Source organism: Rosistilla oblonga (assembly GCF_007751715.1).
Taxonomy (GTDB): domain Bacteria; phylum Planctomycetota; class Planctomycetia; order Pirellulales; family Pirellulaceae; genus Rosistilla; species Rosistilla oblonga.
The window spans coordinates 2,191,514-2,249,184 of record NZ_CP036292.1; the positions used below are offsets into that span (position 1 = coordinate 2,191,514).

Genomic DNA, 57,671 nt, shown 5'->3' on the forward strand with positions numbered 1-57,671 from the left:
AATGCAAAGCGAACTGGGCAGGAAAGCCCAAACAGCAAATCAAATATTTCCAGCCTCAGCGGTTGTCGGTTTCAAACGCTGGCAACTTCGGCGACGTGGCTGGTCAATGTGATTTCGTTTCCCTCGGGATTAAACGCAACCTCATCCATAAACGATTGAATCAACAACAGTCCGCGACCGGTTTGATCGTCCAGATGTTTTTGTTCTGGAGGCTCGACGGCAGCACAGTCAAACCCCGCTCCGTCATCGCGAACCGTAAACTGCAGCTGATCGTGTCCCAGTTTGGCGCGAAAGTGGATCTTGCGATCGGCATACGGCGGTTCGTGGCGGCGGCGATCGACGATCGACGGTTCGCCGACGACCCTCAATTCCTCATCCTTGCGTAATGCGTCGCGGCTGAGTTCCAAGTTGCCGTGATACAAGGCGTTCCGCAACGCTTGTTCCAACGCCATCCCAATTCGCGCTCGCGTGACGTCGTCGCAGTACTGGATTCCCGCCGCCATCTGTTGAATCAAATTGACAAGCGGTGCGATCAGCTTGGGATCGTTCTCCAACGTGAACTGGAACTCATAGTAGTCCAGGCAGTCGATCAGATTTTTGTAGCTCACCTCGGTGTCGAGCAAGCTCAAAACATGGGTCACCGAATCCAACAACTCTTCGTCGAGCCGCGATTTGGGCAGATAAGCGGCAGCGCCTTCCTTGAGCGCTTGGACCGCCAGTTCCTCACTGTCCTGAGCCGTGATCAAAATCACCGGGACCTGCGGATAGATCTGCCGCAAACTTTTCACCAACTCCAAACCGTTCATGTTCGGCATCTGCATGTCGGTGACCACAACATCGGGCACCTGATGAGCGACCATTTCCAGAGCGACCTGCCCATCCGCTGCAACGCGGACCTGGTGCGAATCCTCTTCCAACAAAGATCTCAGCAGAACAACTTGAGTGGAACTGTCTTCTGCCAGCAATACATTTGCCATGATCATTCTTCCTGTGTTGGTCGGAACGATAAAAGCTCGCGAACACCCACCGACAGCGGCGACGCGTCTCTTGGGAATCGCCTTCCACTATAACGCCATTCCAACGACCACACTCGCCGGGACTAACCCTGTTCGTTCAAAAACTTTTCGGTCTCCCGCAGCGTTTTCGCCATCGCTTGCTCCCATAACGCAAGCTGATCTGCAACATCGCCCACGGTGCCGGATCGTCCCTTCAGTTCTAAAACTTCCAACAATTCAGACAACTGCGTCGCACAGATCGCCATTGCTGCACCCTTCAGCGTATGTGCCGAAGCCTTCAGAAGGCTCGCATCCTGGTCGGCAACCGCCGCCCGGATCGATTTCCCTAACGAGCCACTTTCCAGCGAAAAAGCCATAAATAGGTCGGAGATCAGCTCGCGATTCTCTCCCAAAGTCGAATGCAAACGATCCCAATCGATCGGCGACGCGGAGGACGGTTCGGTGGCGGTTTCAAATCGAGTGGATTCGAGCTGGATGTCTGGGACCGACGACGTCACCGGTTCGCTTTCCTGCTCCACAGCAACGTCATCTACCGTCGCTTGTTCGGGCTCTGTAGCGTCGAAGTCGCTCGGCGGGGAATCGCTACCGCGCGACATCACCTTGATTAGTTTCTCAAACAGCGTCGCAGTCCGAATCGGTTTGGGGACGTATTCGTCCATCCCCGCCGCCAGACATTCCTCGCGATCCCCTTTCATCGCATGCGCGGTCATCGCGATGATCGGGATGTGACCACCGGTTTCTTGTTCCTGTTCGCGGATCATCCGCGCCGCGGTCATCCCATCCATCACCGGCATCTGGATATCCATCAGCACCAGATCGAAAGTCTGTTCCTGCAAGATGTCGATCGCCTCTTGTCCGTTGCCGACCGCGATCACCTCGTGCCCATGTTTGCTGAGCACGCCGATGGCGAGGGTTTGATTGACAAGATTGTCTTCGGTCAGCAGGATTTTCAGCTTTCGCAAATCGTAGAGCGGTTTGGATTGTTCGTCGCGAGCATCCTCCGACGCCGAAACGCCCAGCGCGCTGACAATCGCATCGAACAGCTCCGATTGCTTGACAGGTTTCATCAACCGTTCGGCGATCTTCAATTTTTCGCGTCGATCTTTATCGCCCACGCGACCGCCGGAGGTGAGCATGATGATCGGGATCTCCCCTGCTGCGGGTAGACTTCGGACGCGCGTGGCGAATTCAAAACCGTCGAGTCCCGGCATGTTGACGTCGCTGACGATCAGCCCAAACGGACTCCCCTCCTCATCCGCCAGCTTCAGCAATTCGAGCGCTTCGTCGCCGCCATCGGCCAATTCGGGATACATCCCCCAGTTCGAGAGCATTTCATCGAGGATCAGGCGATTTGTTTCGTTATCGTCGACAACGAGAACGCGGGTGCCACCCACGACAACCACGCCCCGTTTCTTCTTTTGCTGAATATCGTCCGGGGCGATTCCACAGCGGATCGTGAAATAGAACTGGCTGCCGACGCCAACTTTACTTTCAACCCAGATCTTCCCTTCCATCATTTCCACCAACCGCGACGAGATTGCTAGTCCCAACCCGGTCCCGCCATAGCGACGGGTTGTCGATGCGTCGGCCTGCTCAAACTCGTTGAAGACCGACTTGCATTTCTCGGCGGGAATGCCAATTCCTGTATCTCGCACACAGACGCGGATTTCGGTCGCTTGATCGTCGGCTTCGTGTAGTTCGACGTCGACGACCACCTCTCCCTGTTCGGTAAACTTGATCGCGTTGCCGACTAGATTGACCACGATTTGCCGCAGTCGTCCGGCATCGCCAACGACGTATTGAGGCAGCCCGGGAGCGACTCGGAACGCGAGTTCCAGCCGTTTGATGTGGGCTCGAACTGCAAGCGTCTTCATCGTGTCGCCCAACAGTTCGCGAAGGTCGAACGGAGTGGAGTCGATATCCAACATGCCGGCTTCGATCTTCGAAAAATCCAACACGTCGTTGATGATCGAAAGCAGCGCGTCGCCCGATTCCTGAACCATTTTCAGGTAGCCGCGTTGGCTGGAATCGAGCCGCGTGTCCAACAGCAATTCGGTCATCCCGATGATCGCATTCATCGGCGTGCGGATCTCGTGACTCATGTTCGCCAGGAAGTCGCTCTTGGCCCGGTTCGCCGCATCGGCAGCTTCTTTCGCTGCCAACAACTCCTCGGCAGCCAGCTTGCGAGCGGTGATATCGCGTCCGATACCAACGATCCCGATGATTTCGCCATCCTCGCCATGCAGTGGAACCTTGGTCGTCAGCAACCAAAAACGCTCGGCATCGCTATGCTGCGACGTCTCCTCTTGATCGATCAACGGCTCCCCGGTCCGCATCACAATCTGGTCGTCGGTGACGTAGTTGCACGCCAGTTCGGGCGGGACAAAATCGTAATCGGTTTTGCCGACCAGATCCTTGCTCGATTCGACGCCAAACAGTTTTAAGACCGCGGTGTTTCCAGTAACAAACCTGCCGTGCCGATCTTTGACGTAGATCAGGTCGGGGATGTTGTTGGTGATCGTTCGCAGTAGATCGCGTTCGCGCGACAGTTCGATCTCGGCTTGCTTTTGCGTCGAGACATCGCGGGAGATCCCAAACGTTCCGATGATCTCTCCCGTTGCTTTCCGCAGCGGCACCTTCGTCGTCGAGCACCAGGTGTCTTCGCGATCGGGCCAGTTTTCACGTTCGACCTTGGCGATGATCGATTCGCCGGTTTCGATGATCCGGCGTTCGTCGGCCAATGCGGCTTCGGCGTGTTCTTCGCCAAAGAAGTCGGCGTCCGATTTGCCGACCGCATCTTGGGGATCGTCCAGTTGGAATAGCCGCGCGTGACTGCGACTGATCCGGATGAAACGACTCTTGCGATCCTTGAAATAGACAGCGTCGGGAACGTTATCCAACAACGTGTCCATCAGAAACTGCGACTGTTCCAGCTCGCTTTCATTTTGTTTCTGATAGCTGACGTCCCAGAAGATCACCTGCACGCCGACCACGTTCCCTTTGGGGCTGAAAGCGGGCAGTTTTAAAACCTCGACAAAACTCTGGGTCCCGTCAGCGGTCTGATGTTCTTCGACTACATGTTCGGGCTGCCCACTGTCCATCACCGCGCGATCGTTTTCGAAATACGACCGAGCGAGTTCGGCGGGGAACAGATCGAAATCGGTTTTGCCGATCAGGTCCTGCGATTGCATTCCCATCGATTCGCAGAACGTTTCGTTGGCGTATTGGAAGCGTCCCTTTTTATCCTTGCGAAGAACGCACAACGAGACGTGTTCGCGGAGCTTTTGATGGGTGCTGACCGATTCCAATTCGTTTTGATTCGCGATCTCGCGGAGCGTGATTATTTGCGCGACCGCTTCGATTCCGATCGGTTCGCCCGCATCGTCGAGGACCAGCGAAGCGCGTTGATCGATCCAAGTCGTTTTGCCCTCGCTGTCGCAGATCCGAAACTTGTGCGTGACCGATCCGTCTTCGCGAACGTGATGTAAGTCGCGTCGCACGTTGCCGCGGTCGGACGAATGGACTTTCAACAACAAATCATCGAGCGTCGCGTCGGCATTGGCGTCAAATCCGAACAACCGCTTGGCCGCGGGATTGCAGTAGACCAAGCCACGGTCTTGCAAACTGGCGACCCACACGACGTCGGAGATTTGGTCCAACAGCGTTGAAGCGAGAGAGTACCGGATTGCAAGGGACGATGGCTCAGGATGCGCTGTCACAGGATTGACTCAGATGAGATCTCAAAGAAAAGTCTTGATGGCCATGATACCTCGACATCGTGGGGATCGCACGAAAATTCCCTCTCGAGTTGCAGGCGGCAAGGGGCGAGAAAGCCACCGCCCGTGTCGGTTGCAGCGAGCTTGTGCTGCTTGCCCACGACCTGCCCCAAGAGGTTGCCAGTAGCAGAAAATACTGGGATTGCCGCGGATTTTTGACTTCCGGGCGAAGAGGGTTTTATCAGCGTCATTAGACGCCCGGGAAGATCGCATCGTTGGCGACCGCGGTATCGTCCGGGGTGCCGATCCAGCTGTCGATTCCCAGTCGCGTGAGCGAGGTTTCCGCTGTCAGCTGAGTTTCCAGCGGTTGTTCGATCTTCAGCAGCGGGCGGATGTCGAAGTCCAAACTGGGGCCGACGCAGACGCGGACCATCTCTCCGAGCCGACGAAAGCCATCGCCGAGATGGTTTTCCGAAGGGGGAAGGAAGCGTTGGAAGTCGCGTGCCGACAACGGACCGACTTCGATTTGAACCTTCTGCTGTCGCGACCAGATCCGTTCGCCTAACATCGTGTCGTAGCCGAGCTTGCATTTTTCAACGCCGAGCCGCGATTGCGATTCGGTTTCCAAGTTCAACCAACAACTATCGAACTGTTTCACACGCACCGGCACGCCCAACGCCTGCTTCAATGCCGACTGCAGATTGGCGACGTTCATCGGTCGCTGCGACAACAGGCCGGCCAATCCCAACAGTTCGTCGCGATCGATCGTCCCCTCGCCGCGAGGGTTTTCGTTTTGATCCGCCTTGGCTTCGTCGGATGGCTGCGGTTGCGAGGACGCTGCGGCCGCGTGAGCATTGCGCTCCGCCTGATGTGGTTTCGTTTCGGGTTCGGGAGGCGACAGGCCCGCGATTGCGGAGAGGGCGACGCGAACGATCGTCGGCGACGGCTTTCGCTTCGCCGGTTCAAACTGTTGGCGGCGGATCGCGACGGGGAACCGGTACTTGGCCCACGCGTCGAAGAACAACGAAACCATGCGGTGGTTGAAGTTGTCCAACCAATCGCGGAGCGCGTGGCGGTCGGTATGGCGGCTGGTCGCTTCGATCTGTTGCAAACGCTGGGTGTACGATCGGGGCAGCGTTCCGCTGGGCCCCGTCAGTCCCATGAAGTTGATGCAAACTTGCGGCCGCTGTTGCTGCGCGTCCCAGCGGATCGATTCGATCGACGCGGTCGGAAAGGCTTGCGAATGCGGAACGGTGAATCGCAGCGATTCCTGCGACGGTTGAGCGAATTTTCCGATCGGCGCCGCCGGTTGATCGACTTCGCTGGCAGCCAGTTGTTGCAGCAACAAAACGGCTTCGAAGAAGTCGAACTTCGAGGGTTTACGGAACAGTTCGTGGCCGACCGAACCGACGGGCAAGCGTTCCAGCGGATGAGGCGCTTCGGCGGCGATGCCGGTCGTAAACGAGGCGTCGCCGGCGATCGAGGTGCTATGGGAAACGGAGTCGATCACAGCCGCGGCTCCTCGCCATCGTGCGGCGGAAAGTGGGCCAGCAGTCCGTCGCGTTGACGCGTCTCGACGACCGTCTCTACAAACGAATTGATCCCGCTAGCCAAGCCCAGGAAGCGTTGCAGTACCGATGCAAACAAATAGGCACCGGTGACTTCAAAGTTGTCTTCGTTCAATATGAATGTCAATTGCGATCCCCGAGCGAAACAGCCCTCTTCGGGCGGTCCAACTTGCCGGGTCACGGTCCGGTGCTGCAGATCGATCACGCCGTCGATCATCTGCCGCGCCGCGGCGCCACGGGTGTCGTAGGAGTCGGGATCGGAGAAGTCGTACAGACGCAGGATCTCGCGGAGTGATTGCAATCCGTCGGGCCCTTCCAGGAAGCGATGCCCTAACGAAAGGTGGCTGATCAGGTTCCAATGAGCATGGCGTCGCACCGGAGGACGCAGCGTTGCCGTCGGGTGTTTCAGGCACCGAACCGAACTGATCGGGATCGCCGCGTCGACGTGCCACTTCACCGTGTCGCCTTGCTGCCGCAGCAGCGTCGGCACGTCGCGGTCGGTGCACATCGCCCGCACGGTGACCACTTCGGCTGCCGGTGCGTGCGGATCAAAATGTTCGTCGACAAGTTGCAGATAGACTTCCGATCCGTGATCGCCGGCGGCTTGGCTGTCGCGACGCGCCGCGTGCCAATAACCCGATGCGGCGGGTTGACCATCGCGTCGGCCGAGATCAAAAAATGGACGCCAATGCCGGTCGCCATCGATCCGCGAACTGATCACTTGATCGACGCTGTAGACCTCGCATCCCATCCGCTTCGACGCATCGGGAACGATGCGGTATTCGTGCTGTTGCCGCGAGAACTGGATCGGTTCGCAGATCTTTGGATAGAGGTTGACGACCGGCGTGCAGCCCAATTGGATATGGTCGGTGCGAACCGATCCGCAGATCGTATCGTGCGGTGCGCTCAGGAAAATCCAAACGTCCGCTTCGGGAGAGTGCAGTTGCTCGCTAGCGGTTTGCCAACCGGAGAGGTCGATAAACGAGAACTTCTCGGGAAACGAAAAGAGTTCGGTCAGCAAGCGATATCCGTCGAACGATTGCGCTGGATAGGGGAGCATCGCTTGGTCGCGATCGAAACCGGTCGGCGTGAGAGCGTCGGCGGCGGGGACGCGAATCGCTTCGCCGCCGGGAGCGACAAAGGCGACTTCGATCGCGTCGCGGACGAGGCCTTCGTAGAGGCCGGCGACGACGGGATCGGGCCCGGTCAGATGCAATCGCAGCGATTCCAACGGAAGCGTGTTGATCGGTTTGTTGTGCAGGTTGCGAACGCGAATTCGAATCGCCGAAGCGGTCCCTTGCGGCGCCGCGGGGCCTTCACCCAACGGAGGCTGCAACATTTCGACGCTGCGAATTTCCAGCGGCCACAATTGGGTCGCTTGTGTGGTTGTGTAGCGACACGCTTGGCCGCCGACGGGCGACGTCCGCAGCGGCAGGCCGCGCGGGACGGAGATTCCTTGCGGTGGCAGATTCGCGGGCTCTGCGGCCAGCGAGACGATGGCCATCGAAGGGATCGGCCGCAGGTAGTGCGGGTACAAGATCGACAGCAACGCGTCGGTGACTTCGGGCAGATCGTCGTCCAAGCGTTTGTGGATCCGCGCTCCCAGCAAGGAGACCGATTGGATCAAGCGTTCGACGTGTGGATCGGCGGTTCCAGAGGCGTCCATCCGCAACCGGCCGGCGGCGGCTGGATAACGGACCGCGAACTCGCGCGATTGTTCGGTCTGATAGTTCAGTTCGCGTTCGTAATACTGGAACAGGGTCTGTGTCATTCTGAGTCCTGACCGATGCTGAACTGGCCGCTGGGAACGTGTAGCTTCGATTCGAAAACGATTTGTGGTGAAGTTTCAATCGCCAAACGAGCGACGACGCGAAACTTTAGCTCGCGAAACTTCTCTCCGTTGGCATTTCCTAATTCGATTCGCACATCCGACAACCGCGGCTCGAAGGTATTGATCACGTTCAACAGCGCGGCGGCCAGACAGCGGCGGCCACTGGGCGTGTCCAAAGCGAATGTCGATGGATCGGGGACGCCAAATCCGACGACCGATTCGGCCAGCAGAGGAAAATCGCGGCCGAGTTCGGGCAGCGATTGCTGGGTGTTCAAGAGATCTTCCAAGTCGCGGCGAACCGCGTTGCTGAGCGTGGCGACGTCGTACCACGGTTGGCTGTCGAAGCCGTCGTTGCTCAGATCGGCCAAGCGATCGAAGACCGATGGCAACAGCGAAAGCTTGTTCGTTGGCAGAGTAGAACGCATGGTGGGAAAGCTTGCTGTGAAACGGTTGGGATGGGAAGTTCACCGCAACCCGGCGTGCCTGCGACCGGTGGTCTGCCGGTCGCGGCGAGATCTTGCCGTTGGAAGCGAGAGGTGTGGGCGAGTCGATTCGCAAACGAGCCGACTCACCGCTACCTCCACGCATCACGCGTTGATGCTAGACGCGTTTGTTCTTCTTCAGGTCGTAGCCGCCGGTCTTCGCCGAATTCAGCGAACCGTCAGCTTTTTGTGGGTGGTATTCCCACTTGATCTTGGCGAAGTTCAAAGTGACTTCTTCGACAGGATGTCCTTCGACCCAAGCCCCTTCTTCGATCTCGCCGCTGCCACCGCTGATGTGGCACGAGGAAACGATGATGTCTTCCATCGTGACCTTGTAATATTCCTTCTGGCCGCCACCCGCCTTGCGGCATGTGAACGTAGCGTCCTTGATGTGAGCGCCTTCGGCACACGATTGCATCAACGCAGGCGAAGCGGAGTTCAGGTAGGTGCGGAACTTGAAGTTTTCCATCTTCACCTTGCCAGCACCGCCACCGCCACCTTGGCCGAAGCTGCCGCTTTGTTGTTCAGCCCATTCGAAGTCGATCAGTTCGATTTCGTCTTTGTGCTTATCGTCTTCGGATTCGCCCTTGATGCCATCGATCTTCAAGAAATAGTCAACTGCCATGATTCAGATCCTTAAATGTCGGGATGTTTTTATTTGAATTTGTTTTTGAGCAATCAACGTCGCAGCGCGTGACTGCGACGTGTCATGTCGACCCGATCGGAATCGGGCCGCGCGACCGATCAACGTCTTAGCCTTGCTTAGGAACTTCGGCGACCAAACGCATCGAAGCACCCAGAGTTTCCATTTGGAAGTGCGGACGCAGGTAAGCGATCGCTTCGTACCAACCTGGACGGCCAGGGATCTCAGCGACTTCGACGCGAGCTTCGCTCAACGGACGCTCTGCCTTGGTCTCTTCGCCGGCGGTGCTTGGATCGCAGACGTAGTTGCTGATCCAATCGTTCAACCACTCTTGGCATTCGGCGCGTTCCATCGACGAACCGATCTTGTCGCGAGCCATGACCTTCAAGTAGTGAGCGAATCGGCTGACGCACATCAGGTAGTTGATCTTCGACGACAGTTCAGCGTTGGCGTTGGCGTCTTCTTCGAAGTAGGTCTTTGGCTTTTGGCAGCTTTGAGCTCCCAAGAAGGCTGCGAAGTCGGTGTTCTTGGCGTGCAACAGTGGCAGGAAGCCAAGGTTCGACAGTTCGAATTCGCGACGATCGGTGATCGCGATTTCGGTTGGGCACTTCATCGCCACGTCGCCGTCGTCGGTTGGGAAGGTGTGGACGGGCAGGTTCTCGACCTTGCCACCACCTTCGACACCGCGGGTTTGAGCGAACCAGCCGTGCTTGGCAAACGCATCGGTGACGCGAGTTGCGTAAGCCCATGCGGAGCTCATCCACAGGTATTGGCTGTGATCGGTGCCATCGACGTGTTCGTTGAAGTCGAACGATTCGACCTTCTTGAAGTCGCCACCGTAAGGCAGACGGCCCAGAACGTTTGGCATCGTCAACGCGACGTAGCGGCTGTCTTCGCTGTCGCGGAAGCTTCGCCATGCAGCGTAGTCGGCACCTTGGAAGATCTTCGCCAGATCGCGAGGTCCGCTGAGGTCGGTGAAGCTGTCCATGTTGAACATGTTTGGATCGGCAGCGGCGACAAACGGCGCGTGTCCGGCAGCGGCAACGTTGCTGATCAAACGCAGCAGGTTGATGTCGTCGGCGGTGCGGCCGAAGTGGTAATCGCCGACCAGCATGCCGTAAGGCTCGCCGCCCAGTTGACCGTATTCTTCTTCGTAGCACTTGCGGAACATCGTGCTTTGGTCGAATTCAACCGCCTTCTCGAGATCCTTTTGCAATTCCGCCTTCTTGACGTTCATGACGCGGATCTTCAGGCTGGTGCCGGTTTCCGAGTTTTGTGTCAGGTAATGCAGTCCGCGCCAGGTGCCTTCCAATTGTTGGAATTCGTCGCAGTGCATGACTTCGGCCAATTGGACCGACAGCTTGTGATCGATCTCGGCGATCCAGCTGGTGATGTTGGTGACGACGTCTTTGTCGACGGTCGCGTTGCCATCGACAACTTTGGCAACAAATTGTTCGATGTAGGTTTGGTTGCGCGAACGTTCGCTGTCGTCCAAGGCGCGTGTTTGGTCCAAGATTTGGTCCATCAGCGACAGTTCCGCTACGGCTGCGCCGCCTTCGGATTCAGTTTGCAGGCTGCTCATAGGAATGCTCCGATAACGTGTTGGTTGTGTATTTTTTGAGTGAATAACGGATCAATGCGGGACTACTCAGCAGGCGTGTCGCTGTTGAGTTCACTTTGCAAGCACTTGGCGGCTTCGCTGTTTTCCAGCACTTCGCTCAGCAGTTCTTCCAGCTTGTCGTTTCCTTCGAGCTTGCCCAGCAAGTTCGAAAGTTGAGTTCGCATGTCGAGCAATTCACGCAGAACAGGAACTTGGCGAGCGACCTGTTCGGGTTCGAAGTCTTCCAGCGAACGGAAGTTCAATGCAACCGACAGTTGCGAGTTGTCATCGGTCAATTTGTTGTCGACGCGAGCTGCGACGCGAGCGTTGCTCTTGGCCAAGACGTCGTCGAAGTTGTCGCGGTCGATCGGAACAAACTTGCGTTCCTTCAAGGGAGCATTGGCGACTTCGGGCTGGCCCGAGAGATCGGCCATCACGCCGACGACCAATGGCAGTTCCTTGGTTTCCAGCGCGCCGCCGGTGTCCACGTCGTAGGTCACTTGGACACGTGGTCGTCGGACTCGGTCCAGTGTGTGTTGTCGACTATCGCTCATCGAATGCCCCCAATTGAGAAAGCTAGGTTAAATGAATGTCCCCACAAACCTCGTCGTGGCGAACATGGATCGGTACGCTAATCGTCAGTCCCTGACGCCTGATCACCGCTGGCGGACAAGCCTAATTCACGGTGAAACATCTCCAGTGTCGATTCTTCGTTGACCAATTGAGCCATCAATTCAGGGAACGGCAGCTGGCCCAAGCGGGCGGCGCGTTGCACCATAAAAGGAATTGGGCTGTGCGGTTCGATCTGTCGCAGAACGTTGGCCGCTTCGGTCAGCTGTTTGTAGGTTTGGGCACGCAGTTGTTGCGTGGTTGCGACGATTGCCGTCGAATCGCTCGTGTCGGTTGTCGCGGGTGTTTGGGCTTGCGGCATGACTGCCTCCTCGGCATCGACGATGTCGCGCGATTCAAATTGTGGTTTCAAGACGCTGTCGAGCCACTGGCGAATGACGTGGAGCGATTCCTCCAGATGGACAAACGATGGAGCGTATTCATCCATCCGATCGACAAGCACCTGATGGAATGATTCCAGTTCGGCGATCGCGCCATCGACCTCTTCCGACAAGAGGCAGGCGTCTTGGACGGTCACCTGGCGGATCGCAGTGGCGATCTCCGCACTCGTTAGATCTTCGCTCTGCCGCGTCGCAGTCATCAGACTGAACTTATGAACGCCCGCGTTTAGAATAGGCAGAGCTCGCAGGACGCTTGGCATCCGCGGCCCACGATTTGGGTCGTCCAACAGATTTTCTAGAGGTGAACAGCGAGCGTCGGGATCGTCTGGGTCCAGTTCCGGTGCCAGCGTGTCCCAAAATTGTTCGACCATTCGTCGCATTAGGATCAGACCGTCGCGAAGTCCGGCGATCCCCCAATGTTGCATCGCGGCCTCGGTCAGATGGCACGCGATGCGTAGGTCTTTGGTTTTCTCGCACAACGCCTCCGTCGCGACCATCGTGATCGCCATCCAATCGACGCAGTCGGGACCACCGTCGGTGTCTTGATCGTCGGGGTTTGCCGAACGAGGTGGGTTTCGCAGTTCGGCCAGTTCGGCTCGCAAGCCGCGAGCATAAGCGCGTCCATCTCCGCTAGGTCGTTCGCTATCGATCGCTTGCAACAGCGCGTCGATGTCGAAGGTTGCGGGGGAGGTAACGTGCATCGCGTCTTCACTTGGAAAGTGTGTTTTGTGTCGGCGTCGCAGCAGTTGGCCGCGATGTCCGGAGAAAGCTAGACCACAAAAGTTGGCGACGCAAAAAGAAAGATTTGCATTTCCCAAATCGTTCGGATTTCCGCATGCCTAGCAAATCGTGAGCACTGGCTCGCTTTGATTAATGCTGTGCTTTTGCCGCAAATTCCTTGTCACTTCACACCTTTCACCGCGGTCGTGACCTAGCTTTCGAAGCACGGAACCCGCTTCTGAAACCGTTGACAAAAATCTAAAAACCATGCGTCCTGAAACCGCCCAACTTGTCGATCCGGTTCTCTCTTTAACATGGCAGCTGCGCGATGCGTTGGCCGCCGGACAGACCGAACGCTTCGCCAGCGGCCGCAGCGAACTTAAAGAGTTGCTGTCGCGGATTCACAACGCGGAACTCGCCGCCGGACACAGTACCAGCAGCGACTACCTGGGCCTCGGTTATCCGTTGGCCTGTTGGATCGATGAGATGATGACCGACGATGCCACCGCCGGTCGGATCTGGAACGAAAACAAGATCGAAGGCGAACTGTTCGGCAGCAACGATCGAGCTTGGATGTTCTGGCGGCAAGCTCAGCTGGCCGAGACGCTCGGCCGCAGCGAAGACCTGGCTGTCTTTTATCTCTGTGTCAGCCTCGGTTTCACCGGCCAACACCGCAACAATCCCGAACAACTGGCCGCCTGGATGCATCAAACCCGACTCGGGTTGGGAATCGTTCCCGAACTGAAGCTTCCCTTCGCGAATGATCTCGCTCCCGCCACCGACGCACCGCCGTTGACCGGCGCCGCGGCATTGCAACGGGCCAGTTATGTCGGCTGGACCGCCGCCGTCGTCCTATTGCCTCTGATGTCCTACCTGGCCGTCACGGCTTGGAACCGGTAATCGCACTGTCCCGCTCCATTCCTACGCCAACCCAGCTCTACATATAATGATCGCACTTCTCAAAAACTTGCTCAGCCAGATCGCGCGGATCGCGGTGTGTGCGTTTGCACCGATCGTTGCCCTTCGCCATGCCAACGACCGCTGGCAGCGCTGGGGTGTGATCGCGATTCACGTGGTCGCCGCCCTCGTGGGCATCGCCGCGCTGGGATACGTTCAATACGCGTTGCAGTTGGACACGCTGGTCCGATCGTCGCTGCCGATGGTTCGCCTGACCTGGCTGCCGTTGGTCGCATGTTTGTTGTACGCGATCGCTTGGTCCGCTTGGTTTGTCGCCCACACGCTGCGGATGCCGGCCGAAAAGCCATTGGGGGGCGGAATCCATTCCGCCTGGCAAGACAGTTTGCATCGCTTCACCGCCGCTGGAATCGATGTCTCCCGCACGCCGCTGTATCTGGTTCTCGGCAGTCCCGCCGGTGGCGTCCGCGACTTTTTCTCCGCCAGTCACACCGATCTCGTCGTCCTGCCGAGTGCGGAAGAATCCGATCAACCGATCCAAGTTTGTGGCAATCGCGACGCGATCTACGTCTGCTGTCGTGAAGCCTCGTTGACCGGAAACTTCACCCGCCGCGCCGCCGCATCGCGTCAAAAGTTACTGGAGACGATGGGCAGCGACGGCGCACCAAGCATCCCTCGCGAACCTGCTCACGTTTGGCAATCCAGCGAAGCAGCCACCGCCACCTCGCAATCGCCCACTTTCGCCGCCAGCGCATACGGCGCGGCGGAACCGTCGTTTGGTGCAGCTTCCGAAACCGGAACCCAAGCCGCCACAGCGACCCTTTCGAGACCCGCTTCTGCCGACGGCATGCCGGTCGATCGGATGAACGAAGCCTTCGACCACATCGAAACGTTGACAGCCGATGACACCGATCGGTCCGCCAAACCAGTGACGATCCTACAACCGCGGACCGCCAAGTTGCCGATGATGCGATTGGAGCAATCCGAGGCGTTGGAATTGCTGGAACGACTGGATGGATTGTGCCGCGAGATCGCTGAAGTTCGCCAACCGTTCTGCCCGATCAATGGCGTCGTTCTGATGCTGCCGCTGGACGCTGCCGACTGCATCGAAACCGCTGACCACGTTGGGATGCGGATCGAACGCGACTTGAACACGATCGCTGCGGCCACGCAGTCGTCGGTCTCGGCCCAGGTGATCTTCTGCGATCTGGAACTCTGCGACGGAGGCCAGGCGTTGTTGGATCGGTTCCCCGAAACGCAGCGTCATCGTCGCCTTGGCGCGATCCTACCCGCTCCGCCCGCCAGCGAACCCGATGCCGGGCCAGCGAGCGTCGATCGAGCGGTCCGTTGGATCTGCGACGAACTGTTCCCACCGTTGGCCTACCGGTTGATGGCTCGCAATCTGCAAGACGCCGCCCAGGATCGGATCTTGCGTCAGGGAAACCACGCCATCCATCGTGTTGTCGACACGATGCGTCAGCGCCGCGATGGCATGTCGCGTCTGCTGCGTCGATCGATCGCAGCAACCGCCGGCAACGTCCGACTTCGCGGTTGTTTTGTCGCCGCCACGGGAGCCGCCGGAGCGACCAAACACGCTTTTGCCGAAGGCGTGATGCCGCAGATCCTGGACATTCAAAACGAAGTTCAATGGTTGCCACAGCGTCGCCAACGCGACCGTTGGCAACGCCGAGCCGCGGCGGCGATCTACGCCAGTGTCGCGATCACCACATGTGCGGTGCTGACCTATCTGTTGGGCTGGCACGCGGCAAACTAATCGCTTGTCGCCGAGCGAATTCCCCTATTAATTCACATCCACTCACGTCACTCTTCCTTCTACGAGACGGTATCCACTATGGCATCGCTGCAACTCAAATCGCTAGTCAACAAACTGAACGATCCCACTCGCCGTTGCCTCGAATCCGCTGCCGGGTTGTGTTTGTCGCGGACCCATTTCCACGTCGAGATCGAACACTGGTTGCTGAAACTGTTGGACGAAGCCGATGGCGACCTGCCGCTGCTGCTGCGTCACTTCGACATCGATATCGCTCGCTTTCAATCGGTCGCCGAAGGGGTGCTCGACAAGATGCGGACCGGCAACGGCCGCGCCCCGGCACTCAGCAACACCACGGTCGAATTGATCAAAGCGGCTTGGATGTTGGCGTCGGTTCAATACGCCGCCCCACAAGTTCGATCGGGGCATCTGTTGGCGGCGATCGTTCGCGACCCGCTGCACTTCGAAATCGGGGCTCCTCTGGTCCGGTTGCTCGACGGAATTTCAGCCGATGCGATCACCGACGCGTTGCCCGTGGTGACCACCGGAAGCGTTGAAGCTCGGGCGTCGCTGCCAACATCGTTTATGCAGTCCGGAAACGATTCGGCCCCCGCAAACGCCGACGGTGCTCCCAGCAAAACGCCAAGCCTGGATCGCTACACCGCCGACGTCACGCAGCAAGCCCGCGATGGCAAGATCGACCCGGTGCTGGGACGCGATGCCGAGATCCGCCAATTGATGGACATCCTGCTGCGTCGCCGGCAGAACAACCCGATCCTGACGGGAGAACCAGGCGTCGGCAAAACCGCCGTCGTCGAAGGCTTTGCATTAAAAGTTGTCACCGGCGACGTTCCCGAAGCGTTGCAGAACATCACGATTCGCTCGTTGGATCTGGGACAGTTGGAAGCGGGGGCGGGAGTCAAAGGGGAATTCGAGAATCGATTGAAATCGATCCTCAACGAAATCCAAGCCAGCCCGACGCCGATCATCTTGATGATCGACGAAGCCCACACGCTGATCGGTGCTGGGGCTCAAGCGGGCGGCGGCGACGCTGCGAACCTGCTGAAACCAGCCCTCGCCCGTGGTGAATTGCGAACGATTGCGGCGACAACTTGGTCGGAGTACAAAAAGTATTTTGAGCAAGACGCGGCGCTGACGCGGCGTTTCCAAGTCGTCAAGGTCGAAGAGCCTTCGTTGGAAGTGGCCAAGGCGATGTTGCGTGGCGTGGCGAACAAGTTGGAACAGCATCACGGCGTGCGAATCCTGGACGATGCGATCGATTCGGCGGTCACGCTCAGCAGTCGATACATCACCGGTCGCCAGTTGCCCGACAAAGCGGTCAGCGTTCTGGACACCGCATGTGCGCGGATCGCGATCAGCCAAAACAGTACACCCGGCGCGATCGAAGACGCCCGTGCTCAATGCGAACGGATCCGTCGACGCAGCGACCGGTTGCGAGACGAACAAAGTTGGGGTGCCGACCACGGTGATCAACTGTCCGAGATGAACAGTCGACTGGAACAGAGCGAAGCCGAACTGGCGGAGCTCGAAGCCCGCTGGCATCAAGAGAAGTTTGCGGTCAAAGAGATCTTGCAGATCAAAGACCAGATCCATCGCAAAAACGTCGAGACAACCGACACGTTGGCTAAGCCGGACGATCGCGTTGCCAAAAACGAATCGGACGATGCATCGTCGCCGCTGGCTGCGATGTCGTTGACCGAATTGCAAGCGGAACTGACGCGATTGGAAGCCGACCTCGACGACACCCAAGGAGAGGAACCGCTGATGTACGTCGACGTCGATTCGCAATCGGTCGCCAGCACGATCTCCGCTTGGACCGGCATTCCACTGGGACGGATGAGCACCGATCAAACCACGGCGGTACTGAATCTGAAGCAGCGGCTGGAAGAATCGGTCGTCGGCCAATCGCACGCACTGGACGAGATCGCTCGTCACATCCGCACCTCGCGAGCCGGATTGGGCGACCCGAACAAACCGATCGGCGTCTTCATGCTGGCTGGAACCTCGGGCGTCGGAAAAACCGAAACCGCTTTGGCGTTGGCCGACACGCTGTACGGCGGCACGCAACAACTGACCACGATCAACATGTCGGAGTTCAAGGAAGAGCATAAGGTTTCGCTGCTGATGGGTTCGCCTCCCGGATACGTCGGCTACGGCGAAGGGGGCGTGCTGACCGAAGCGGTCCGCCGCAAACCCTACTCGGTGATCCTGTTGGACGAACTGGAGAAGGCGCACCCCGGCGTGCAAGATGTCTTCTACCAGGTCTTCGACAAGGGACAGATGAAAGATGGCCAAGGCCGCGACATCGATTTCAAGAACAGCGTTGTGATCATGACGACCAATGCCGGCACCGATTTGATCGCTCAGATGTGCAGCGACGGGCACCAACCGAGCCTGGCGGAATTGAAAGATGCGTTGCACGAAGAGCTGTTGAAAACGTTTAAGCCAGCCTTCTTGGGCCGGATCACCGTGCTCCCCTATTTCCCGTTGGAAACAGACGTTTTGCAGCGGATCGCCACGCTGAAGCTGAACAAAGTCGTTCAGCGGACGCTCGAACACCACAAGGCGGAACTTGTCTTCACCGACGGCTTGATCCTGCAGTTGGCCAAGCAATGCGTTTCGGTCGACACCGGGGCGCGGAAGGTCGACCAGGTGATCGAGCAGAACATTTTGCCGGAGCTATCGGCCGAACTGCTGTCTCGCAATGTCGAAGGCCAACCGGTCGCCCGAGTCGTCGTCGACTGGAACGATCGCGAAGGATTCGTCTACGAATTTGAAGTCGATCAGGAAGAGGTCGCCGCCGCAGAAGTCGAATCCGCGTCGCCAGCCCTGCCGATCGAATCGAATGATTCCGCCGCCTGGATGCCAGCAACCAACGAAGTTTGAGTACCCGAAAACCGATTAACACAACCATTCACCTCCACCAAAGGTTTTGATTATGAATAAGATCATGGGCATCGGGCTGCTTGCGATCATCGTCTATTACGGTTACAGCCACTACTCCAGCGATGGATTGGCGGGAATCACCGGCGGCTATTCCGATGCAGCTTTTGAAAAACAGATCGAAGGCCCGGGCTTGGTCCTGGTGAAGTTTGGAGCTCCGTGGTGTGGTCCCTGCCGGATGATCGATGAGGAACTGGAGCATGTCACCGGGAACGTCGACGTGGTCAAGATCAACATCGACCGCAACCGCGCACTGGCTAGCAAATTCAAGGTCTCCGGGATTCCGCACACCGTGATCTTCCGCGACGGCAAACCGCTGGGGCAGTTCACCGGCTACCGCGACGCCAAAGCGATCTCGTCTTGGGCGCGGCAGTTCGGTTCGGAAGTCGCCCCGGTGCAAAACGCATCGACCGGCGGATCGGCACTGCAACCCAACGGCATCAAAACCAATCCCTACGCGACCTAGACTTTCGACCAGCTGAGCCGGCTGCGTTTTTGCGAGTCGCGTTGACACGGAGGGGGATAATTTTCTAGTGTCGCCGCAGTTTTCCTGCGGAAGGATCAAAGGCCCACGGATGCGGCGAGAAGTCAGGGTAGTTTCGACCGATTTGAATCGCAAGCTTGCGATCGGGCTGGTCGCTGCGCTCTGCTTACTGTGGCTGCCCGGTTGTGCCACGACTAGCTATATCCAAAAACGGAACACGCGCGAGAATCCGCTGACCGCTTCGCTGGCGCTCGTCTCCAATCGCGGGCCCCACGAATCGCAGCGAACCAGCCAATTGCTGGAACGCTACGATCTGACCGACGAATACAAAAAAAATCCCAACGCGGCGTTGCTGTCGCTGTGCACCCAAGACGAACAATCGCAAGAGAGCGAGCGTTTGTATGCGGTTGCCGAATTGGCGTATATCCAAGGGCAGCAGGCCCAGCACGACGGGCAAGCTGTCGAGGCGTTGCACTACTTCCAGCGAGCGCTTGCTAGCAGTTATGCCTATCTGTTTTCACCGACGGTCGCCGACAATCGCAATCCCTACGATCCCCAGTTCCGCGGCGCCTGCGATCTCTACAACCAAGCTCTCGAAGATACGCTGCGGTTGTTGCATGCCGATGGCCAATTGCAGCCGGGGAAGACGTATCAGTTGAGTTCGGGTGACAAGCATTTCACGATCAAGACGCGGCTGGACGACCATTGGGACAAGCAGGACTTTGCCGAGTTCGATCACTTTGAATTCGCTAGCGATTACGAGATCAAAACGCTCAACAACCGCCACACCACGTACGGTTTGGGCGTCCCACTGATCGCGATTCGGAAGCAGGCGAACAACGCCGCACCGATGGAAAAGTATTATCCCGACATGCTCAGCTTTGCCTGCACGGCGCTGCTGCAGTGCAGTTGGAACGGAGAACTGGGGCCCGATGGCAAGCCGGCACCGCAGTGCGAACTGGTTTTCTACAACCCGATGCGGCGGTCTCGCACCGAGTTTGCCGGCCGAACGATTCCGCTGGAAACCGACATCACGACGCCGTTGGCCTACTTCCTGGACAACAAACAGTTCCACGATAAAGACATCGCCACCCTGGGACTGCTGAAACCGACCAAGGTCCAGAACAAACAGGGGCTGTTCATGCTGGAAGCCTACGATCCCAAGCGGATTCCGGTGACGATGGTGCATGGACTGTGGTCGAGCCCGATGACGTGGATGGACATGTTCAACGATTTGCGCAGCTTTCCCGAGGTCCGAGAACGCTACCAATTCTGGTTTTATCTGTATCCGACAGGGCAGCCGTTTTGGATCAGCGCCGTGCAGATGCGGAAGGACATGAAGGATCTGCAGGAGACGATCGACCAGCATTATCACGGCCACGATGCCAATACGATGGAGCAAATGGTGCTGGTCGGGCACAGCATGGGCGGGCTGGTCAGCCGGCTGCAGACGCTCGATAGCGGCAACGATTTCTGGAAGATCGTCAGCGAGAAATCGATCGACGAATTAAATGCCAGCGACGAGGATCAGGCTCGCTTGGCGAGCACGCTCTTCTTCCGTCCCAACCCGTCGGTCAGCCGCGTGATCACGATCGGAACGCCGCACCATGGGAGCGATTATTCCAACAGTACAACACAGTGGCTGGGGCGGCGGTTCATCAAACTGCCCGCCTTCTTGACCAACATCAGCACGCGATTGATCCGCGACAATCCCGATTACTTCCGCGACACCCAATTGCTGACGACCAACACCTCGATCGATTCATTGGCTCCCGATTCGCCGATCTTCCCGGTGATGATGCGAGCCCAGAAGAAGTCGCCGGTGAAGTATCACAACGTTGTCGGATTGGTCTCCAGCAAAAGCCTGATCGGCCGAATCAAGACGGACAGCGATGGCGTCGTGGAGCGCGAGAGCGCCGAACTGCCCGATGCCGTTTCGCAGATCTTTGTCGAAGCCCAGCACACCGAGATTCACACCAAACCGGCGGCGATTTTGGAAGTCCGCCGGATCTTGATGGAACACGCCAAAGAGATCGATTCGCGGGACCGCGTCGCCAGCGTCCCCTATCCAAGAAGCGCTGTCGAACCGGTCAGCGTGACCTTGTCCGATTCGATCGGCCCCGAAGATGCACCACTTGAGATAGCGATACCGCTGGTTCCCGATGGCCAAGAAGAACCGGCGATGATGCGTTAAGTCGCCGCTTCGTGCTCCGAAGCTTCCTCGGCGGGAGTCATCCGATTGCGAAGCTCTTTGCACGCTTCGCTCGGGTTTTGGCACAACGCACAACTCTTCTCGCCCGATTCGTTGGTGACGTTCCCCAGCCCGCCACAACTGCCGCTGATCGGTCGCCGGCCAAACATCACGCCGACCGCCATCCCCAGGCAGACCAACAGAAAGGCAGCCAAAGTGATGCCGACGATCACGGCGACGTGCGAGCCCGATCCCGCTTCGCTAGCGACTTCTGCGGATTGTGCGACGATGCCGATCGAGTTTGCGAGAATATCCATGCCGATCATTATAAAGTGAGCGTAGCTGGGTTGGGAGAAGTTGGATTTGACAGTAGCCAACGGTGGGACCGCTTTCATTCTACCGGCCGGACCTCTTTTTGTCGTGGCGTCCGTATACAGACCGCAGCGGATCGAGGGGCGAGGGTTTCAAATCGGCAGCTCCCTTTGTGGCACTCGCGGGGGCGGATTGCTCGCTTTTGCTGCCGTCTCGGCTTGTCGAAACGGGGCTAGATGTGCGACATTAGCAGCTTTCCCAGCGTGGTTTCTCTTGTGATTGGCAGAAAATAATCGATGAGTTTTCCTGAACACCTGCAGCATCTGATTTGCAACGACGAACCGTTGGCCCCCTACACCTGGCTGCGGATCGGTGGACCAGCCCGCTATTTCGCGGAGCCGACATCGCGCGAGGAACTGATCGATTTGGTTCAGGCGGCGCACGCGGCGGAAATCCCTATCCGAGTGCTCGGCGGCGGATCGAATCTCTTGGTTCGCGAATCGGGGTTCTCGGGGCTCGTGTTGTCCCTCTCGGCAGCTTCGCTGGGAGAGATCCGCGTCGAGGAGACTCAATTGACAGCCGGCGGCGGAGCGCGGTTGTCGCACGTGGTCACGATGGCCGTCGGTAAAGGCCTTGCCGGAATGGGGCACTTGATCGGCATTCCCGGAACCGTGGGTGGAGCTTTGCAGGGGAACGCCAGCGCCGGTGGCAGCGATATCGGGCAGTGCACCGAATCGGTCGAATTGCTATCGCTGGCCGGCGAGATCAGCACTCGCAATCGCGACGAATTGCAGTTTTCGTATCGCCACAGCGATCTGGGCGATTCGATCGTGTTGTCGGCTAGCTTTCAATTGGAAGCGGGCGACCCCATCGAACTTACAAAGCGCATGCAGAAGCTGTGGATCGTGCGACGCAGCGAACGGCCGCGCGACGAGCCGCGAGTGATCACGCCCTTCATCGATCCCGACGGCGCTACGGCTTCGGATTTGATCGAACAGGCCGGGTTGAAGGGAATCCGCCAAGGCGCGGTCAGCTTGGATCCGCTGCGACCCAAATACCTTGTTGCTAGCGACGGTGCTAGCAGCGACGACGTGCTAGCGTTGATCGATATTGTTCGCGACAAGGTTTCTTTGCAGACCGGGATCGACTTGCAAATGAATCTGAAAATCTGGTAGCGTTGGCGATCATCGATCTCAGTGCGCACGGAAATGGCGGATGGGCGGAAAGAAGCATAAACAAGTGAAGTCGACCGCTTCGGATTCTGGCCGTTCGTCCCTCGGTGGCGCCATCGGTGGAATGATCAAGGCACCCGCTGCGCTTGCGTTTCTGTGGCCGGTGCTGTTGGTAACCGGCGGCTACTTGGCGTGGCATCGCTGGGGTGCCGACCAGATCAACCGCAACTACAACTCGTTGCAAATCGAAAAGGTGCAGATCTCTCCGCTGCCTTCGTATATTCGATCCAACGTGATCGAATCGGTTTTTCGAGCTACCGATTTGACGAAGATATCGCTGCTGGATCCGCAAGCGACGGCGCAGATCGCCAACGCGTTTGCCACAAGTCCCTGGATCGACAGCGTGCGTCGTGTCCAGAAGACATCCACCGGCAACGTCGACGTGCACGTCGCCTACCGCCGCCCGGTCGCGATGGTCAAAGTCGTCAGCCGGCATCCGGAGGTCGATGGGATGTCGTTTTTTCCTGTCGACGGTCACAGCGTGCTGCTGCCGACCGATGATTTTTCCCGCGCCGACACGCTCAATTACATCCACATCATCGTGCAGCGCGACACCTATCCGATCAGCGGTGTCGGATCGAAATTTGGTGACACCAAGGTAGCCGATGCGGCGTTGTTGGCGTTGCTGTTGTGCCCGCACCGCGAAACGCTTGGGATCGAAGCGATCACGATCACACAGCGTCCGCCGCACGACGAGAGACCGCAGTTGTTGAACCTGGTTCTGAAGAGCGGAAAACAAATCGTCTGGGGGAGTGCTCCTGGAAAAGAACTCAACAACGAACCCCACGCTTCGGTTAAACTGCAAGCCTTGTTAAACGATTCCAATCGAAGCTTGCACGATCTGCACGTGGCTCAACCGCTGGCAGCCGACCCCGCTCGACGCTAGGCTTGTGCAGCGCGAACGAATCGCTTGTTCGATTGCGCTGAAACATTACTGCGGGAGAAGGTAAAGATGCTTGTACCGGTTCGTATCGCGATCATGTTTGGGGTGGCACTGACGGCGACTTGGGCAGTCGCTCAGGAGACCGACGCTTCCAAAACTTATACCGCCCGCGATTCGTTGAGCGCGTTGGACGATCCCAGCCTCGATGCCGCGGATTGTCTGAAGGGATTCGCCTGGCAGCCGTCCAGCTTCGAGGTCACTGTCGAAACGAGCGACGACGATGCCACGCCGCGGACTGTCCGATTTGCGTCGCCTTTGGATACCGGAAATCCGATCAACGATGTGGTGACGATGAAATGGTATGTTGCCAAGGATCCCGACGGAGCCACGCTGCATCGTCCTGCGGTTTTGGTGGCGCACGAATCGGGATCGGGAATGACGGTCGGCCGCTTGGTTGCCAAGACGCTTTCGCTGTATGGCGTGCACGCTTTTTTGATCCACTTGCCCCACTATGGCGATCGCCGCGATCGATCGATCCGTCCCGAGAATCAAGAGATCGTCAAGGTGATGCGGCAGGCGGTCGTCGATGTCCGCCGCGGCCGCGACGCGATCGCTGTCCTGCCCGATGTCGACGCCGATCATATCGGCCTGCAAGGGACAAGTCTGGGCGGTTTTGTTGCGGCGCTGGCCGGCAGTCTCGATAGCGGTTTCGATAAGGTCTATATCACCTTGGCCGGAGGCGATTTCCACGGCCTGTTGATCAACGGCGAAAAAGATGCGGCCAAGATGCGTCAGCGGTTAGCCGACGCGGGCTACACCGGCGAGAAACTGCGCGAGTTGGTCCAGCAAGTCGAACCGCTGCGAATCGCTCATCGATTGGTTCCCGATCGGACTTGGATGTTCACCGGATCGGAGGACCGCGTGGTACCGTTCGCCAATGCCCAGGCGCTGGCCAAAGCGGCGAAACTGTCCGACGAACATCACGTGATCGTTCCGGCGAATCATTATACCGCGATCCTTTATTTCCCCACGATCATCGATGTGATCGTTCGTCAAAGCTTGCCCGCCGACGCGATTCCGGCGGCGTTAAAATCGGATTCGTAGGCGTCGTACAGCTCTCGCTGCGATCCGCCGCGGCTGTCGAAACACTCGATTGCCAGTTGTCCCCGTCTCCCAATCACAACCCCCAAGTGCTATCCTTACGCTCATGAAACTCGCAAAATTCAAGCAACCCAACGGGCTCGTCGCGGCAGGCATTGTCGAGGGCGATTCGATTCAAGCACTCGATCTTTCGGCTGGCAAATTCGAAGCGTTGTCGGATCTGTTGGACGCCAAAGACATTCCCGCGGCTGTCGATTATCTGCCCAAACGCGACCCGCATGCGTTGGACAGCGTGCAATTGCTGCCACCGATCGACCGTCAGGAAGTTTGGGCGGCGGGCGTTACTTACAAGCGTAGCCAAACGGCGCGGATGGAAGAATCCGAAGCCGCTGCGTCGTGTTATGACCGCGTCTATGTCGCCGATCGTCCCGAGTTGTTCCTCAAAGCGACGCCGCACCGCGTGCGTGGCGACGGCCAGGAATTGCGGATCCGCACCGACGCGACTTGGAACGTTCCGGAGCCCGAGGTGACGCTGGTGCTGAACAGTCGGATGCAGATCGTCGGTTATACGATCGGCAACGACATGAGCTCTCGCGATATCGAAGGCGAAAATCCGCTGTACCTTCCACAAGCCAAAGTCTATGACCAATGTGCCGGTCTAGGGCCGTGGATCACGTTGAGCAGCGACATGCCGCCACGCGAACAGATGACGATCGATCTGAAGATTGAACGCGGCGGCGACGTCGTGTTTGAACAATCGACCGATGCCGCCCAGATGGCACGCGGTTTCGAAGATCTGGCCGGTTGGTTGGGCCGCGACAACAGCTTCCCCAATGGGGCGTTTCTAATGACCGGTACCGGGATCGTTCCCGGCAGCGACTTTACGTTGGCTGCTGGCGATGTGGTCCGAATCTCGATCGCTGGTATCGGCACACTGACCAATTCTATCGTTCAGGGCTAATTCCCGAACGTACGCTTTCCTCTCTCCATCCCCCGCTGCCCGCTCATGCTTTCCAATATTCGAATCTGCGACCTGCAAACCAACATCACTAAACATCCCTATCGCACGCCGATGAAGTTCGGCGGCCGCGTGGTGTCGGGGGTCGATGTGTTAGAGGTTCGCTGCACCGTGGAAACCAAAAGCGGCCGCCGCGCCGAGGGCCTCGGTTCGATGACGATGGGAAATGCTTGGTCCTGGCCAAGCCAAGTCGTTTCGTCCGATCAAACGTTGGCCGCTATCGAAACGCTCGCCCAACGCCACGCCGCCGCAGCGATGGAAGCCAAGGTCGAAGGGCATCCGTTGGAGATCTGTCACACGCTGGCGAAACTGTTGCGGCCGATCGCCGCTGAGGTGACGCAAGAGGCAGGTTTGGAAGAAGCGATGCCGCAGTTGGCGTGCCTGTTGGCCGCCAGCCCGTTGGAAGCTGCGTTGTTCGACGCTCAAGGCAAGGCGTTGGGAACCAGCAGCTATCGGTTGCTTGGGAAAGATTACGTCGGTTCGGATCTGCAGCCTTATCTAGGGAATGACTTCGCCGGGCACTACCTGGATGAATTTGTCAGCCCGCAGCCGCAATCGAGCATGCCGATCTACCATCTGGTCGGGGCCTTGGATCCGTTGACCGACGCCGACGTCGACCAACCGGTCGGCGATGGGCATCCCGAAACCCTTGCCGCTTGGATCGAAGCCGATGGATTGACTCATCTGAAAATCAAGCTGGCTGGCGACGATTTGGACTGGGATATCGACCGCGTCGCTCGCGTCAGTCGCGTCGCCAGCGAGAGTTCCCGCGGGGCGACGACCGATTGGCGGTTCTCGCTCGATTTCAACGAACGCTGTGCAAACCAGCAGTATGTGATCGACATGCTGCAAGGCGTTGCCAAGGTCAGCGACGATGCCAACGGACGGATTCAATACGTCGAACAACCGACGCATCGCGATCTGGCACGCTTCCCCGAAAACACGATGCACGAGGTGACGAAGATGTTGCCCGTCGTGATCGATGAATCGTTGGTCGATCTGGAAAGTCTGCACCTGTCGCGCGAGTTGGGCTACAGCGGTATCGCGCTGAAAGCCTGCAAGGGGCACGCCGAAGCGTTGCTGATGGGAGCCGCGGCGCAGCACTACAAGCTGTTCCTGTGTGTCCAGGATCTCACCTGCATCGGTGCCAACTTCTTGCATTCCGCATCGCTTGCCGCTCACATCCCAACCGTGGCTGCGATCGAAGGAAACGGACGCCAGTACTGCCCTGCTGGAAACGAAGGCTGGGAAAAGAAGTTCCCTGGAATGTTCGAGATCACCGACGGCACCGTCGAAACCGGGCTGCTCAACGGCCCGGGCCTCGGCTACTGATCTTTCAGCCGCAGGGAAAGCAATCGCCGCAAAAAAACAGCCGCTGTATTAGCGGCTGAGGCGGCGTGATGTCGCCGATGCGAGATAGGTCATCGGGCGATTGGGCGGCTGCCAACGCAACCGCCCGGCTTCGAAGACCTGCTGGCGTTATCAGGCTATTCTTTTTTCGCTTTGTCGCCGAAGATCGCTTGGAACTTCTTCACCTTCGGGGCGACGACAAACTGGCAATAGCCTTGGCCAGGATTCTTGTTGAAGTAGTTTTGGTGATAGTCTTCAGCGGGATAAAAGATCTCCGCTTCGCTGATCTCGGTGACCGCCGGTCCGCCGGGGAAGGCGTTCGCTTTGTTCAGTTTGTGCTTGTAGTTTGTGGCAAGCTCTTTCTGTTCGTCGTTGTGATAGAAGATCACGCTGCGATATTGCGTGCCGACATCGTTGCCTTGACGGTTGCGAGTCGTCGGGTCGTGCGTTTTCCAAAAGACTTCTAACAAGGTGTCGAAGCTGACCTTGGCTGGGTCGTAGGTGATCTGGCAGACCTCGGCGTGGCCGGTGCGGCCGGTGCAGATCATCTTATAGGTCGGGTTGGGAACCTTGCCGCCCATGTAGCCCGAGACGATCTTCTCGACTCCTTCGAGTCGTTGGAAGACCGCTTCGACGCACCAGAAGCATCCGGCGCCAAAGGTCGCGATCTTCATCTCGCCAGCCGCGGGCTGCCCCGCAGATTCGCTGCTGCTTTGAGGTTCATCGGCTCGAGCGGCAACCGCCGTCGTCGCGACCAAAACCGCCATCATGATTAAACTACGCATCGTGGGATTGTCTCCATTTAAGTGGTCTTCGAGGCCGACGATCTCACCCCGACTGAACCCTGTATACAGGATGAAGCAGCGTTTCAATTTGAGGTATCAGCCGGCATGCGCTGGTGCCCGGTTGGCCGAGGGAACCGGACGTCAGCGCGTGCCGGCTAATTCGCCTAAGCACAAACAATTAATTGCCCTGACCCTGGATATTATAGCCTTGCGTAAGGCGGAGGCGAAAGATTAGTTGTCCGACAGCGTCTGCAACGCGCGGGTCGCGGTCGGATTATTGGGCTCAATCCCCAGCACAGCCCGGTACCACATCGCAGCAATTTGCGGTTTTTCTGACTCGAACGTCAATTCAGCCAACTCGATTCGAACCTGGACATCTTGTGGATTTTCAAGTGCTTGCAGGTGCAGATCCGCGATTTTGAGAAAGCGTTCTTTGATCTGCGTCGAACGCTCGATCAGCGTTTTCCCCTCTTCGCCGCGTTTGCCCATGATCATCGCCCGCCCCAACAAGAACATCGCTTCGTGATCGGAAGGCTCTTGTGCGAGGGCGCGTTCCAAATGCTGGATCGCAGTTTCGGGCTCGCGCTGCGCCGCCAGCACCCGTCCATATACAAGGTTAGCGATTCGGTTGTCCGGATCGACCTGTAGGGCTCGCTTGCAGGCATCGACCGCGCTATCGGAATCTCCCGCGGTTTCCCAGCACTGGGCGCGGCAGGCCCAAACCTCCGCCGATTCAGGACAGTCGGCGATCGCTTCGATCGCTTCGTCACACTTCCTCAGTTGCCGCAGGGAATCGGCGAGCCGCAGCCGCAATTCGGTCTCGATCGGTGGCGGTGGATTGCGTTGCAAAGCCATCCTCGCATCGACGATCGCCTCGGGATAGTTCTGGTACTCGCCATGGATCCGCGCCGACAGTCGCAGCACACCGAAGTCGGTAAGGTCGGCGTCGGCGGCGATTCGTAGATGTTGGGTCGCCTGACGCATCGCTCCCAGATCATAGTGCAGGATGCCCAACCAGCGATGGGCGCGAGCGAGTCCTGGATTGATGGTGATCGCTTGTTGCAGGCAACCGATCGCATCGCCCCATCGTCCCTGCCCGCGAAACACATCGGCGGCGATCATATAGGATTCGCTCTGCATGATCGGGACTCTAGAGATCTGTTCTGCGATCTGCATCGCCGCATCGTAGTCGCCTCGGTTGGCCAGTATCGCAGCTTCGATCGCATCGCTCAGCACGGCGTAAGTGGGATGGTCCTTCAGTTGCCGTTGCTGGGACTTGGCGAAGTCGAGATTGCCGCTGTCGATCGCGTTCAGTGCGGCTCGATACTGTTTTCCTTCCCGCATCGAATCGATCGGCGATTGACTCTCGATACGCGTCCGCTGCGACACTTCCACCGTCTCTTTGGACAAATCGTCATCCGTTTGCTGCGTCTGCGAAACCGATGGTTGCGAAGAACCGGAACTCGATTCAGGCCGCTGCGGATTCGTTGCCGCAGTGGGATCTGGGCTGCAGCCCGTCAAGACCGCCGAAGCGATGGCGACCAACACCAACACAAGACTCAGGCTTGAGAATCGTGGGGCGGTTAGGGGCGTTGGGCAAGCGGGTTGCCGGTTCCTTCGATCCATGTCACGTGTCTCGAGTCTTGCGGAAAAGGAAAGGTTTCGGTGTGCCCCGAAGACCATCTGACACTGACGTCGATATCGACAGCATCGGGAGGGACTGTCATCAGGATCCGTGGATCGCTTTGCGAAAGGTAGCTGCCGCCGCCGGAACGCGACAGCGCGCCACGCTTGCCGCCGCCGTTCCACTGGATCGTCGCACCGATGGCGTCGCGGTTTGATTGGGTTCCGATCAGTCGAATCACTGCAAAGTTGTCTGCTTCGGGACGATCTGCTTTCAGGATTGCGATCGGTTCGTCCGCGTTGCAGAAGATCAGCTCCATCGCTCCATCGTTGTCCAAATCGCCATACGCCAAACCTCGGCCCACATGCGACTCTTCAAAATAGCCTCCCGCTGCGACCCGTTGATACGTCCCGTCGCCGCGGTTCTCCAGCAGCAAAGCTTCCTGCGGAAAGCTGGAGTGCTGTGAACGGTAGGAGACGTGGCCATTGGCGACGACCAGATCTTGGTCGGAATCGAAATCGAAGTCGATCGCGACGGTGCCGAACCCAACATACAGTCCACCCAACACGGCAAGCCCCGCGGGACGGCTGACATGCGTAAATGCTGCGGAGCCATCGTTGCGATAGAGCGCGAAGAGTTCGCGCTCAAAGTTGGTGACCCACAAATCCAATCGACCATCGTTATCGCTGTCGACAGTGGTGATCCCCATGCTGCCCGTGTTGACTCCTACGTCGTCGCCCGAGACGCCGGCGATGATCGCGGATTCGGACAAAACGCCTTGCCCATCGTTCATGTACAAAAAGTTATCCGTCGTGTCGTTGGCGACGTAGATATCGGTATCGCCATCAAAATCGAGATCGGCCGCCACCGCGCCGAGCCCCTTGCCGCCGGGGATCAAACCCGATGTTTTTGTTGCGTCGCGAAACCGCCCGGTCCCATCGCCTAGCCACAACATGTCGTCGAGCCCACGAAAGTCCTTTGGTGCGCAGACCTCACGGTCGCCCTGGGAGTTCGCAAAGCATTGGGGATGTTCGTCCCAAGACCAGGAAACGTACTGCGGGATATAGAGGTCGAGGATTCCATCGCCGTTGAAGTCGCCGCAGGCGATGCTGGTCGCCCAGGTGACGTCTGGCAGATCGCCAACATCCCGTTGTTCCTGCAGCGTGCCATCTCCCTGGTTTCGGTAGAACTGCAGCCCGCCATATCCGCTGACCACGAGATCGGAGAAACCATCGTTGTCGAAATCAGCGGGAAACAGACCGTGGTTGTAGAAGCGATCAGCCGGTGCGCCGGCTTGGGACGTGATGTCGACGAATCGCAAATCGCCGGTGTTGCGGTAGAGTCGGCAGGCCGCTGCGGTGACCGTTTGGTTTTGCAAACCGCCTCCCCCGGCAAACATTAAATCCATGTTGCCGTCGAGTTCTAAATCGAAGACCGCCACGCCACCGCCAAGCGATTCGAGGATTGCAAACTCCCCAGCATCACGCCCGCTGTGAAACTGAAAATCGATCCCCGTTTGCTCGGTGACGTTCTGAAACGGTAGATCGTCAGTTGTGGGCGAGGCGTTTTCAGCGGAGGTTGGTAACGCGACCGGCGGCGTGGTGGTTGGAGCGGTGAACGTCTCGCCGCGGTTACATCCGCTGCAGCACGCCGCCAGCGCCAAGCCTAAGAACAGCCACAGTCGTTTCGCGTCGAAGTGGATCTGTTGCACTAGACTTCGCCGGCAGGCTGGGAGGTCGATTCGGCGGCGGTAGCGAGACTAACGTCTTTCGCCTTGGCACCAATCGCGTTGGGAAGCAGGCTGGCTAGGCAACCGATCAAGCCAAACCAGATTCCCGACAGTCCAAGGCCTTCGGGAGGGAAGTGGTGCGTGAGCATGTTGGGGAATGGTGCTGCCGCGATCGGCACGATTGCTCCCGCCAGCCCACAGGCCAAAAGGACAGCGATCGCTCCTTGTCCCGCCCGCTTTCCCGAAGCGAGGTAATACGCGATCGCCAGCGGACAACCGAGCGTCAGGCTGACGACAAAATAGAGTAACGTTTCACGCACGATCGGATCGCTGCTGAGCGTCGAAAGAGATCCGGTCGCCAAAGCGGCTCGAAGTGTCCAGCCGATCTGGCCAGCTAAGAACCCAAACGCGAGGCCTGTGAAGATTCCGACGGCGACAAATCGCAGGCGGCTTCGCGTGCCGGCCCCGGCGATCAATAGTGTTGAAACCCCGCCAAGGCTCAACCCGGCAAAGGTCAGTTCGGCGATGCAGGTTCGCCAGAGAGTGATCGGTACCAGCTCTTTCTGTCGTGCTTGCAGCTCGGGGGGGCTGTACATGTCGACCGATCGCAGTTCCGGGGGCAAACGAAATTGAATCGGAGTGAAGTTGACCAGCGTCCAGGCGACTGCGGCGGACAGGAGGGCGGCGATCGACCACCGTGCCACGGCGGAACTGCCCCGAGTGGCCGAACTTTGTTCACAGCTTGCGTTCATGTTGCGGGGGTCCTTTGAAATCGAATTGAGATCTTTCGCGTCCCGCTCAGCCGATGGCCCCGGTTTCCCACAAAATAGTTGAATGGGCAAACCGGAATCGGTAGCTTAGGGTGGTCGGGACGCCGCACCATATGGTGTAGTGTAGCAATTCTGTTCTTTGGTTTCAGGTCGCAGGAGTCTTTTCATGTTTTCTAAGAAACGCGTCGGTTTCACGTTAGTGGAACTACTGGTGGTGATCGCGATCATCGGCATTTTGGTGGGGCTGCTTTTGCCGGCGGTCCAGGCGGCTCGGGAAGCTGCCCGCAGAATGCAATGTGGCAACAACTTGAAGCAGTTGGGATTGGCGGTCCACAACTATGCTGATTCGAATCGGGAGCAGTTCCCGATCGGGACACGGCATGAAGATCCTGCCAACACGCCGGTCGCGGCAGCTTGGTCCGGTGGAGCGCACCGCAAGGGATCGGTCCTCGTCAAGATCCTCCCCTTCGTGGAGCAGGCACCGCTCTACGATCAACTGGACTTTGTCGGCGACATCCACGCTCAGTTGGATGCCTTGGGATACAACGGCACTAGCGGCACAAGGATGGGCGTCTACACCTGCCCTTCCGACGGCACCACAGGCAACACACTCTCTGGAGCCCATCAGTTTTATAACTACGGGAAGAACATGGGCAACCAAGTTATGCCCGGTCAGTTCGGTTGCAACATCTATCCCGATGCTGGCGGGAACCCAGCTGTGTTGGGAGGCAACATGTACGGCAGTGGGACGACAGGGCATGGATCGACAAATACCCAGGCCAACATCTCGGGAGTCTTTTCGCGGTTCAGTTGGGCGGCGAGGTTTGCTGACATAACCGACGGTACTGCTAACACCATTTTGTTTGGTGAGATCATTCCTAGTTGTGGCGACCATCACCGCAGTGGATGGTACAGCACCAATTCGTTGTGGACCGCGACGACTGGACCGATCAACTTCAACACCTGTGGTTGGCAACAGGTTCCCAACAACGCATCGAACTGCAACGACTACCGCGTCTGGCAGACATCGCAAGCGTTTAAGTCGCAGCATCCCGGTGGTGCCCAGTTCGCATTATGCGATGGATCGGTTCGCTTTCTGCCCGAAACGATCGACTACGCAACCTATCAACAGCTAGGTTCGCGAAACGATGGCCAATCGGTGCGGGTTCCTTAAGCTTGCCGCTACCGTTGCGATCACACCGTGGCCCTTCCAAGCCGCGTGTTTGGAAGGGCCAGCGGGCGGTCGCAGATATTCAAACTCTTCGCCTTTTCGTTCTCTAGGTATTTTCAGATCATGACTAATTCGAATGTATTTGCATTCATTGCAATGGGTGTCATTACGCTGGCAGGTTGTAGCCGCGGGAACGGTTTTCCGCCCCCCGTGCCTGTTTCGGGAAGTGTTTCTTATCAGGGGAAGCCAGTCGATGGAGCCTCGATAACCTTTCTGGCCGGCGACGGGGGAGGACGGTCGGCTAGCGGAACTACCGATTCGCAAGGTGCGTTCCAGCTGACGACATTCTCGACGAGCGATGGAGCCTTGCCGGGAGACTACACGGTGACGATCGCCAAGATGGAATCGAAAATCGGTGGCGATATGGATGCCAGCAATCCGGGCGCCGACTACAACCAGATGATGGCTGCTGCGGGATCCAACAATTTGGCGAAGCTTCAGAAAGCAATCTTGCCCGAGAAATACGCCGACGCGACGAAGTCGGGCTTGAAGCGGAGCGTCGTCGATGGGCAAGCCAATGAGTTTGCCTTTGAATTGGGCGATTGATTGCCGCGTCAAAGCGACGTTAATCCGCGGGTTGGCGGCGGAGCGTCGCCACGGGGTGGTGTGGTTTTGCCGCTTAATCGGCAAAACCTTGTTCTTGCGTATCGGTTTCACGCCGTGAACCGAGATTCGGCGGCGGGTGGGGATTACCATAGATGAGGCTTTCTGCTTCGTAATCCCACCCCCGCTGTTGCTCTCTGCTGATGATCTCTCCACTTGCCATCCACCTCGGCTGTCGATCGTTTCGAATTCTCGCCTGCTTGTTCTTCGGCATCGTCGTGGCCGCCCAGTCGACTGTGGCGCGCGAAATTGTGCTGCCCGAGGTGCCAGCGAATTGGCAGACGCTTGCGCAGTCCGATCCCGCGGCGCTGCAGAATCAATTGACCTCGGTCTTAGAGGCGCAGTGGGATGCAGTGGAGATCGACGCCGACGACGATGCGGCGTCGCTACTAGCCAAAGCGGATCAGATCTTTGCACTCAACGCGGCGACGCGGCAACGCATCGATGCGCTCTGGACGTTGAGTGGCCAGATCGGCGCTGCGGCTGATTCGCCCGAGGCTCGTCCGGCGGCTGCGGCTTTCTTAAAGACGATCTCCGCCTGGGTCGATTTCTCTGGACGCCTGCGTTACGCGACGCGCGAACAGACTCGTCAGACGGTGCGGCGTTTGTCGCGTCCCGATGTCGGGCGACTGATCTCTTTGGCGGAGCGTCATCGAGTTGGCATCGTCGCTCCGGCGATTGCATTTGTGTTGGTTCAACCGCCGCCGGGCAGCAGGGCTCGGCCGTTTGATGATGCTACGCGGCGTCAGCTGCTTCGATTGATCCAATCGACTCACGAGATCGATGCCACCGCGTCGCTGTACCAATTTTTGCGTTGGCCCCACACGCCCGATTGGCTGCAACTGCATCTATTGAACACGCTGCGATCGATCGGGATTTCTCAAGCCTCTTTGACCGACAGCGATCGGTTGTCTCCGGCGGAGTTGTTGGACGCGGTCCAGCAGATGCCAACTGAAACGCTTTCGGTCGACGATCGCCAACTGCGGATCGACCTGCTGGCGTGGCTCGCCCGCCTGGCCGACAAGGGAGTCAGTGGCCCGACGTTCCGTTGGGGGCCTGTGGAAATTCAAGCCGGCGATTGGGTCTTGCAACGCAATCCATCGCCCTACAATCGCTTCACCGATCTTTCCCCGGGCTTGTTCACTCACGTTGGGATCGCGGCGGAAGTGACCGACGACGCGGGAGTCCGCCGGATCGTGATCGTCGATCTTCCCGAAACCGGCACCAAAATCGAAGCCGATACCGCCGACGAATTTGTCTCGACCAGTCTGCACTGGATCGTGTTGCGTCATCGCGATCCCAAGTCGGCGGCGGCGATGGGACGCGTGGCGGCGAAACTGGCCGGTCGAACGTCCGAGTTTGATCTGACCTTTAATACCGCGTTGGTTCACGAGCAACGCGGGATCGTCGATCGCCCCGACGAAGCCGTGCGAACCTATTGCGCTGGATTCTTGGCGTTGTGCGCTCAAGAGGCGGGTGTGTCGTGGGAGCAATTATTTCCGCTGGTCGAACGACCGATCAACGACCGCTGCGGCGAGAACTTGAAATCGCTGGGGCTGACGATGACTGAATTCCTCTCTCCCAGCGGCCCGCTGTTTTCGCCCGATATGCAAATCGTCGGCGCCCGGCCACCGATGTACGCTCCCGACAATCAGATCCGCGAAGCTGTCTACGATCAATTCGCCCGCAGGATTTCCGAACGGAAGTTCCAAATGCACGAGACATCGGCGCAGCGGTTGCGGCAACAATTGGCCGAACTGAGCAGCGATTACAGCTGGGTTCGGGCGGCGCTCGCCCAAGTCAACGACGTCAGCCCCGCGATGGATCTGGTCGTTGCCGGACGCGTGGCGACGATCGTCGAGAATTTGGATGCGATCGCCGACAAGCAGTCGGAAGCTTTCAGCGATGCGATGACTTTGGTTAGCGGGCAACGCGTGCCAGCTAAAGCTGCGCCCGAAGAGGCTGCTCGGTTGACGGAGGTCCTGGCGCAACTGAGATCGGATCATCCGCAGTGGTTCGCCGACGCGGCCGCTGGAAAGTTATCCAACCGCCAGCTGCAGCAGCTTTTGACGCGGTTTTATGCCGAACAGGGGCAGGCCTCGGTCGACGCGATGTTTTTTCCGGAATCGCCCGCGCCGCAATAGACGGCGACAACGGCTCGCTTGCCCTGGGATTTCTCAGCTTGGATTGGCGGCGACGCAGCCGCGACGGCGATCCGAATGCCTCAATAACTTTTCAGTGCCACAATGCAGACCCGACGGTTGTCGTCGATTAGAATATTTCCTGTCGATCGATCGCGTATCGATGGCACACCCTTCCCCGCCTCGCTTCCTCAGCACACTCAAACGCTATGAACAGACGCTTTGCTCGTGCAATCTGCACGTTGGTTTTGACCTATCCATGCATTTCGGGGCTCACCGCGTTGGGACAGCTGCCCGTTGCTGATCTGCCCGAGGACCGCGAGGTCAAATACAGCACCGACATCTATCCGGTCTTAAAAAAGAACTGCGTCGCCTGCCATAACGCCAGTCGCGACGAGAGCGGTGTGAATCTGGAATCGGTCGAGAAGATGTTGGCCAGCGACAGCGACGAGCTGTTGGTCGCGGGGAAGTCGGACACCAGTCGATTGTTTGTCCTAGCTGCTCACATCGATGAACCGATCATGCCGCCGGAAGACAACGAAGTCGGCGCGGCGCCGCTGAGTCCGATGGAGTTGGCGTTGCTGAAGCGTTGGATCGATCAAGGTGCCAAGGTCGACGTCGCCAATCCGGGGATGGTGAAATACGAATGGCAGGCGTTGCCCGCCCATCTGCGTACCGTCTACGCATCGACGATGTCGGGCGACGGGCGTCTGGCCGCAGCCAGCTTTGGAAATCAAATCCGCGTGTTTGGAAAAAGCTCGTCGGCGCCGATCGCTGAATTGTCGAGCGTCGACGAAGCGGGCAAGCCGACGCCGCCGCACCTCGATTTCGTTCAAGATCTCGCCTTTTCGCCAGTCGACAATCGGTTGGTCTCGGCCGGTTTCCGAAACGTTAAAACCTGGACCCTCAACCCTCCGCAATCGATCGAGTTGCCAAGCATCGATCCGGCAACAAGCATGTCGCTGGCGATCGATCGCACTGGAAATCACGTTGCCAACTTTACCAAGCAGGGGGACGTGCAAGTCGCTGCGATTGGAGCCGATGGGTGGCAGTGGACTCAAAAGATCGCATTGCCCGAGGCGTTTGCTGGCGATGCGGCTCCCGCGGTTGTCACAGCGGTCTCCGCCGACGGTAAGACCGCTGCGATCGCTTGGCAGCAAGAACTGCGAATCGTGAAGTCCGACGCGGCGGAAGCTGTCGCGTTGACCTCCGAAAAACCGATCGCTTCGATCGTCTGGGATCGCAACGGCCGTCTGGTCACCGGCGACGAGAGTGGTGGCGTGACGTTCTGGGTTGCCGAGGGAGAATCGTTCAAGCCGGTCAACGAATCGATGGGAGACAAGCCGGTATTGCATCTTGTTGTGCCGGGCGAAGGAGCGGCAGTTCTGATGGCGGTCGACGCGGCGGGAAAGATCGCCGCGTGGCATGCTGCGGAGACAAAGATCAAAGAGACGAAACAATTGCCGGCGGCGGCGAAGTTTCTTTCGCCAACGCGCGACGGCGCGGGGCTGTGGACGACGCTCGATTCGGGAGTCTTTGGTCTGTTTGACATCGCGTCGGGCAAGCTGGCGGAATCGCCGAAGTTCGATCCGGTCCAGGCTGAAGCGTATGCTCAAGCCAATTGGGATGTCTTGGTTGGCGAGCGATTGGTCGCCGCGACGGAAGCGGAATTGAAGACCGCGCAGACCAACGAGACAGCGGAAAAAACAAACCTCACGAATTCCGAAGCCGATGTGGCGGCCAAGGCGAAGGCTCGCGATGAAGCCAAGAAGCCGGCTGAGGATACGAAAAAAGCGGCCGACGCGGCGAAGGCAGCTCTGGCAGCCGAGCAGGCCAAACAGAAAGCGATGATGGAGAAGCGTGTCGCTTTGGCGGCGAAGATCAAGCAGTTGGATGACGCAGCGCCGGCGATGGTTAAAGAAAAAGAGACGGTCGCAGCGGCTGCAGCCGAGGTCGCGACGAAGATGACCGCGATGCAAGCGGAGATCGCGGCGGTCGAGGCTGAGATGAAAAAGAAGCTCGACGAAATGAAGGCTGCTGCGGCGGCGATTGCAAAGCAGAAAGCGGATCAAGAAGCCAAAGTCGCTGCGATCGCGGCCAAGATCGCCGCCGAAGCGGCTGCCAAAACCGCAGCGGCTGCGGAATTGAAGGCGATCCCCGACGATGCCGCTCTGGCTGCTGCGGTCAAGAAAGCTGCAGATGCCGCGGACAAAGCTCAGAAGGATGCTGCGGCGAAAGCCGAGGCTTTGAAGAAGGCCGAGACAGCGGTCTCGCTGTCCGAAGAGTCCAAATCGCGAGCGGCCAAGCGTGCCGCGGAGTCGACTGAAGAAGTCGCTTCGCAAACCAAACTGGTTGCGGAGGCGAAGGCCGAGCAGGAAGAACGCAAGAAACAGTCCGAGGCGGCGAAGGGAGCTCAGGATCAATCGCTGGCCGCCGACAAGGCACTCGCCGTTTTGAATGACGGCAAGTTCCTGGTGACTCAGTCGAGTGCGTCGGGACAGTGGAATCTATGGACCGCAGCGGGAGATTGGATCGCAGCGTTGGACAAGGGGGGCGAGATGGTCGCCGCCGGATCGCAGAGCGTCTTGATTCGCGGCGACAACGGAAAAGTCAAAGCCTATCGATTGCCGGCGAACCTGTGGGGCCAAGAGCGGATGATCGGTTCGCCGACCGGCGAGAGTCCGTTTTCGGACCGCGTGTTGACCGTCGACATCGATCCGACCGGCAAGTGGTTGGTGACTGGCGGCGGCGAACCATCGCGAAGCGGCGAGGTGCAGATCTGGAATCTCGCCGACGGATCGCTGGTTCGCACGTTTGAGAATCCGCATACCGACACCGTGCTGTGCGCCCGCTTCTCTCCCGATGGCAAGACCTTGGCGACCAGCAGTTCGGATCGAATGATCAAACTGTGGGATATCGAGACAGGCAAGTTACTGAAGACGCTCGAAGGTCACACCCATCACGTCAACTCGATCGCTTGGAACGTCAACAACCGACAACTCTCCAGCGCATCGGCCGATGCAACCGTCAAAATCTGGGACGTGTCGACGGGCCAGGCGAAGCGAACGATCGGCGGACTGTCGGGCGAACTGACCCGATTGGTCTACGTGGGACGCGATGACCGCGTCGGTTTTGTCAGCGGCGACAACCACTTCCGCGTCTATCGCACCGACAACGGCGGCCGCGAAACAAACGCCAAGGTTGCCGAAGGCTATCTGTACGCGTTGGCCTCCAACCGCGAAGGGACACTGTTTGTTCTGGGGGGAGCCGACGGGAATGCCAAGATCGTCGACAAAGCGGGAAAAGAGACGCAGAAGTACGAATGATCGCCGCGTTATAGGTAAACGCAACGGCAGTTCCCATCTCGGGTTCTGCCTACAGGTACGACGCCGGCGATCGCTAGAACTTTCGCGTGACGGAGATTCGTTTCCGCGGGATGTCGATTTCGAGGACTTTGACCTTCACCACGTCGCCGACCGACACGACATCGCTGGGGTCTTCGACGTAGGTGTCCGATAGCTGGGAGATATGGATCAGGCCGTCTTGATGGACGCCGATATCGATGAAGGCGCCGAAGTGGGTGACGTTGGTGATCACTCCTTCGAGAACCAATCCCGGCTTGAGGTCCTCGATGTCGTTGACGGTATCGTCGAACTGAGCGACTTTAAATTCGCTGCGTGGATCGCGGCCCGGTTTACCCAGTTCGCTGATGATGTCGGCGATCGTGGGGATGCCCACTTTGTCGTCGACAAACTCTTCGGGCTTCAGTTTTTGGCTGAGCGTCGCGTTGCCGACTAGCGTTTTCGGATCGGCTCCCAATCGCTTCGCCATCCGGTCGACGATCGGGTAGCTCTCGGGATGCACTGCCGAATTATCGAGCGGCTGTTTGCCATCGCGAATCCGCAAGAATCCGGCAGCTTGTTCAAACGCCTTCTTCCCCAGTTTCGGGACTTTGGTCAATTGCTTGCGATCGGTGAAGCGACCGTTGGCGTTGCGATATTCGACGATGTTCTCGGCCAATTTGGGACCGATCCCGGCGACGTGCGACAGCAGCGGGACGCTGGCCATATTTAAGTCGACGCCAACGTTATTGACGCACGATTCGACGACGCGGTCCAAACACTTTCGCAGCTGCGATTGATTGACGTCGTGTTGGTATTGGCCGACGCCGATCGATTTGGGATCGGTCTTGACCAATTCGGCCAGCGGATCCTGCAACCGCCGAGCGATGCAGATCGCGCCGCGGACGGTGATGTCGAGGTCGGGGAACTCCTTGCCCGCCAATTCGCTCGCTGAATAGATCGAGGCGCCCGATTCGCTGACCATGACCTTTGTCACCGCCAGTTTATGTTTTTTGATCAGGTCGCCGACAAACGCATCGGTCTCGCGCGACGCCGTGCCGTTGCCGATCGCGATTAATTCGACGTTAAGTTTCTGGATCAGTTTCAGCAGCGTTGCCCCAGCGCCGGCCAGGTCGCTCTTGGGAGGCGTGGGGTAGATCGTCGTGTTCGTCAGGAACTTGCCCGTTCCGTCGACAACAGCGACTTTGCATCCGGTGCGGAAGCCGGGGTCGATGCCGATCGTCACGCGAGGGCCAGCGGGAGGCGACATCAACAGTTCGTGAAGGTTCTTGCCAAAGACGGCGATCGCTTCTTCATCGGCTTGTTGTTTCAGCGTTTGCAGAACGCTCGATTCGGTGGCGGGCATCAGCAGACGTTGGTAACAATCGTCGACAGTCGCCAGCAGCTCTTTTTGAAACGGCGATTGGCGGCCCGGAACCAGTTTGGGTTTCAGGTCGCGCAGCAGATGGTCGTCGTCCAGTTCGACTCCGATCCGCAGAACGCCTTCGGAATCGCCTCGCATCATCGCCAGCAGTCGGTGCGAGGGGATCTTCTTGGCCGGTTCACGGTGGTCGGTGTATTGTTCGAACTTGTCGGCCTGGTCCTTTTTGCCGCGGCGAACCTGCGACGTGATTCGCCCGGTTGCAAACGCCTGCTTGGTCATCCAGGTGCGGGTCTCGGCGTTTTCGGACCACTGTTCGGCGACGATATCCAACGCCCCTTGCAGTGCGGCTTCGCGATCGGGGACCTCGAGTTCCGCGTTGACAAACTCCGCGAGGATTTCGTCTTTGGACTTCTTCGATGCCGAGGGATCGAGCAGCAGATCGGCCAGCGGTTGCAAGCCCTTCTGTCTGGCAACGGTCGCTCGCGTGCGACGCTTTGGTTTGTAGGGAAGGTAGAGGATTTCGAGCGTTTGCAGGTCGGTGCACGATTCGATTTGCCGACGCAGCACGGCGGTCAGTTTTCCCTGTTCATCGATCGTCTTGAGCACCGTCGCTTTCCGCGACGCCAACGCCATCGCTTTTTCCAAAGCGTCTTCGATCGCTCGCAGCGCGATTTCGTCCAGCCCGCCGGTCGCCTCTTTGCGGTACCGAGCGATAAATGGGATCGTATTGCCTTCGTCCAACAGGTCGACCGCCGCTTCGATCTGCCGAGGGGGAACGTTCAACTCCGCAGCGATTGCCTGAATCGTTTGCTTGCGATCAAATGCCACTTCGTTTTTTGCTGCCATTCGGAATATCGTTCGATGAAGGATGCGGAGGCAAATTATGGATGACTGGCCTGGAAGGAACACCGTATCGGTTACTATACGCCTGATGCGTACGATAGTCGCCTCTTTCCCAACCCCACGAGACGGAACCGGACGGTCCGGGTTGCGTGGAAATGGTCAAAATGCGTTGGGTGGGGTGAGTGCCCGTCAAGTCAAAGTCTGATATATTCTCATCTCATTAATTGCGTCAAGCACAGTCTGCTGTTTGGTGTGCATTCGAGCTGAGCCTTTTGGTTTTGGAGACACAATGCGTAATACAATTGCGCTGATTTTAGGTGGTGGCCGCGGAACACGTCTATTTCCGCTTACCAAGATTCGTGCGAAACCCGCCGTTCCCTTGGCTGCGAAGTACCGCCTGATCGACATCCCGATCAGCAACTGCATCAGCAGTGGCGTGAACAAAATTTATTGCCTGACACAGTTCTTGTCGGTCAGTCTGCACCGTCATATTCGGCAGACTTATTCGTTCGATAACTTCAACGGCGGTTTCGTCGAGTTGTTGGCGGCACAGCAGACCGAGGGCTCTGGAGAGGACTGGTATGAGGGCACCGCCGACGCGGTCCGCAAGAACCTCAGCTACATCCAACAGGACTTCGTCGAGCATGTGTTGATCCTGTCGGGCGATCAATTGTATCGCATGGATTACGGCGACATGATGAAGACGCACATCGAATCGGGAGCCGACGTGACGATCGCGGGTATTCCGGTTTCCCGCGACGAAGCGCACGCTTTGGGAGTGATGCGTGTCGACGATTCGGGCCGTGTTGTCGGGTTCCTTGAGAAACCGCAGACGCCCGAAGAGATCGATATGGTCAAGATGGATCCGGCGTGGCTCGACAAACAAGGCATTCCCAGCCATGGCCGCGATTGCGTTGCCAGTATGGGCTTGTACATCTTCAATCGCGACACGCTTGTCGATTTCCTGCAAAAGACGCAGTACCAGGATTTTGGTCGCGAAGTCTTCCCTGCCGCGATTCGATCGCGGAAGGTGCAGTTGCACTTGTTCGATGGGTACTGGGAAGACATCGGTACGATCAAGGCGTTTTACGAGTGCAATCTGAGTTTGGCTCAGCGTACCCCGCCTTATAACTTTAACGATTCGGAGTCGCCGGTTTACAGCCGCCCTCGTTTCTTGCCGCCAACCTTCATGGAAGGCGCTCAAGTGACGGGCAGTCTGATCGCCGACGGTTGCCGCATCGAAAAAGGTGCTGTGATCGAAAACAGTGTCGTTGGTTTGCGTTGTATTATCGGTGAAGGCGTTGTCATTAAAGACAGCATCATCATGGGTGCCGACGATTACGAGAGCTCCACTCGCCAACAAACCGCCGCCGCTCAGGGCAAACCGCCCGTCGGAATCGGTGCTGGCAGCGTGGTCCAAGGCGCGATCCTGGACAAAAATTGCCGCGTCGGCAAAAACGTACGGATCGTCAATGATTCGAACGTCCAAGAGAGCGACACGCACGAAGAGTGCCCGGTCCGCGACGGGATTCCGATCGTCTGCAAAAACGCATCGCTCCCCGACGGTTGGAAGCTATCGTAAAGAGTCTGCGACGATGTCTTTGATTGAGCAACTGTTAGCCAATGCAGTCGAACACCCCACTGCCTTGGCTTGGATCGACGTGCTCGATCACGCATCGACCCGCTACCACAGCTGGTCGGACATCGGCATTCAAACACTCCAGGCCGCCGAGCGTATGGCGGCCTGGGGAATCTCCCCCGGCCAGCATGTCGCGATCCTGTGCGACAACAGCCGCCAGTTGGTCGTCCTGCTGGGAGCACTGCGGTTAGTCGGTCTCTATTCCGACGCCGATCATCCGCCACGCAGCGCCGTCGACATCGTGATCGATGTGCGGTTGCCCGATTCTCATGTCGCGCGGTTGATTGAACATTGCGACGCTCGGTTTGTCTTGATCGGCTCGACGCATTGCGACAGGTCGATCCCCATGCCCACCGATTGCCGCGCGATCGCCGTCGATACGATCTGTTCCCCGCAGCATGCCACTGCGGCAGACGCCGCGACGCTTCAGCTCGCCGGCGACTGGGCGGCCAATCTCGACCCGACACAGACCGAAGCGATCATGTACACGTCGGGAACAACCGCCGATCCCAAAGGCGTTGTTCTGTCGCACGGCAACCTCGCCAGCAACGCCGCTGGAAAACTAGCCGCCGTGCCGCAGCAACCCGACGACCGGCGGCTGACCCTGCTGCCGATCTCCCATGCCTATGCCCGCACCTGCGACGTGGGGACTTGGATTCTCAGCCGATCGGTGCTCGCTGCCGACAACGGTTACCGGGGGCTTTTGCGTTTGGCGCCGGTGGTTCGGCCGACCGCGATGAACGTGGTTCCGCACCTTGCCGAAAAGATCGCTCACGTCGCTCGAGCTGCCGAAACGCCTCAGCAAGGACTCGCTAGTCTTGGACTGGATCGGTTGCGGCTGTTGGGATGTGGCGGCGCCGCGATGCCCGCGGGAACGTTTAAGGACTACAGCGACTGGGGAATCACTGTCATTCAAGGTTACGGCCTGACCGAATCCTCCCCCGTGATCTGCTCTGCGACTCCCCAGGATGCCGCCCCCGGCGTGGTCGGTCGCCCAGTAGCTGGCGTCCAACTGAAGCTGGACGCTCGGGGGCAGATCCTCTGCCGCGGCACGGGGCTCGCAAAAACTTATTACAAGCAAGACGCTGCGATGGCCGCGCGGATGGATGATGGTTGGTTGCAGACCGGCGACTTGGGACGCCTGGACGCGGAGGGACGCTTGCAGGTCCTCGGGCGGATCGACGACCTGATCGTGCTCAGTACGGGGCGGAAGGTGATGCCAGCGGAGATCGAATCGCGGATCTGCCAATTGCCTGGGATCACGCATGCGATCGTTTCGGGAAATGGCCAGCCGGTTTTGACCGCCTGGATCGCAACCGAGCCCGCTCCGTTGACCGAGGCCGATGCGGCTCGGTGGCTGGGAAAAATCGCCGACCGATTGAGCGATCTGCCGACGCATGCGATCCCACGCGTCGTCCGAGCGATCGACGTTCCGTTGGCGGTGGAGCGCGGAACGTTGACGGCCAAGGGGACCGTTCGACGCAGCGTCGTGATGTCGCAGTTGGAACCCGTGTAGAGTCAAATCCGATGGAGCCTGTCATTTCAACTGCCGCAACCGATTCGTCGACGACCGAACTTGCAACGACTCGCCTGCCCGTAGGACGGCGGTTGTGGGAGGTGTCGCTATTGATGTTGTTGTTTTTTGTGCACGCGGGAGACCCGCCGCCGGGAATCAACGAAGCGCATTATTTGACGAAAGCGAAGAACTTCTGGGATCCCGCTTGGTGTGCTGGTGACATGTTTGTCACGTCGGGCAAAGCCCATCTGATGTTCTACCTGACCGTGGGATGGTTGACGAAGTTCACGTCGCTGTCAGCCACCGCTTGGATCGGCCGGATCCTCGGTTGGACGATGATCGCGTGGGCGTTGCAGCGGTTGTCGTGGTCGATCGCTCCGGTGCGGTACGCGAGTTTGCTGGTCGGATTGGTTTGGATCGTCGGCATCGAACAAGCGGATCTGGCCGGCGAGTGGGTGATCGGGGGGATCGAGGCGAAGGTCTTTGCCTACGGATTTGTGCTGTTTGCGATGGAGGCGATGGTTCGCCAGCGATGGTGGATGGTTTGGCCGTTGTTGGGGGCTGCCAGCGCGTTCCACGTGTTGGTCGGCGGATGGTCGGTCGTCGCGGCGATGGTTGCGTTGTTGGCGACGCGGCCGTGGACGTTTGCCGAAGTCCGACGCCAGGCGATTCCGCTGGTGATCGGTGGCGCGATCGCGATGTTAGGCGTGGCGCCTGGGATGGCGACGATGCAAGGCGTCGATCCAGCCGATGCGAAGCAGGCGGCGTCGATCTACACCTATCAACGGATCTCGCATCATCTGTACCCAGCCAGCTTCGCCCCGCGGCGCTACATCGGTCATCTGTTGCTGATCGCCGCCACGATTGGACTGGCTTGGCCGCTGCGACGCGATCCGGTACTGCGACCTTTGTTATGGTTCGCTGTCGGTGCGGTTTCGATCGCGGTGGCGGGAATGTTTGTCGCGATGTTGCCCGCGGTCGCTCCCGATCTGGCGGCCAGTCTGCTTCGCTACTATTGGTTCCGATTGACCGATTCGATTGTTCCGCTGACCGCTGGCTTGTGTCTGGCGGCAGCGTTGGCGAGGCCCCAGGTTTCTCGAGCGGTCGCGATCCGAACCGGGTTTGTGGCGGTCGTCTGTATGCTGGTCTTCAGCAGCATGTTTTTGGATCGCCAGCGGGCGGTGATGCCCGATGCGTGTCGGCAGTCGTTGATCAGCTTCGACGTCCACCGGTCGCCAGAGTATCAAATGCGGATCTATGCCGATTGGCGTAAGGTCTGCGATTGGGTGCGGGACAACACGCCGCCGGAGGCTGTTTTTCTGAGCCCACGCCATCAACAGACCTTCAAATGGTTTGCCGAGCGAGCCGAAGTGGTAAATTGGAAGGACGTCCCTCAAGACGCCCCGAGCTTGCTCGAATGGAAGCGGCGGATGGCAGAGATCTTTCCGCGGCGATTGGGTGGCGCACGGGTAACGATCCGTTACGACCAGCTGAGAGAATTCCGCGAGCGATACAAGACTGAATATATGATCGTCGATCGTCGGTTGAGTCCCGGGAATCTGCCGCTGGTGATGATCTATCCGACGGGCAACGAAGAGAACGCGACCTACCGAATCTACCGATTGCCCGAGGTGGTGGAATCGCCATGACCATCGCGGCGGTATCGTCGGCTGGGAATCGCGAGCCGATGTATTTGCTACTTTGCTGATCAATCAGATCTGCTACACTGCCAATCAAAGCCCACCCTATTCCCCGCTATTACCCCCGCCTTGGGAGACTCCGTTTTGCACCGTTTGTATATCACCCCCGCGTTTCTTTTGATTCTGGCCCTGACTGGGTGCAACACGAAACCCGCGGCAGATCCTGCGGGTGCCGAGCCCGATGCGGCGGCGAGCGCTGCGGCTGATGCGAAGCCCGCGCCGACGGTCAGCGACGATGCCGAAGCGGTTGCGGCGATTATGAACGTGACCGAAAAGGTACGCCGCGATGGCGATGGTTTGATCATCGAAGTCGATTATCGTGGCACGTCGGTCGCCGACGCCGATCTGGCTCCGCTGACCAAGCTGCCGCGACTGCGTTCGGTGCTGCTGCTTGGAACGCCGATCACCGGTGAAGCTTTGACGACGTTGGCGCAGATCGAATCGTTGGAGAACCTGGATCTCCGCGATACAGCGGTCGACGATTCCAGTTTGGAACATTTGGTCGGACACAAGCGACTCAAAGCTCTGCGACTGTCGGGCAAGAGCGGCGATTGTTCGGTCGGCGACGACGGGATGGCTCACGTCGCTCAGATCCCGAACCTGAAGGTCCTGGCACTCGACTTCTTGTGGGTCAGTGAAGATGGGCTCGACGCGTTGGCTCCGCTGCAACAACTGCAGGAGATCTACCTCGCCGAAACGACGATCGGCAACGAAGCGATCGCCAAACTGGCTCAATTCCCTCAGCTGAAGAAGGTTCGTTTGGCCCGCAACCAGATCGATGCCTCTGGATTGGCTGACATGCCAAAACTGACCAACCTGGAAGAACTCGACCTCAGCGAATGTTCGCAGATCTTGGACGACGCAATGCCGCCGCTGGGCCAATTGACCAAGCTCAAGAAGCTGAACCTGTGGCGTGTGAACCTGACCGACGCGGGGATCGAACCGCTCAATACGCTCGTGAATATGGAATGGTTGAATTTGGACAACACGCGTTTGACCGACGCGGGGATGCCACATTTGAGCGGGATGTCGAAGCTGTTGTTCCTGCATCTCGGATCGACTTTAATCACCGATGCGGGGCTGGAACCGTTGAAGAATCTTAAGTCGCTCGAAGACTTGAAGGTCACCCGGACCGCGGTCACTCAGGAGGGCGTCGACGCTCTCAAGCCGTCGCTTCCCAACACCGATATCCAGCTGCGATATCTGGGCGACGAATAAGCCCACCGGAGAGCGGTGCCGCGAAGCCTGTTAAGGTTCGCAAGATGCAGGGGGGCCTTGCGCTTTTACTAGCACGAAGCGCAAGCGAGTGACATCACGGCCGTCGAATCGAATCACTCGCTTGCGCTTCGTGCTAGTATTGCCACCGCACTAAAACACTCCAACGTTATCCCCAAATTCGATTAACCGCGTGCCCAGCGGGCCGCGCGCTGGAGGCCTGGACGCCCGGGCGTTGCCAATCGGAAGATAAGTCCGTGTCGGGACCAATGCTGTTCGCTTTTACTAGCACGAAGCGCCAGCGAGTGACATCACGGCCATCGAATCGAATCGAATCGAATCGAATCGAATCACTCGCTTGCGCTTCGTGCTAGTATTGCCACCGCACTAAAACACTCCAACGTTATCCCCAAATTCGTTTAACCGCGTGCCCAGCGGGCCGCGCGCTGGAGGCCTGGACGCCCGGGCGTTGCCAATCGGAAGATAAGACCGTGTCGGGACCAATGCTGTTCGCTTTTACTAGCACGAAGCGCCAGCGAGTGACATCACGGCCGTCGAATCACTCGCTTGCGCTTCGTGCTAGTATTGCCACTGTAATAAAACGCTCCAACGTCATCGCTGAAATTCGTTTAACCGCGTGCCCAGCGGGCCGCGCGCTGGAGGCCTGGACGCCCGGGCGTTGCCAATCGGAAGATAAGACCGTGTCGGGACCAATGCTGTTCGCTTTTACTAGCACGAAGCGCCAGCGAGTGACATTACGGCCGTCGAATCGAAGCGAATCACTCGCTTGCGCTTCGTGCTAGTATTGCCACTATAATAAAACGCTCCAACGTCATCGCTGAAATTCGTTTAACCGCGTGCCCAGCGGGCCGCGCGCTGGAGGCCTGGACGCCCGGGCGTTGCCAATCGGAAGATAAGACCGTGTCGGGACCAATGCTGTTCGCTTTTACTAGCACGAAGCGCCAGCGAGTGACATCACGGCCGTCGAATCGAAGCGAATCACTCGCTTGCGCTTCGTGCTAGTATTGCCACTGTAATAAAACGCTCCAACGTCATCGCTGAAATTCGTTTAACCGCGTGCCCAGCGGGCCGCGCGCTGGAGGTTGGTGTCAGGCATGACTTTTTTTCGAGGGAGTCCTGAGGCGATGGCTACTTTCGCAGGCGGAAACCTGAAAAGCTTGAATCAAGGCAATCCGCTGAAAGTGTTTGCCCTGAATGGTTTGCGGCTACCAAGCGATCAATGCGATTGCAAATCTCCGACTACCTTTCGGTGAGCGGAGACTCGTTTTCCGGACTGTCTATTCATCGTTAGAATGGCCGTCGATGCATGGTACCCGAGCGGCGCGGTATTTGTGCCGCCAACACCCTATCAGCCAATTTCACTTATGAACCACATCCGGCTTAAGCCGAAGGATAGCGTTGTGCACCGAGTTTTCTCCTGGGTTTGGGTACTGACCGTTCTAATGTCGTCTGGCTATGCAGACGACGTTGGCCCGCCGGCGCCGGAAGAACTTCTTGCGCTCACGGCGGAAGCCACTGTCCAATTGCAGCATGCTCAGGAGATGGGGGCGATCGAGATTGCGCCGGTGCATCTGCCGACGGATTCCGCGGGTGACTGCAATCACTTTGGCTGGCCAATTGCAACGATGACCGGCGATACCATTGTGGTCATGCATCGCCGAATTCCGGGTCACAAGGCCAAGGGAGCGGGCAGCCCGGATCCGGAAATGTCTTATGGCATTGTGTTGCGAAGTGATGATGGTGGAAAGACATGGTCGCCTCCGTATGACCTCCGCGATTGCATGACTTCGGAAGATCGTTTGCGGGGTGGAGTTGTGCCGTTGTCGCACCGAGCCAAATTTGACAAGAGCAACAAGTCAACGCTCGGGTACAAGGTTCATCTGCATGCGATTGGTACAACCCGCGACGGAGCGGTCGTGGCGATCAATAACCATGGTGTGTTCCGGTCCGATGATCGGGGCCGCTCGTGGAAACATTTTCCTAAAGCGTTACGCGACGACAATTTCCCACATCAGATCGTGAACCTTGGGCCTCGGATTCTGGATCATCCCGAGCGTGGGCTGATGGCATTTGGCAACTGGTTCGGAGAAGCAGATACCTACCACAAGCTCAGCAACAAATTGGTGACGCTGACGTCCGCGGATGGAGGAGGCAACTGGTCGGTTGAGGAACACGACGTTGGGTTTCCCCAGTACGAACCGTCGGTCCTGATGCACGAAAACCGCTTCCTGTCGGTTACTCGCGACCAAACAAAGGTCCGATCTCACAAGCAGATGGACTGGGCACTGAACAGTCCTCCCACGATCCTGAATACCAATCTGAAAGACCCACGATTGGTAGACACGGTCGACTTCAGTTTCAATCCGGTCACGAAGCGATTCGAAATGGTTCGATCCGAACGGCATCGGATGGAACTATGGCTGTGGAGCATGGCGCCAGGCGATTGGGGCAGCGGGAATTGGCGACGCGAATGTCGCCTGCTGGCCAGAGAGGGAACGTTTTATTCAACCGCTGACGGCTTTCATCCGGCCGGAGCTGTGATTGATGTCAAACGCGGCGTGCAACACGTGTTCGTCTATGCCGGCCATCCTAACGGCCCGGCCGGCGTTTTTCGGCTCACCCGCACCTTGGATACACCGAGACTCAAAACCGTGCTCGACACGGCGCCTCAGGTTCGCACGCCCGCGACGTTAACCGAAGGCGGTATTGTGATGACCTTCGACGACCGCAACTTCAACGACTGGGTGAAGGCGTTACCATTGTTCGATGAATTTGGCGTCAAAGCGACGTTTTTCATCAGTGGAGAGATTGACGGCCCCGCGCGGCGGGCCATTCAGAAACTCACCGAACATGGACATGCCATTGGATCTCACAGTGTCAATCACTTGAAAGCGGTTGAGTATTTTGAGACGAAATCGCCGGAAGCATTTATGCAACGCGAAATCGATCCGCAGATGAAAGCGTTCAAGGCGGCAGGCGTTGCGCCGGTGTCGTTTGCGTACCCCATGAGCCGCAACAACGCCGCGACCGATGAGAAACTGCTGGAAGTGTTTCGGCACCTGCGGACGGGCAAAGGCATTGCGGCTGGCACAGCACTCCGTGAAGACGACGCCTTTTTTGTTCCGGCGGCGAAGATCGCTGAACACGGTTGTCTGTACGGCCAGGGAATCGACTATGCTCCGCTGCGACCGGACCGCACTTACGAACAGCTTGACGGAGCGCTTCAGCGGGCTGCGGAGAACCGAGAAATCATCGTGTTATACGCACACCGGATCAGCGAATCGGGCAGAGGCCATTTTGTAACTCCCGAAGCACTAACCCGCATCTTCCGCAAAGCCAATGAACTGGGACTAAAGTTCTACACGTTTGACGAACTTCCGTAGCACAGACTTTGACCTTAGGAATTTGCCGCCTGTCCTGCCTGCCATAGACTGAAGCCGTGGGCAGCCGGGACGCTATTTCAGCGTTATGCCGCAGCACAGAGGCAGCCGTGAGAATCACCACGTTGGTAAACATGAGTGATAGGGCTGGGGATCACAACAACGAAAGTCACACCGAATCGAACAGCAAAAGGGAACGTTTGCCGACCGGGGCTCGCACGTTTTTTCGCGATCGGTGAGTTGTTCGAAGCGGCGCAGTCTATAGACTAAGTTGCGGCCTGTCGGCTAAGATGTGGAGCAAAAGGTGTTCGGATCAGCAAAGCTGTCCGACACCTTTTTACGTTTCCAGTCTGTGCGTTTCGCAGTTGGGACAAACAGGAGATCCGCCGTGGCTATTCCGGCGGTAACACGTATCGACACGGCGTTAACACGGACAGACGATAGGATCCATGAAGGACAACACACTCGACCCCACATCACCATCACGTAACTCTCTGGCAAACAACGTGTTTCGAGATTTGTCAGCATCGCTGGTTGTTTTTCTCGTCGCCTTGCCGTTGTGTCTTGGCATTGCACTGGCCTCGGGAGCTCCACTGTTTTCTGGAATTGTCGCCGGTATCGTCGGCGGGATTGTGGTTGGCGCCCTGAGCGGTTCGCATACCAGTGTGAGTGGTCCTGCGGCAGGTCTGACCGCCGTGGTCGCCGCGCAGATTGCAAACCTGGGAGCCTTTGATGCGCTGTTGCTTGCTGTCGTTATCGGCGGAGTGATTCAGATTGGGCTTGGGATCGCCAAAGCGGGAGCGTTGTCGGCCTTCTTTCCGTCCAGTGTCATTAAAGGACTGTTGGCCGCGATTGGAGTGATCCTGATTCTCAAGCAGCTTCCCCACTTGCTTGGCCACGACAATGATCCCGAAGGTGAAATGTCGTTCTCGCAGCCAGACCACGAAAATACGTTTTCGGAGATCGCAACGATCTTCCAGGGCGAGGTGCACTTCGGTGCGGCCGTTGTCGGGTTCTCATCGCTTGTCTTGATGGTGCTTTGGGCGCGACTGAAAGTACTCAAAAATTCAGGCATTCCCGCCCCGCTTGTGGTCGTGCTGGCCGGGGTGGCGTTCCAGTTCGTGTTGTCGCGGTTTGGCAGCGGATGGTCGATTGACACGATCCACTTGGTACAGATTCCGATTGCCAAAAGTCTCTCGGAGTTTGGCAGTTTCCTGACGTTCCCCGACTTTTCTCAGTGGACGAATCCGGCGGTCTATATCGCCGGTGTGACCATCGCCATGGTCGCCTCCTTGGAAACGCTGCTCAATCTCGAAGCCGCGGATAAACTGGACCCGCGTCGCCGCAATTCTCCAGGCAGCCGAGAGCTGTGGGCGCAAGGTGTGGGGAATATGGTTGCCGGCTTCATCGGCGGCATCCCGGTGACCTCGGTTGTTGTCCGCAGTTCGGTCAACATCAACGCGGGGGCGACGTCCAAACTCTCTGCGATCCTTCACGGTGTTTTGTTGCTGGTTTGTGTGGGGCTGTTTCCCGTCTACCTCAACATGGTTCCGTTGGCGGCGCTAGCAGCCATCTTGATCTACACCGGATCGAAATTGGCGAGCCCCAAGTTGTTCCGTGACATGTGGGAACAGGGCCGGTATCAGTTCGCTCCGTTCATCATCACCGTCGTCGCCATCATCTTCAGCGATCTGCTGATTGGAATTTTGATTGGGTTGGCCGTCAGTGTCCTGTTTATTCTGAACAGCAATTTGCGACGTCCGATTCGTCGTGTCGTTGAGCCGCACATCGACGGCGACGTCGTGCATGTCGAACTGGCGAACCAAGTCAGCTTTCTGAATCGTGCGGCACTGGACACGATGTTCAATCAAGCGAAGCCAGGGTCGAAGATGCTTCTGGACGCGTCGGAGACCGACTACATTGATCCCGATGTTTTGAGTTTGATCCGGGAATTCAAAGAGGAAACCGGTCCGACCCGCGGCGTGAGTGTCCGGTTGCGAGGTTTCCGAGACAAGTACGCTCTGCCTGATGAAACCGAATTTGGAGACTTCTCAACCGGAGCCGTCCAAGATCGCCTGACTCCAACGCAAGTGCTTGACATCCTTGCCGAAGGTAACAAGCGGTTTCACACAGATCGTCGAATTTCGCGTGGCTACGGTCGGCCAATCGACACAACCGTCGGAGGGCAAAGCCCGCTTGCGGCAGTTCTCAATTGTATCGATTCACGCGTTCCAGCCGAGCTTGTCTTCGATCTCGGCGTCTGCGACATCTTCAGCGTGCGTGTGGCCGGAAATGTTATTGGCACCAATTCGCTGGGGAGTCTCGAATACGCGGCTACCGTTGCGGGTGCCAAGCTGATTCTCGTCATGGGACACACGCATTGTGGCGCTGTCGCGTCGGCCGTGAACCTCTTGGAAACACAAAAAGATGCTGAACAGGACAACGGCCGTCCGCACATGCGTGCGATCGTCTCTGAAATTCAAGAGTCGGTGGAAGGGGATGAATCTCGAAGCGTCGCAACGATGCAACCCGAAGCCATGGATGATTTTGTCGATCGGATTGCCAAGAAGAATGTCGAGCGGACGGTTCGCGAAATCGTGACTCGCAGCCACGCGATCCGCAGCGCTGTCGATGCCGGCGATCTACTCGTCGTCGGCGCGATGTACGATGTGAAAACGGGCGTCGTTTCCTTTTTGACCGCCGACACGGTCTCGACCAGCCCTTCGTCGGAACCGTAAACCGTCAGGCATCACTTAGCGTTTGTCACGAGACAACGGACCGCTTAGTCGAAGGATGGCGGCCAGTACGGCAAGAAAAGAGAGTGGTCAAGGTGAGACCCAAGTCGTTTAAACTCATGCGGACTCCAAGAAACCCGCACCAAAATCGTCTTGCCACAACAGGTTACGCCTAACTACGTGCCATTCAGCCCTGCCCCTCTGTGCCTTCGAGCCTCCGTGAGAGGCCTCGTGCTGGGATCCGAAGGACTCTCCCAGAGGCACGAAGGCACGGAGCATTGACGATATTTGAACAGCCACGATGGTAAAACGGTGTCAGGACCAATGCTGTTCGCCTTTACTAGCACGAAGCGCAAGCGAGTGAAATCATGAGCGTCGATTCGAATCACTCGCTCGCGCTTCGTGCTAGTATGGGCAGCGCACTGGAACGCTCGAGTGTCATCCCCAAATTCGTTTAACCGCGTGCCCAGCGGGCCGCGCGGTGGAGGTTGGTTTCAGGGCTCTTTAGTGTCGCAGGATTCGAGGCGGGGGGAGCGGTTGGTTGGACGCGCGGGGCGTTGCCCACGCGGTTAAACTACTGTGTGAGGCGACGGCGGCGCGGTTGGGTGTCAGGTGTCACGGTGTTACTTGGCGATCGTGACGACGCGGACGTCGCAGACGTTGGTGTTCGTTGGGCCGGTGAGGATTAGCCCTCCGCAAGCTTCAAAGAAGCTGTAGGCGTCGTTGCGGCGGAGGTAGTCCTGCCAGTCGAGTTGTTGAGCTTCGGCGCGGCTCCAGACCTCTGCGTTAAAAAACGCGCCGGCGGCATCGGTCGGACCGTCTTCGCCATCGGTCCCGCCGGAGAGGATCGTTACGCGAGCCCGCTCCTCGTTGGTTAGCTCACCGTGCTGGATCAACCAACCGAGCGCAGCCAATACTAGTTGTTGGTTTCGGCCGCCGCGGCCACGTTCCGCTTGCGGTGCCAGTTGGACAACAGGTTCGCCACCGGAGATCAGACAGTCGGGGCCGGGCTGTTGCAACATCGAAAGGGCCATCTTGGCTAAGTGCTCTCCGACTTGTTCGGCTTGCCCTTCGCTTTGCCTGGCCGATTGCATCGCGTGCGAATATCCAAGCTGTTCGGCGCGGATGCCCGCTCCATCGACAGCGGCTGCGTTGTTGCCGATGACCTGCAGATGGTTCACGCAGCCCGTCGAAGCGTCCGGGGCGAGGCGTGGTTGCGAAAGCACGTGGTAGATCGATGCGGGCAATTGCTGCTGCGGATCAAATTGTTGCAGCACAGCCAAGGCGTCGGCGGCGGTCGATGAATCGGCAACGGTCGGTCCCGAGGCGATCGTATCCAACGGATCCCCTAAGACGTCGCTGATCACCAGTGTGACAAGATTCGCCGCTTTGCAAGCGGTCAGCAAGCGGCCACCTTTGACGTCACTCAATTGTTTGCGGACCGTGTTGAGTTGTTCGATGTTGGCTCCGGCACCGCTGAGCCACCGCGTGACGGCAATTTTTTCGTCGAGCGTGATCTCCTCGCGCGGCGCGGTCAAGAGCGCCGATCCGCCGCCCGAAATCAGCGCGATACATAGATCGTTCGGCTCCAGGTCGGCGACGATCTTCAAGATCTCAGCGGTCCCATCGGCAGCCGCCTGCGTCGGTTCGTTGACTCCCGCAGGCCGAGCGACATGGGCGTGGATCCATTGCAATGGTCGCTGGGTGCCGTCGGGGATGTTGATCCAGCCATGCAGTTGCTTGCTTTGGCAAAGCTGTTCTCCTAGGGCCGTCTCCAGCCCCGCAGCCATCGCCGCGGCCGCTTTGCCACCTCCCACGACGGCGATCCGTCCGATGGCGGCCAAGTCGAACGGTTCGTCTTCGAACATCAGCTGTTGCCCGTCGACGGTAACTGTTTCGGCGACCAGCCGATCTGCGAGGACCGCATCGACACCGGCTTGCCAAATCTGGTACGCCTGGCCGGCGGAAGTTTTCCATGAATCCGAAACTGTCGTCATCAAAGTCCTCTGAAATCTCTTCTACTGTTTTGCTCTGGCCGAAGATCGCTAGCGATCCAGTGGCAATCGTATCGGATCGAGAGCTGCGCGTGCTGCGTCGCGGTCGCATCGCCCGAGAGATAGGCCAGTTTTTTTGTCGACTCCATCGTCGGAGGCTGCATCGCACGGGCGGCTCATGCCAAACCTCGCGTCGCTTCGGGGATCCTCAGTAACAGCCCTCCGAATTCGTATTCGTACTGGTGATTGCTCGAGTACGAGCACGAGTAAAAGTACCGTCGCAGTGCGACGGAGTACGACCGAGACCGTGCGACCAGGGAACGAATTCGCTGAACCGTCGCCTAGGGAAGATAGGGCCAGTAGGTCAGTTTGTCTTTGTGGTGTGCGACGAAGCGGACGTCGCCATCTTGGGAAACGACGACCGCGATCGCCTCGCGCAGTCCGCTGACCAATCGGTAAGCCGACCGGTGCCGCGTGCCCGACGAATCGGCTGGTTCGGGAACTGCGTTGATCGCTTCCAGATCGAACGCGCGGTGGATCGTGTTGACGTGGGAGTCGCCGAGAATCTCAGCTCCAAAGCCGACCAGGCGGAAGCTGCGGTCGACAACCAACGACCCATCGGCACTCATCAGGTCGGCTAGGAAGTGACCAAATTCGAGCAGTGCGGCGTCGAGTTGAGCCAGTTCGGCATGTCGCATTTGCAGGTAATCGTCCCACGTCACTTGGTCCAGCCCGCGAGCTTCTCCCGCTCGCCGCCCCTGCTGCATCAGGTTCAGGATCAACCGCCGGAACCGCAGCGTCGAATCGTCTCCTTCGAAGCGAACGCGAAAGCGAAACCAGCGATCGACCAGCGGGTTGCTTTCCAAACCGTTGGGGAGAAAGACGAGCATCCCGCCGTGGCCGCGGGTGCGGACCAGATGCAGCACCCGCCGGACGACACTCTGCGCGATGTCTTTGACAAACGAATCGCACATCCGCGTCTTGCTGCTATCGGTTTCGAGTTCCGCGAGTTCTTCGATCAACGAAGTCCTCACCTGACGGAATTGATGCGACAACCAACTGGATCGAAACGGATCGAACCCGTCGGTCAGCAGTTTGCCGCCGGAGGATTCGAGGATCCGCGAATACCCGGCGGCGGCGATCAGATGCCCCGGTCCAACACAATGAATCACCGGACGCGTCGGCAGCCAAAGCTCACGCACACGTTCCCCTTCGACGCGGTTGACCCAGTCGGTTCCTGTGATCACCATTCCCCAGATCGAAAGCTGGCCGTCGGCGTTCTGATCGACAGCCAAAAGAGCGCGGTAGTACCCGGCCGCGGCGGCAAGTTTACGCAGTTGGTGCGGCGTGAAGTCGCGGCGCTCGGTGAAACGGAGCACATGCAATTGGCTGGCCCCGGTAGAAAGTTCCGCCGCAAATTCGCTTGGCGGCGCGACGATGATTCGGCACCGCACACCGCTCCCCTCCTCTCGCAGCAGACTCGCTTGGTACATCGTGTCGACCAATTGAGCGACTGCATCAGCGGCGGGGAGCGCATCGGCCGGCAGTTCCATTGCCGTCCAACGCCGTTGCAGTGCCGCGGCGATCTCTGCGGGATAAGACGCAAGCGAAGTCATCAATTCCTCAGATGCTGTTTGAATAGGCGACGTGTCGATCGGCGGCGCGGGGCGCGGCGGACCAAAACGTCGAGTGGCAATCCGTTCCTTCAATCGTATCAAACGTCGATCGCCCTTCAGCAGGGGGCTTGCGTTGACGCGGACGTTTGTCCCGACTGAACCCCGAATCGCTGGCAAAGTTTCGTCGGTGGAATGCTTGCATCGGTAACTCGCACTGCAAGTTTGGCGGCTGCGATCGCGTTGCCTAGGCTGTTGCCATGCACAAACAGCGGTCAAAATAGAGAGCGTGCAACGAACAGCGAAAACGTTTGGGTGATTCGCTGCACGCGATTTGGGTGTGACAAAACACGATGCGGGATAAGGAATTGCCAGCGATGCGATGGTTCGGTTGGATGTGTGTGCCGTTGATGGTCGTTTCGATAGCGATTGGCGACGAGGCGGGGGATCGGAGTGCAAATCACGCGGCGGATGCGGCGAAACATGCTAGCGGACCGCGTCAATTGCCGCCGGGTGAATTGGGCCGCGTGATCAAACTGGGCCGCGAGATCGTTCTTAATACGAGCGAACATCCGCTGTCGAAACCCTACGTCGGCAACG

Annotated in this window: 38 protein-coding genes (1 of these 38 cut by a window edge); 21 read left to right on the forward strand and 17 right to left on the reverse strand. The window is 58.3% G+C overall.

The genetic code is table 11. From position 1 onward, the window contains the following. Positions 1-71: 71 nt before the first annotated feature. The 9 genes from CA51_RS07785 to tssA all read right to left on the reverse strand — a co-directional run bounded on the left by CA51_RS07785 (position 72) and on the right by tssA (position 12,567). Positions 72-977 (reverse strand): ATP-binding response regulator, encoded by a 906-nt coding sequence (locus CA51_RS07785; RefSeq protein ID WP_197451673.1) that lies wholly within the window; start codon positions 975-977, stop codon positions 72-74. Positions 978-1,099: 122 nt separating this feature from the next. Beyond that, positions 1,100-4,735, reverse strand: a complete 3,636-nt coding sequence (locus CA51_RS07790; RefSeq protein ID WP_145119353.1) for a PAS domain-containing hybrid sensor histidine kinase/response regulator — start codon at positions 4,733-4,735, stop codon at positions 1,100-1,102. 247 nt (positions 4,736-4,982) lie between these two features. After that, a complete protein-coding gene (gene tssG / locus CA51_RS07795; protein WP_145119355.1) occupies positions 4,983-6,242 on the reverse strand; it encodes a type VI secretion system baseplate subunit TssG in 1,260 nt (419 codons plus the stop codon). Further along, positions 6,239-8,071, reverse strand: coding sequence for a type VI secretion system baseplate subunit TssF (gene tssF, locus CA51_RS07800; RefSeq protein WP_145119357.1), 1,833 nt, complete (start codon positions 8,069-8,071; stop codon positions 6,239-6,241). The genes tssG and tssF overlap by 4 nt, the downstream gene beginning before the upstream one ends. Then, positions 8,068-8,556, reverse strand: coding sequence for a type VI secretion system baseplate subunit TssE (gene tssE, locus CA51_RS07805; protein ID WP_145119359.1), 489 nt, complete (start codon positions 8,554-8,556; stop codon positions 8,068-8,070). The genes tssF and tssE overlap by 4 nt, the downstream gene beginning before the upstream one ends. 175 nt (positions 8,557-8,731) lie before the next feature. Continuing rightward, positions 8,732-9,238 (reverse strand): Hcp family type VI secretion system effector, encoded by a 507-nt coding sequence (locus tag CA51_RS07810; protein ID WP_145119361.1) that lies wholly within the window; start codon positions 9,236-9,238, stop codon positions 8,732-8,734. A 127-nt stretch (positions 9,239-9,365) separates the two neighbouring features. Further along, positions 9,366-10,838: a type VI secretion system contractile sheath large subunit gene (tssC, locus tag CA51_RS07815; protein WP_145119363.1), complete on the reverse strand. Its 1,473-nt coding sequence runs from the start codon at positions 10,836-10,838 to the stop codon at positions 9,366-9,368. Between the two features lie 62 nt (positions 10,839-10,900). Continuing rightward, positions 10,901-11,410 carry a type VI secretion system contractile sheath small subunit gene (tssB, locus tag CA51_RS07820; protein WP_145119365.1) on the reverse strand — a complete coding sequence of 170 codons (510 nt, stop codon included), beginning with the start codon at positions 11,408-11,410 and terminating at the stop codon, positions 10,901-10,903. 77 nt (positions 11,411-11,487) lie between these two features. Continuing rightward, positions 11,488-12,567 carry a type VI secretion system protein TssA gene (tssA, locus tag CA51_RS07825; protein ID WP_145119367.1) on the reverse strand — a complete coding sequence of 360 codons (1,080 nt, stop codon included), beginning with the start codon at positions 12,565-12,567 and terminating at the stop codon, positions 11,488-11,490. 286 nt (positions 12,568-12,853) lie between these two features. Between tssA and CA51_RS07830 the strand changes: the two genes are divergently transcribed. From CA51_RS07830 to CA51_RS07850, 5 genes are all read left to right on the forward strand, one after another. Then, the gene (locus CA51_RS07830) at positions 12,854-13,486 is read left to right on the forward strand and encodes a DotU family type IV/VI secretion system protein (RefSeq protein WP_145119369.1); all 633 of its coding nucleotides are present in this window, start codon (positions 12,854-12,856) and stop codon (positions 13,484-13,486) included. Between the two features lie 46 nt (positions 13,487-13,532). Then, positions 13,533-15,275 (forward strand): type VI secretion protein IcmF/TssM N-terminal domain-containing protein, encoded by a 1,743-nt coding sequence (locus CA51_RS07835; RefSeq protein ID WP_145119370.1) that lies wholly within the window; start codon positions 13,533-13,535, stop codon positions 15,273-15,275. Positions 15,276-15,353: 78 nt separating this feature from the next. Next, a complete protein-coding gene (gene tssH, locus CA51_RS07840) occupies positions 15,354-18,179 on the forward strand; it encodes a type VI secretion system ATPase TssH (protein WP_145119372.1) in 2,826 nt (941 codons plus the stop codon). A gap of 52 nt (positions 18,180-18,231) precedes the next feature. Beyond that, a complete protein-coding gene (locus tag CA51_RS07845; protein ID WP_145119374.1) occupies positions 18,232-18,702 on the forward strand; it encodes a thioredoxin family protein in 471 nt (156 codons plus the stop codon). Between the two features lie 142 nt (positions 18,703-18,844). After that, positions 18,845-20,914, forward strand: coding sequence for an esterase/lipase family protein (locus CA51_RS07850; RefSeq protein WP_145119376.1), 2,070 nt, complete (start codon positions 18,845-18,847; stop codon positions 20,912-20,914). On the opposite strand, the gene nqrM is transcribed toward CA51_RS07850, so the two are convergent. Then, positions 20,911-21,228, reverse strand: a complete 318-nt coding sequence (gene nqrM, locus CA51_RS07855) for a (Na+)-NQR maturation NqrM (protein ID WP_145119378.1) — start codon at positions 21,226-21,228, stop codon at positions 20,911-20,913. The two genes, CA51_RS07850 and nqrM, sit on opposite strands and share 4 nt — an antisense overlap. Positions 21,229-21,519: 291 nt before the next feature. Between nqrM and murB the strand changes: the two genes are divergently transcribed. The 5 genes from murB (at position 21,520) to CA51_RS07880 (ending at position 26,789) form a co-directional block, all read left to right on the forward strand. After that, the gene (gene murB / locus CA51_RS07860; protein WP_145119380.1) at positions 21,520-22,398 is read left to right on the forward strand and encodes a UDP-N-acetylmuramate dehydrogenase; all 879 of its coding nucleotides are present in this window, start codon (positions 21,520-21,522) and stop codon (positions 22,396-22,398) included. Between the two features lie 121 nt (positions 22,399-22,519). Beyond that, positions 22,520-23,341 (forward strand): cell division protein FtsQ/DivIB, encoded by an 822-nt coding sequence (locus CA51_RS07865; RefSeq protein WP_145119382.1) that lies wholly within the window; start codon positions 22,520-22,522, stop codon positions 23,339-23,341. Between the two features lie 66 nt (positions 23,342-23,407). Beyond that, the gene (locus CA51_RS07870) at positions 23,408-24,442 is read left to right on the forward strand and encodes a dienelactone hydrolase family protein (RefSeq protein ID WP_145119384.1); all 1,035 of its coding nucleotides are present in this window, start codon (positions 23,408-23,410) and stop codon (positions 24,440-24,442) included. Positions 24,443-24,545: 103 nt separating this feature from the next. Then, positions 24,546-25,400 carry a fumarylacetoacetate hydrolase family protein gene (locus tag CA51_RS07875; RefSeq protein ID WP_145119386.1) on the forward strand — a complete coding sequence of 285 codons (855 nt, stop codon included), beginning with the start codon at positions 24,546-24,548 and terminating at the stop codon, positions 25,398-25,400. Positions 25,401-25,445: 45 nt separating this feature from the next. Beyond that, complete coding sequence (locus CA51_RS07880) at positions 25,446-26,789, forward strand: mandelate racemase/muconate lactonizing enzyme family protein (RefSeq protein WP_145119388.1); 1,344 nt, start codon at positions 25,446-25,448, stop codon at positions 26,787-26,789. Between the two features lie 155 nt (positions 26,790-26,944). On the opposite strand, the gene msrA is transcribed toward CA51_RS07880, so the two are convergent. From msrA to CA51_RS07900, 4 genes are all read right to left on the reverse strand, one after another. Beyond that, positions 26,945-27,592: a peptide-methionine (S)-S-oxide reductase MsrA gene (gene msrA, locus CA51_RS07885; protein ID WP_231746055.1), complete on the reverse strand. Its 648-nt coding sequence runs from the start codon at positions 27,590-27,592 to the stop codon at positions 26,945-26,947. A gap of 231 nt (positions 27,593-27,823) precedes the next feature. Continuing rightward, complete coding sequence (locus CA51_RS07890; protein ID WP_197451675.1) at positions 27,824-29,146, reverse strand: tetratricopeptide repeat protein; 1,323 nt, start codon at positions 29,144-29,146, stop codon at positions 27,824-27,826. A gap of 29 nt (positions 29,147-29,175) precedes the next feature. Further along, a complete protein-coding gene (locus CA51_RS07895; protein WP_145119391.1) occupies positions 29,176-30,927 on the reverse strand; it encodes a CRTAC1 family protein in 1,752 nt (583 codons plus the stop codon). Beyond that, a complete protein-coding gene (locus tag CA51_RS07900) occupies positions 30,927-31,697 on the reverse strand; it encodes a hypothetical protein (protein ID WP_197451676.1) in 771 nt (256 codons plus the stop codon). The genes CA51_RS07895 and CA51_RS07900 overlap by 1 nt, the downstream gene beginning before the upstream one ends. A 184-nt stretch (positions 31,698-31,881) precedes the next feature. Here CA51_RS07900 and CA51_RS07905 point away from each other — a divergent pair, with 184 nt between their 5' ends. The 4 genes from CA51_RS07905 (at position 31,882) to CA51_RS07920 (ending at position 39,016) form a co-directional block, all read left to right on the forward strand. Next, positions 31,882-32,889 (forward strand): DUF1559 domain-containing protein, encoded by a 1,008-nt coding sequence (locus CA51_RS07905; RefSeq protein WP_145119395.1) that lies wholly within the window; start codon positions 31,882-31,884, stop codon positions 32,887-32,889. A gap of 207 nt (positions 32,890-33,096) precedes the next feature. Continuing rightward, complete coding sequence (locus CA51_RS07910; protein ID WP_231746056.1) at positions 33,097-33,492, forward strand: carboxypeptidase-like regulatory domain-containing protein; 396 nt, start codon at positions 33,097-33,099, stop codon at positions 33,490-33,492. 200 nt (positions 33,493-33,692) lie between these two features. Then, positions 33,693-35,693 carry a hypothetical protein gene (locus CA51_RS07915; RefSeq protein ID WP_145119399.1) on the forward strand — a complete coding sequence of 667 codons (2,001 nt, stop codon included), beginning with the start codon at positions 33,693-33,695 and terminating at the stop codon, positions 35,691-35,693. Between the two features lie 206 nt (positions 35,694-35,899). After that, a complete protein-coding gene (locus CA51_RS07920) occupies positions 35,900-39,016 on the forward strand; it encodes a WD40 domain-containing protein (RefSeq protein WP_145119401.1) in 3,117 nt (1,038 codons plus the stop codon). A gap of 73 nt (positions 39,017-39,089) precedes the next feature. On the opposite strand, the gene CA51_RS07925 is transcribed toward CA51_RS07920, so the two are convergent. Next, the gene (locus tag CA51_RS07925; RefSeq protein ID WP_231746057.1) at positions 39,090-41,261 is read right to left on the reverse strand and encodes a Tex family protein; all 2,172 of its coding nucleotides are present in this window, start codon (positions 41,259-41,261) and stop codon (positions 39,090-39,092) included. A 286-nt stretch (positions 41,262-41,547) separates the two neighbouring features. On the opposite strand from CA51_RS07925, the gene CA51_RS07930 reads away from it, so the two are divergent. The 6 genes from CA51_RS07930 to CA51_RS07955 all read left to right on the forward strand — a co-directional run bounded on the left by CA51_RS07930 (position 41,548) and on the right by CA51_RS07955 (position 53,467). Beyond that, positions 41,548-42,840: a glucose-1-phosphate adenylyltransferase gene (locus CA51_RS07930; RefSeq protein ID WP_145119403.1), complete on the forward strand. Its 1,293-nt coding sequence runs from the start codon at positions 41,548-41,550 to the stop codon at positions 42,838-42,840. Between the two features lie 13 nt (positions 42,841-42,853). Beyond that, the gene (locus CA51_RS07935) at positions 42,854-44,413 is read left to right on the forward strand and encodes an AMP-binding protein (protein ID WP_197451677.1); all 1,560 of its coding nucleotides are present in this window, start codon (positions 42,854-42,856) and stop codon (positions 44,411-44,413) included. Between the two features lie 11 nt (positions 44,414-44,424). Then, positions 44,425-46,062, forward strand: coding sequence for a DUF6798 domain-containing protein (locus CA51_RS07940; RefSeq protein ID WP_145119407.1), 1,638 nt, complete (start codon positions 44,425-44,427; stop codon positions 46,060-46,062). A gap of 135 nt (positions 46,063-46,197) precedes the next feature. Next, complete coding sequence (locus CA51_RS07945) at positions 46,198-47,331, forward strand: leucine-rich repeat domain-containing protein (protein ID WP_231746058.1); 1,134 nt, start codon at positions 46,198-46,200, stop codon at positions 47,329-47,331. Between the two features lie 1,310 nt (positions 47,332-48,641). After that, the gene (locus CA51_RS26130; RefSeq protein WP_145119409.1) at positions 48,642-50,732 is read left to right on the forward strand and encodes a polysaccharide deacetylase family protein; all 2,091 of its coding nucleotides are present in this window, start codon (positions 48,642-48,644) and stop codon (positions 50,730-50,732) included. Between the two features lie 503 nt (positions 50,733-51,235). Continuing rightward, complete coding sequence (locus tag CA51_RS07955) at positions 51,236-53,467, forward strand: SulP family inorganic anion transporter (RefSeq protein WP_231746059.1); 2,232 nt, start codon at positions 51,236-51,238, stop codon at positions 53,465-53,467. 620 nt (positions 53,468-54,087) lie between these two features. Here the strand turns inward: CA51_RS07955 and CA51_RS07960 are convergent. Together CA51_RS07960 and CA51_RS07965 are read right to left on the reverse strand one after the other, a co-directional pair. Beyond that, positions 54,088-55,461, reverse strand: coding sequence for a glycerate kinase type-2 family protein (locus CA51_RS07960; protein ID WP_145119413.1), 1,374 nt, complete (start codon positions 55,459-55,461; stop codon positions 54,088-54,090). A gap of 338 nt (positions 55,462-55,799) precedes the next feature. Then, on the reverse strand, positions 55,800-57,074 hold the full coding sequence (locus CA51_RS07965) for a putative sensor domain DACNV-containing protein (RefSeq protein ID WP_145119415.1): 1,275 nt from the start codon (positions 57,072-57,074) through the stop codon (positions 55,800-55,802). Between the two features lie 350 nt (positions 57,075-57,424). Between CA51_RS07965 and CA51_RS07970 the strand changes: the two genes are divergently transcribed. Continuing rightward, positions 57,425-57,671 carry the 5' portion of a c-type cytochrome gene (locus tag CA51_RS07970; RefSeq protein WP_145119417.1) on the forward strand. The gene runs 632 nt beyond the window's last position, so the window shows 247 of its 879 coding nt (coding positions 1-247); the start codon lies at positions 57,425-57,427; its stop codon lies off the right edge, out of view.

Bases quoted from the DNA above. Each gene is read 5' to 3' on its own strand.
- CA51_RS07785 (WP_197451673.1), bottom strand. From the start codon at position 977: ATGGCAAATGTATTGCTGGCAGAAGACAGTTCCACTCAAGTTGTTCTG.
- tssF (WP_145119357.1), bottom strand. From the start codon at position 8,071: ATGACACAGACCCTGTTCCAGTATTACGAACGCGAACTGAACTATCAG.
- tssE (WP_145119359.1), bottom strand. From the start codon at position 8,556: ATGCGTTCTACTCTGCCAACGAACAAGCTTTCGCTGTTGCCATCGGTC.
- CA51_RS07810 (WP_145119361.1), bottom strand. From the start codon at position 9,238: ATGGCAGTTGACTATTTCTTGAAGATCGATGGCATCAAGGGCGAATCC.
- tssC (WP_145119363.1), bottom strand. From the start codon at position 10,838: ATGAGCAGCCTGCAAACTGAATCCGAAGGCGGCGCAGCCGTAGCGGAA.
- tssB (WP_145119365.1), bottom strand. From the start codon at position 11,410: ATGAGCGATAGTCGACAACACACACTGGACCGAGTCCGACGACCACGT.
- tssA (WP_145119367.1), bottom strand. From the start codon at position 12,567: ATGCACGTTACCTCCCCCGCAACCTTCGACATCGACGCGCTGTTGCAA.
- CA51_RS07830 (WP_145119369.1), top strand. From the start codon at position 12,854: ATGCGTCCTGAAACCGCCCAACTTGTCGATCCGGTTCTCTCTTTAACA.
- CA51_RS07835 (WP_145119370.1), top strand. From the start codon at position 13,533: ATGATCGCACTTCTCAAAAACTTGCTCAGCCAGATCGCGCGGATCGCG.
- tssH (WP_145119372.1), top strand. From the start codon at position 15,354: ATGGCATCGCTGCAACTCAAATCGCTAGTCAACAAACTGAACGATCCC.
- CA51_RS07845 (WP_145119374.1), top strand. From the start codon at position 18,232: ATGAATAAGATCATGGGCATCGGGCTGCTTGCGATCATCGTCTATTAC.
- nqrM (WP_145119378.1), bottom strand. From the start codon at position 21,228: ATGGATATTCTCGCAAACTCGATCGGCATCGTCGCACAATCCGCAGAA.
- murB (WP_145119380.1), top strand. From the start codon at position 21,520: ATGAGTTTTCCTGAACACCTGCAGCATCTGATTTGCAACGACGAACCG.
- CA51_RS07865 (WP_145119382.1), top strand. From the start codon at position 22,520: ATGATCAAGGCACCCGCTGCGCTTGCGTTTCTGTGGCCGGTGCTGTTG.
- CA51_RS07870 (WP_145119384.1), top strand. From the start codon at position 23,408: ATGCTTGTACCGGTTCGTATCGCGATCATGTTTGGGGTGGCACTGACG.
- CA51_RS07875 (WP_145119386.1), top strand. From the start codon at position 24,546: ATGAAACTCGCAAAATTCAAGCAACCCAACGGGCTCGTCGCGGCAGGC.
- CA51_RS07880 (WP_145119388.1), top strand. From the start codon at position 25,446: ATGCTTTCCAATATTCGAATCTGCGACCTGCAAACCAACATCACTAAA.
- msrA (WP_231746055.1), bottom strand. From the start codon at position 27,592: ATGCGTAGTTTAATCATGATGGCGGTTTTGGTCGCGACGACGGCGGTT.
- CA51_RS07900 (WP_197451676.1), bottom strand. From the start codon at position 31,697: ATGAACGCAAGCTGTGAACAAAGTTCGGCCACTCGGGGCAGTTCCGCC.
- CA51_RS07905 (WP_145119395.1), top strand. From the start codon at position 31,882: ATGTTTTCTAAGAAACGCGTCGGTTTCACGTTAGTGGAACTACTGGTG.
- CA51_RS07915 (WP_145119399.1), top strand. From the start codon at position 33,693: ATGATCTCTCCACTTGCCATCCACCTCGGCTGTCGATCGTTTCGAATT.
- CA51_RS07920 (WP_145119401.1), top strand. From the start codon at position 35,900: ATGAACAGACGCTTTGCTCGTGCAATCTGCACGTTGGTTTTGACCTAT.
- CA51_RS07925 (WP_231746057.1), bottom strand. From the start codon at position 41,261: ATGGCAGCAAAAAACGAAGTGGCATTTGATCGCAAGCAAACGATTCAG.
- CA51_RS07930 (WP_145119403.1), top strand. From the start codon at position 41,548: ATGCGTAATACAATTGCGCTGATTTTAGGTGGTGGCCGCGGAACACGT.
- CA51_RS07935 (WP_197451677.1), top strand. From the start codon at position 42,854: ATGTCTTTGATTGAGCAACTGTTAGCCAATGCAGTCGAACACCCCACT.
- CA51_RS07940 (WP_145119407.1), top strand. From the start codon at position 44,425: ATGGAGCCTGTCATTTCAACTGCCGCAACCGATTCGTCGACGACCGAA.
- CA51_RS26130 (WP_145119409.1), top strand. From the start codon at position 48,642: ATGGCCGTCGATGCATGGTACCCGAGCGGCGCGGTATTTGTGCCGCCA.
- CA51_RS07960 (WP_145119413.1), bottom strand. From the start codon at position 55,461: ATGACGACAGTTTCGGATTCATGGAAAACTTCCGCCGGCCAGGCGTAC.
- CA51_RS07965 (WP_145119415.1), bottom strand. From the start codon at position 57,074: ATGACTTCGCTTGCGTCTTATCCCGCAGAGATCGCCGCGGCACTGCAA.